A 56211-nucleotide genomic window follows, 5' to 3' on the forward strand; every position below is an offset into this window, starting at 1 on the left:
CCCACGAACAACGAACCCGCGACTACCGCGACGCCCACCTCGCCGCAGGCAAAACCACCAAAGACACCCTCCGCCTCCTCAAACGAGCCCTCTGCCGCTAACTCTTCCCCCACCTCTGCCGACCTTGACAAATAGAAGCTTCGAGACCCTTGCACCCGCGCAACGGATCCCAGGAGACCCCGTCCTGCTCGTCGGCACCGACGCGACTTCGCTCCGCTGCCCGTAGATGATCTGCCCGCGATGTCCCGGAGCGACCGGCGACAGCCCGCGAGCAGAGCCGCCCAGCGCGCCCGCAGCGCCGGAGGGCGGCGGGGGCGGCCGGTAGACTGGGGCGGCCATGATCCAGACTCTCGACCTCCGCGGCCGTCGTCCCTCCTCCGCCGAGCTGCTCGCCCTCGTGCCGCGCAACCCGGGCACCTCCGCCGACGTCGGACCGATCGTCGCCGAGCTCATCGCCGACGTCCGAGCCCGCGGCGCGGAGGCGCTCCTCGACCAGTCCGAGCGACTCGACGGAGTCCGTCAGCCGCACCTGCGGGTGCCGGCCGAGCACATCGCCGCCGCCGTCCGCGACCTCGATCCGGCCATCCGCTCGGCCCTCGACGAGGCGATCTCCCGGGTGCGGAGCGCGAGCGCCGCGCAGATCCCGCCCGAGCGGACCACCGTCCTCGACGACGGCGCCACCGTCGTCCAGCGCTGGACGCCGGTCGCCCGCGCGGGCCTCTACGTCCCCGGCGGCAAGGCCGTGTACCCCTCGAGCGTCGTGATGAACGTCGTCCCGGCTCAGGCCGCAGGCGTCGAGTCCATCGCGATCGTCTCCCCGCCGCAGAAGGCGTTCGGCGGCGCCGTCCACCCGACGATCCTGGCGGCAGCGGGTCTCCTCGGTGTCGACGAGGTCTACGCCGCAGGCGGCGCGGGCGCCGTCGCCGCCCTGGCCTACGGTGTCGAGTCGATCGGCCTCGAGCCCGTCGGCATGATCACCGGCCCCGGCAACATCTGGGTCACGACCGCGAAGCGCCAGGTGCTCGGCCAGGTCGGGATCGACTCCGAGGCCGGCCCGACGGAGATCCTCGTCATCGCCGACTCCACCGGCGATCCCCGTCTGATCGCGGCCGACCTGGTCAGCCAGGCCGAGCACGACGAGGCGGCCTCGGCCGTGCTGGTCACGGACGACGCCGAGCTGGCCCGCGCGGTCGGCGCGGAGGTCGAGCGTCAGGCCGCGACGACCCACCACTCCGCGCGCGTGGCGATCGCGCTCGACGGTCCCCAGTCGGCACTCGTCATCGTGGACGACCTCGAGACCGCCTGCGCCTTCAGCGACGCCTACGGCCCCGAGCACCTCGAGCTGCACACGAGCGACCCCGGGGCGACCGCCGCGCTCATCCACGACGCGGGCGCGATCTTCCTCGGCCCCACGGCGCCGGTCAGCCTCGGCGACTACCTGGCCGGCTCCAACCACGTGCTGCCCACGATGGGCCAGGCGCGGTTCTCCTCCGGTCTGGGCGCCTACACGTTCCTGCGCCCGCAGCAGCTCATCAGCTACGACCGCGGCGCCCTCGCTCGCGTCGCCCCGCACATCCGCGCGCTCAGCGACGCCGAGGCGCTCCCCGCGCACGGCGACGCCGTCGACGCGCGCTTCGCCTGACCCGAGAGGCACTCCGCGATGTTCTGCCCGTTCTGCCGGCACCCCGACTCCCGGGTGATCGACTCGCGCACCAGCGACGACGGCCTCTCGATCCGACGCCGGCGCCAGTGCCCCTCGTGCGGTCGCCGCTTCTCGACCACCGAGACCGCCAGCCTCGTCGTGATCAAGCGCAGCGGAGTGGTCGAGCCGTTCAGCCGCGAGAAGATCGTCAGCGGCGTGCGGAAGGCCTGCCAGGGCCGCCCCGTCACCGATTCCGATCTCGCGGTGCTCGCCCAGCGGGTGGAGGAGAGCATCCGCTCCACCGGCGCCTCGCAGATCGACGCGAACGACATCGGCCTCGCGATCCTCGCGCCGCTGCGCGAGCTCGACGAGGTCGCGTACCTGCGCTTCGCGAGCGTGTACCAGGCCTTCGACTCGCTCGACGACTTCGACTCGGCCATCACCCTCCTGCGCGCCGAGCGCAGCGGGCCTGCGCGTGACGTCGAGGAGCTCTGATGGCCGCCGTCTACCCGCTCCTGTTCCGCACGGTCCTGCGACGCATCGATCCGGAGCGCGCGCATCACCTCGCCTTCCCGGTCATCCGCGGCCTCGCCCTCGTCGCGCCCCTCGCGCGCCGGTTCACGTTGCCGAAGCACGACACCTCGGTCGAGACCCTCGGGCTGCGCTTCGCGACGCCGTTCGGAGTCGCCGCCGGCTTCGACAAGAACGCCACGGCCGTCCTGGGGCTGGGCGCGCTGGGCTTCGGGCATGTGGAGGTGGGCACGATCACGGCCCGCCCTCAGCCCGGCAACGACAGACCGCGCCTCTTCCGCCTCGTCGCGGACCGCGCCGTCATCAACCGGATGGGCTTCAACAACCTCGGGGCGCGGGCGGCCGCGGGTCGATTGGCCCGACTCCGCGGGGTCCGCGGGCGTCCGGTCATCGGCGTCAACATCGGCAAGAGCCGCGCGGTCGACGTCGACGACGCGATCGAGGACTACCTGATCAGCGCCCGGATGCTGGCGCCTCTCGCCGACTACCTGGTCGTCAACGTGAGTTCTCCGAACACCCCCGGCCTGCGCGGGCTGCAGGAGATCGACAGGCTGGAGCCCCTGCTCGCCGCAGTGAAGGACGCGGCCGACACGACTCCGCTGCTCGTGAAGATCGCCCCCGACCTCTCCGACGACGAGGTCGTGCGCGTCGCCGAGCTCGCCGTGCGCCTCGGGCTCGACGGCGTCATCGCCACGAACACGACCCTCTCCCGCGAGGGCCTCGAGACGGCCGCCTCCGTCGTCGACGCCGCCGGTGCCGGAGGGCTCTCGGGAGCCCCGCTCGCCGCCCGCTCGCTCGCCGTCCTCCGCGTGATCCGCGCCGTCGTCCCCGCGGAGTTCTGCGTCGTCTCGGTCGGAGGCGTCGAGACCGCCGCCGACGTGCAGGAGCGTCTCGCCGCCGGCGCCACCCTCGTCCAGGGCTACACCGCCTTCATCTACGAGGGCCCCCTGTGGGCTGCGAAGGTGAATCGCGCGCTGCGCTGATCCCGAGCCGGTCCCTGCCCGCGGTGCTGATCCCGAGCCGGTCCCTGCCCGGCTCGGCGCAGTCGGCCTCCCGAGGCGGTCGCGTCCTGCAGAGCGTCTTGCGCTCGGCTAGGGCGATTCGCTGACACGCGAATCACCCGTTCGCCTCCGCAAGATCTCCTCGCCGAAGACCGAACAGAGGTTATCGGTCGGACGCGTCTCGTGCTCCGCAGAGCTCTGCTCTCGGACCTCGACCGTGAGCTCGACTTCCCGACGTCGACGGATGTCGGAGGTGCTGCGAGGAGAGCAGAGGGCAGCCGCCCGACGACTCCATCATGTCGCCGTTGGAGACGGTGGAGATCAGGAAATCGACGGCATCCCGGTTGGAGGGAGCGACGACCGCTACGAAGCTCGTCGCTCCGTCGTCACTGCCCGTCCCGCGGCCGAGTCACCTCACCACTCGGGCGCGAAAAGACGAACGGTCGATCCGACCGCCAGCGGATCGACCTAGTCGGAGGCGAGACGCTCCTCGGAACGCGACCCCCTGCTCATCCGACTGCGGCGAGGCCGCAGGCCGAGCAAGCGAGCACCAGTTTTCCGAGCGAGCGCTACGCGCTCACTCGGGGAACGCCCCGCGCTTCACCTGGGGCTTGGGGAGGCGCATGACGCGGAGCTGGAGGGCGCGCATCGCGGCGTACCAGCGGATGCCCTTCTCGACCTTGTCGGCTCCGTAGCGCTCCCCGAGCTTCTTCCGCATGCGCATGCCGAGCAGCACGCAGTCGAGCACGGCGACGAGGAAGAACGCCCAGAGGACGATGAGGGTGACGTACTGGAGCTCGGGCTGCGGGAAGAAGCTCAGCAGCAGGACGACGACCATCACGGGGATGAGGAACTCGCCGAGGCTGAAGCGCGCGTCGACCCAGTCGCGCACGAACTTGCGCTGCGGGCCCTTGTCGCGCAGCGGCAGGTAGCGCTGGTCACCGGCGGCGAGGCCGATCCGGGCCTGCTCGCGCGCCACGGCGGCCTTCTCGCGGGCGTCGCGCGCGGCCTGCTTGCGATCGGTCGTCACGAGCGGACGCTGGTTGGCGAGCTCGCGCTCGCGCCGGGTCGGCGTCGGCCGCCCCTTGCCGGTCGACGGGGCCGAGTCGGCGTCGTCGGGCGTGTCGGTTGCGATCGGGTGCTTGGCCACGGTGAACGTCCTTGGAATCGAGGGTCTCTTAAGATTACCTGCATGGCCCACGACGCTCCGACTCCGACGTCCACTCTCCCAGCAGCCGAGGAGGCGGTCCTGGCCGCCGTCCGCGACGACCTGCCGCGCTCGCTCGCGGAGCTCGGGCGCCTCGTGCGCATCCCCTCCGTCTCGTGGGACGGCTTCGACGCCACCCGGGTGGCCGCGAGCGCCGAGGCGATCGCCGAGCTCGCCCGCGAGACCGGGGCCTTCGAGGACGTGTCGATCCGCCGGTCGACGATCGGCGACTCGGGAGTCCTCGGGCAGCCGGCCGTCCTCGCCACCCGTGCCGCGCGCAACGGCGCTCCCACGGTCCTCCTCTACGCGCACCACGACGTCCAGCCGCAGGGCGCCGAGACCTCGTGGGAGACCCCTCCGTTCGAGCCGACCGTGCGCGGCGACCGCCTCTACGGCCGGGGCGCGGCCGACGACAAGGCCGGAGTGGTGTCCCACCTCGCCGCCGTCCGCGCGCTGCGCGAGGTGGCGGGTGACGACCACGACCTCGGCCTCGTGCTCTTCATCGAGGGCGAGGAGGAGTTCGGCTCGCGGTCGTTCCCGACCTTCCTCCGCGAGCACCACGACGCCCTGCGCGCCGACGTCATCGTCGTCGCCGACAGCGACAACTGGGACGTGGACACTCCGTCGCTGACCGTGGGCCTGCGTGGAAACGTCACCTTCACGCTCACCGTCCGGACCCTCGACCACGCCTCCCACTCCGGGATGCTCGGCGGAGCGGTCCCGGATGCGATGCTCGCGACGGTGCGCCTGCTCTCCACCCTGTGGAACGAGGACGGCTCGGTCGCCGTCGACGGTCTGCGCGAGCACGACGGCGCCGTCCCCGAGATCACCGAGGGCGACCTCCGCCGCGACGCCGGCCTGCTCGACGGCGTCTCGCCGATCGGCTCCGGCCCCTTCCTCTCGCGGATCTGGTCCAAGCCGTCGATCACGGTCACGGGGATCGACGCCCCGAGCGTCGTGGACGCATCCAACACCCTGAGCCCCTCCGTGCGGGTCAAGATCAGCGCTCGCATCGCGCCCGGCCAGGAGGCGCCCGAGGGCTTCGCCGCGCTCGAGCGCCACCTGCGCGATCACGCTCAGTTCGGCGCCCACCTCGAGATCGACGACGTCGACACGGGGGAGCCCTTCCTCGTCGACACCTCGGGCTGGGCCGTGGGCCTCGTCAAGCAGGCGATGGCGGACGCCTGGGGCCGCGACGCACTGGAGACGAGCGCGGGAGGCAGCATCCCCTTCATCGCCGACCTCGTCCGGGAGTTCCCGGCCGCCCAGATCCTGGTGACCGGCGTGGAGGACCCCGACTCGCGCGCGCACAGCCCCAACGAGTCCCTCCACCTCGGCGTCTTCAAGCGGGCCGCGCAGACGGAGGCGCTCTTCCTGCTGCGCGCGGCGGCCCACCGCGGCTGACGCGGCCGCACGGATCCGGAATACCCGGCTCCGCGGAGCAGTTGCCACCGTAGAATCGTGTGGCATCACCGACGGCAGCACGCCGTCCCCCCGACGCCACGCCGTCATCACCGCACCGACCCCCTCGAGGAGTGACATGTCCGACACGACATCGACCGTCGACCAGAAGACCGCGCACGGCGTCTCGATGACCCCCGTCGCCGCCGCGAAGGTCAAGAGCCTCCTCGAGCAGGAGGGCCGCGACGACCTGCGCCTGCGCGTCGCCGTCCAGCCCGGTGGCTGCTCGGGTCTCATCTACCAGCTCTACTTCGACGAGCGCACCCTCGACGGCGATGCGGCGGTCGAGTTCGAGGGCGTCGGCCTCGTCGTCGACAAGATGAGCGTCCCGTACCTCGACGGCGCCTCGATCGACTTCGAGGACACCATCCAGAAGCAGGGCTTCACCATCGACAACCCCAACGCGGGCGGCAGCTGCGCCTGCGGCGACAGCTTCCACTGATCGGCGGCGGCGACACGCCGCTCCAGCACCTCCCGGACGGCGTCCGACGGCTTGCAGAAGCGGGCGGTCGGGCGCCGTCCGTCGTTCTTCGCACCCTCGGCCGCGGAGGTCAAGAGCGGCCGGCGGTGCACTCCGGTCCCGACGGGGAAGGTAGGCTGGAGCCGGTCTAATACAGTTTCGTGTGAACTGGTCCCCAGTCTTCCGAAAGGTCACCGGTGCGCTTCAATCGCCGTCTCCGCAGATGGGTCGCTGCCCCCGTTGCAGGAGCCCTCGCCCTCGTTCTCGCGGGCTGCACGCAGGAGCAGCTCCAGGGCTGGCTCCCCACCGAACCCGGCACGACGAACCACGTCGACCGGGTCATCGGGCTCTGGGTCACCTCCTGGATCGTCCTCCTCGCCGTCGGCGTCGTCACGTGGGGGCTCACGATCTGGGCCGTCGTCGTGTACCGGCGCCGCAAGGGCCAGACGGGCCTCCCGGTGCAGCTGCGCTACAACATGCCGATCGAGATCTTCTACACGATCGTGCCGCTGATCCTGGTGATCGGCTTCTTCGCCTTCACCGCCCGCGATCAGGCGGCGATCGAGGAGCCCTACGAGAACCCCGACGAGACCATCCAGGTCTACGGGAAGCAGTGGGCGTGGGACTTCAACTACGTCGACGAGGACGTGTACTCCGCTGGCATCCAGGGCCAGTACGAGTCCTCCGACGGCGACGCCAACGGCTCGCTCGTCGAGTCCGAGGTGCCCACCCTCTACCTGCCCGTCGGCGAGAAGATCAAGATCCAGCTCGACGCCCGCGATGTCATCCACTCCTTCTGGGTCGTCGACTTCCTCTACAAGAAGGACATGATCCCGGGCAAGACGAACTACATGTACGTCACGCCGCTGAAGGAGGGCACGTACGCCGGCAAGTGCGCCGAGCTCTGCGGCGAGTACCACTCCGCGATGCTCTTCAACGTCGAGGTCGTCGACCGAGACACGTACGACGACTACATCCAGTCGCTGCGCGACGCGGGCCAGACCGGCCAGCTCGGCGCGGAGTACGACCGCAACAGCAACCTTCCCGGAACCGGTGCGCCGGTCCGCACCGAGAACGAGGAGTAGGGGAGCATGAGCACCGCCACCGCACCCGCCCCGTCGTCCCGCACCTTCGGCACCCCGCCCGTCGAGCGCAAGGCGAACGTCCTCGTTCGCTGGATGACGTCCACCGACCACAAGGTCATCGGGTACATGTACCTGATCACGTCGTTCATCTACTTCTGCATCGCAGGAGTGATGGCGCTGGTGATCCGTGCCCAGCTCTTCCAGCCCGGCCTGGCCGTCGTCGAGACGCGCGAGCAGTACAACCAGCTGTTCACCATGCACGGCACGATCATGCTGCTGATGTTCGCGACGCCGCTGTTCGCCGGCTTCGCCAACGTCCTGATGCCGCTGCAGATCGGTGCCCCCGACGTCGCCTTCCCGCGACTGAACGCCTTCGCCTACTGGCTCTACAGCTTCGGCTCGCTCATCGCGGTCGCCGGCTTCGTCACTCCGCAGGGCGCCGCCTCGTTCGGATGGTTCGCCTACGCGCCGTTGTCGAGCACGACGTTCTCGCCAGGGTTGGGCGGCAACCTCTGGGTCTTCGGCCTGGGCCTGTCCGGCTTCGGCACGATCCTCGGCGCGGTGAACTTCATCACCACGATCATCACGATGCGCGCTCCGGGCATGACCATGTTCCGCATGCCGATCTTCACCTGGAACATCCTCGTGACGTCGATCCTCGTGCTGCTGGCCTTCCCGGTCCTCGCAGCGGCGATGTTCGCCCTCGGTGCCGACCGCGTCTTCGACGCCCACATCTACGACGCGGCGAACGGCGGCGTCCTGCTCTGGCAGCACCTGTTCTGGTTCTTCGGCCACCCCGAGGTGTACATCATCGCGCTGCCGTTCTTCGGCATCGTGTCCGAGGTCTTCCCGGTCTTCAGCCGCAAGCCGATCTTCGGCTACAAGACGCTGATCTACGCGACGATCGCCATCGCGGCGCTGTCCGTGACGGTCTGGGCGCACCACATGTACGTCACCGGCTCGGTGCTCCTGCCGTTCTTCTCGCTGATGACGATGCTCATCGCGGTCCCGACCGGCGTGAAGATCTTCAACTGGATCGGCACCATGTGGCGCGGGTCGGTCACGTTCGAGACCCCGATGATCTGGGCGATCGGCTTCCTGATCACCTTCACCTTCGGTGGCCTCACCGGCGTCATCCTGGCGTCCCCGCCGCTCGACTTCCACGTGTCCGACTCGTACTTCGTGGTCGCCCACTTCCACTACGTCGTGTTCGGCACCGTCGTGTTCGCGATGTTCTCGGGCTTCTACTTCTGGTGGCCCAAGTGGACCGGCAAGATGCTGAACGAGACCCTGGGCAAGTGGCACTTCTGGCTGCTGTTCATCGGCTTCCACACCACGTTCCTCATCCAGCACTGGCTCGGCGTCGTGGGCATGCCCCGCCGCTACGCGAGCTACCTCCCCGAGGACGGCTTCACCTGGATGAACCAGTTGTCGACGATCGGAGCGATGATCCTCGCGGTCTCGCTGATCCCGTTCTTCCTCAACGTGTACATCACGGCCCGCAAGGCGCCGAAGGTCACCGTGAACGACCCGTGGGGCTTCTCGCGCTCGCTCGAGTGGGCCACCTCGTGCCCGCCGCCCCGCCACAACTTCACCTCCATCCCGCGCATCCGCAGCGAGGCTCCGGCCTTCGACCTGAACCACCCCGAGGCCGGCATCCCCGTCGGAATCGGTCCGGCGAAGGACGCTCCGGACGCCCCCACGTACGACAAGTCCGAAGGCACGGTGAAGTAGGGCCATGCGCGCCAACGTCAATCTGTTCTGGCTCCTGTCCGGCTTCTTCCTCCTCGCGGCCGTCGCGTACACCGTCTGGTCGCTCATCGACACCGAGCAGGTGGAGTGGGTCGGGACCGTCGGCATCACCCTCTCAGCCGTGCTGGGCGCGTTCATCGCGTTCTACGTCGGTCGCGTGCACAAGGCGCAGGGTGCCGAACTGCCCGAGGACCGCCTCGACGCCGACATCGACGACGGGGACCCGGAGCTCGGCTTCTTCAGCCCCTGGAGCTGGTGGCCGCTGATCCTCGGCGGTGCCGCGGCTCTGGCGTTCCTCGGCCTCGCCGTCGGAATCTGGATCACGTACATCGCGGCCGGCATCTTCCTGATCGCGATCACGGGCTGGGTCTACGAGTACTACCGCGGATACTTCGCCCGCTAGGCGGAGGGCATCGGCTGAGGGCCGGGTGCGCGGGAGCGACAGCTCCCGGCACCCGGCCCTTTCGCTGTGCCCGGCAGGGCCCGCTGCCCGACAGGGCCCGCTGCCCGGCAGGGCCCGCTGCCCGGCAGGGCCTGCTGCGCGGTCGATCGGCGACGGAGGTGCACGGAATGCTCGGCGCCACGTGCCGCGTCATGTCAGCGAGCAGTTCGCCGTCGACGGAGGAACGGTCAGGGTCCGACCGTGTGGTCGCCGCGGCGCCGTGGGCCCTCAACCGTGGGGCCATGAGTGAGCCCCACGGCCGCCTCCACGGCATCCTGGACCTGTCAGCGCCACCTGGTGCTCGGAAGGCAGGAACGCGGACGGCGGTGGCCACGACGGTGGGCGGTGGCACGGCGGAGACGTGGACGAGCGGTCACCGGGTGAGCGCCCTCTCGCGCGCCCTGTCGACGTCGGATCCTCATCCCGCGCCCCGGATCGACGAGAGCCGACGCCTAGAGTTCGTTCGACGCCGACGAGAGCATCGAGCACGCCACACCGTGTCGGCCGCGTGGGAATCATGTTCGGCGGAGGCGGATGGACCCTTCAGAAGGATCGGTGGGCCGTCCCTCCGGTGTTCATCCACTCGTGAGCAAGGACGCTGACTCCAGGCTTCCCTGGTCATCAGTGACTCGCTGGCCGCCGGTGCGGATGCCCCCGGGCATCGACCACCCCCATCGTGCCACGTGACGCCGCCGTAGCCGAGATCCGGAGACTCACGGCGACCGGGGACCGCAATCTACTGATGGTCGGCCGCGCGACGACCTGGAACCCTCTGCTGCGCGAGGGCCTCGTCGACGAGCTGATCGTGCTCGTCAGGAGCCGGACTCGCCCGAGACGGCTCCTCTGTCTGCTTCGGGCCGCCCAGTCCGGGCTGCGGCTCGTCGACGCCAGGCCGCTCTCCGACTCCCGGCTCGTGCGCCTCCGCTCACGGCGTCGGCACCGATGGATCGCAGCATCGACAACCACCACCTGGCGCCCTCACCGGGCCGTCATACGACCGGCCGAGTACCACCGCCACGGCGACTCCGTCCCGACGATCACCTGCCCGGCTCTGAGAGCCGATCCGACTGCAGTGATGACGACGAACCACAGGCGCAGGTGTCATCGCGACTCGCGGCGGACGGCAACGGGGGAGAAGCGCGGAGTTCGCCCGGGAACGACGAAGGGCCCGGACGACGGATCGTCCGGGCCCTTCGGGGAGGGAGGTCAGTGCTCGCTGTGCGAGCTCTCGAGCTCCTTCTGGGTGACGGGGGTGATGCGGTCCTCGAAGAACCAGCGGGAGAGGCCGGCACGCACGCGCTGCGGAGCGGTGATGCGTCCACGCGAGTTCGGGCGGATCATCAGCGGCTCGTACTCGTCCTGGCTGACCAGCTTCCAGCGCTCGTACTCGTCGAGCTGCTGGTGCACCTCGATGAACTCGCCGCCCGGGAGGCGGACGATGCGGCCGGACTCGAAGCCGTGCAGAGCGATCTCGCGGTCCTTCTTCTGCAGGGCGAGGCAGATGCGCTTCGTGATGAAGTACGCGACGAAGGGGCCGACGATCAGGCAGAACTGCAGGGCGTGGATGACGCCCTCCATCGTGAGGTGGAAGTGCGTGGCGATGATGTCGGAGGACGCAGCAGCCCAGAGGACCGCGTAGAACGTGACTCCGGCGGCACCGATCGCCGTGCGGGTCGCGGCGTTGCGCGGGCGGTCGAGCAGGTGGTGCTCGCGCTTGTCACCCGTGATCCACGCCTCGAGGAACGGGTAGAGCATGACCGCGACGATGAACAGACCCAGGCCGACGAGCGGGATGAGGATGTTGAACGACAGCGTGCCGAGGCCCGGGATGGCCCACTCGAGTCCCGGCGGGACGAGGCGCAGCGCACCGTCCGCGAAGCCGATGTACCAGTCGGGCTGGGTGCCGGCGGACACGGGCGAGGGGTCGTAGGGGCCGTAGTTCCAGATCGGGTTGATCGTGAACAGCGACGCGATGAGGACGACGACACCGAAGACGATGAAGAAGAATCCACCGGCCTTCGCGGCGTAGACCGGGAGCACCGGGTAGCCGACGACGTTCTGCTCGGTCTTGCCCGCACCGGGGAACTGGGTGTGCTTGTGGACGACCACGAACACGAGGTGCAGGGCGATGAACGCGAGCACCAGGGCCGGCAGCAGCAGGATGTGCAGGGTGTACAGGCGGCCGACGATGTCGGTGCCCGGGAACTCGCCGCCGAAGAGCAGGAACGAGATCCAGGTGCCGACGACCGGGATGCCCTTGACCATCCCGTCGATGATGCGGAGGCCGTTGCCCGACAGCAGGTCGTCGGGGAGGGAGTAGCCGGTGAAGCCCTCGGCCATCGCGAGGATGAAGAGGACGAAGCCGATTACCCAGTTGAGCTCGCGCGGCTTGCGGAACGCGCCGGTGAAGAAGATGCGCAGCATGTGGAGGCCGATCGAGGCCACGAACAGCAGCGCCGCCCAGTGGTGGATCTGGCGCATCAGCAGGCCGCCGCGGATGTCGAAGGAGATGTCGAGCGACGAGGCCATCGCCGCGGACATCTCGATGCCCTTCATCGGCAGGTAGCTGCCCTCGTAGTGCGTCTCGACCATGGACGCCTGGAAGAAGAACGTGAGGAAGGTGCCCGACAGCAGGATGATGACGAAGCTGTAGAGCGCGACCTCGCCGAGGAGGAAGGACCAGTGGTCGGGGAAGATCTTGCGGCCGAACTCCTTGACGACGGCCGAGATGCTCGTCCGCTCGTCGATGTAGTTCGACGCTGCTCCGACATAGCCCTTCTGCAGCTTGCCGCTGCCGAGGATGACGCCGTCGTCGTTGCCCTGGGGCGACGACGAGGGTCGTGACGGTGTGGTGGTGGACATGTGAGTCATCGCTCCCAGAAGGACGGTCCGACGGGCTCCGTGAAGTCGCTCTGCGCGACCAGATAGCCCTCGTCGTCGACGGTGATGGGCAGCTGCGGAAGCGGGCGCTTCGCCGGGCCGAAGATGACGGCAGCCTCGTGCTTGATGTCGAACTGCGACTGGTGGCACGGGCACAGCAGGTGGTGGGTCTGCTGCTCGTACAGCGCCACAGGGCAGCCGACGTGCGTGCAGATCTTCGAATAGGCGACGATTCCGTCGTAGTTCCAGGTCTCTCGACCCTCGCTGACGACGAGGTCCTCGGGCTTCAGGCGCATCAGGAGGACGGAGGCCTTGGCCTTCTCCTCGAGCTTGCCCTCGACCTGCTCGAGGCCTTCGGGGATGACGTGGAAGGCGGAGCCCAGGGTGACGTCCGATGCGAGGATCGGGGCACCGGAGGGGTCCAGCGTGAGCCGGGTCCCCTCCTTCCACATGGTGGTCTTGAGGAGGGCGACCGGGTTCTGGTCCTGCGGACCGAGGCCGCGGAACAGGATGACCGCCGGCAGCGGGAAGACGACCAGCGAGGCGATCAGGCTGTTCCGGATGACGGAGCGGCGGCCGAAGCCGGACTCCTTGTCGGACTGGTCGAAGATCTCGAGGGCGCGGGCCCGGGTGTCCTCCGACGAGCGGACCGGGTGGCGGATGTCGATGCCCTCGTGGTCGGACATCAGCTGCTTGCCCCAGTGGACAGCGGCGATGCCGATCGCGAGCAGGGCGAGGGACATGCCCAGGCCGATGAACAGCGTGTTCAGGCGGACGGACTCGATCTCCTCCGTGATGGGGAAGGCCATGTACGCGGCGACCGCGAACAGGGATCCCGCGAAGGAGAGGTAGAAGAGCGTGTACACCGTGCGCTCGGCACGCTTCTCGACCTTGGGGTCGAGATCGGTCATCCGGGGGCGGTGCGGCGGGAGTCCCGGGTCCTGGACCCGGCCCCGTGTGACGACCGCGGTGCCGGCCGGAGCCGAACCGTGCCCGGTGGCCGACGAGGTGGCGAGGTCCGTGCCACCCTCATCGTGCTCTGCCATGGTTCTCCTTTTCACGCCTATCGGCTCCGGTCGGAGCCGTGGGGGTTGTCACGCCCGTCAGGGCGCGGATGTTCACTAGTTCGATCGGGCGGTGATCCACACCGTGAGCGCGACGATGGCGCCGAGGCCGAAGATCCAGAGGAAGAGGCCCTCCGCGACCGGCCCGAGGGAGCCGAGCGCGAATCCGCCCGGGGACGGGTTGGCCTCGATGTACTTGAGGTACGAGATGATGTCGCGCTTGTCCTCGGGCGAGATGTTCAGGTCGTTGAAGACCGGCATGTTCTGGGGGCCGGTGACCATCGCCTCGTAGATGTGCGCCTCGGTCACGCCGCCCAGCGGGGGAGCGAACTTGCCCTCGGTCAGCGCGCCGCCGGCTCCGGCGACGTTGTGGCACATTGCGCAGTTGATGCGGAAGAGCTCGGCACCGCTGGCGGTGTCGCCGCGGCCGTCGAGGACCTCGCCGGTGGGGATGGCAGGGCCGGGCGCGAGGGAGGCTACGTAGGCGGCCAGTTCGGCGACCTGCTCGTCGGTGAACTGCACCGGCTTCTCGAGCGCCTGCGGGCCGTGCATCTGCATCGGCATGCGGCCCGTGCCGACCTGGAAGTCGACCGAGGCGGCGCCGACGCCGATCAGCGACGGCGCGTTGTCGGTGCCCGCGGCGTCGAGGCCGTGGCAGGTCGCGCAGTTCGCGGCGAAGAGCTTCGAGCCCTCGTCGATCGTCTGCTGGCTGTTGGCGGACGTCTCGGCGGAGGCCGACGTGGCGACGCCGACGGCCGCGTAGGTGCCTCCGGTGAGTCCGAGGCCGATGGCGATCAGGGCCAGCGTGGCCAGGGGGTGTCGGCGACCCTTCTTGGCGCGGCTCTTCGTCTTCGGGGAGGCCATCGAGGCAACCTTCCTGCGGGGATCGGGGGTGGAGGAGTTCATCGGGGCGGCACCCATCACTTGAGGAAGTAGATGACCACGAAGAGGCCGACCCAGACGACGTCGACGAAGTGCCAGTAGTACGAGACGACGATGGCGCTCGTCGCCTCCTTGTGACCGAAGTTCTTGACCGCGAACGCGCGGCCGATGACGAGGAGGAAGGCGATGAGCCCGCCGGTGACGTGCAGGGCGTGGAAGCCGGTCGTGATGTAGAACGCGGAGCCGTAGGCGTTGCTCGACAGGCTCACACCCTCGGAGACGAGGGTCGCGTACTCGAAGACCTGGCCGCAGACGAAGATCGCGCCGAGCGCGTAGGTGAGGAAGAACCACTCGACCATGCCCCACTTGAACGGGCTGAGCCCGGTGGAGCGCGCCTGGAGCCGCTCGGCCGCGAACACGCCGAACTGGCACGTGAACGACGAGGCGACGAGGATCACCGTGTTGACGCTCGCGAACGGCACGTTGAGGATGCTCGTCTCGGCCTCCCACAGCTCCGGGGAGGTGCTGCGGAGGGTGAAGTAGATCGCGAACAGGCCCGCGAAGAACATGACCTCGCTGCCCAGCCAGACGATCGTTCCGACCGCGACCGGGTTGGGTCGGTTCACTACGGGCGCGGTGGCCGTGGGGGTAAGAGTGCTGCTCGTCACACAGACCATTATGGACGATGCCCGGAGGGGTGATTCGCACTTCCCGTATGCCGTTCGTACCCGGATAATCTGAGTGCCATGTCGGAAACCCTGTCCTGGCCGCGGATTCTCAGCGCTCTCCTCGAATCCTCCGATCTCAGCGTCTCGGAGGCGACCTGGGCGATGGAGCAGGTGATGCGGGGCGAGGCCACTCCGGCGCAGCTGGCGGGGCTCCTGGTGGCGCTGAGGGCGAAGGGCGAGACGGTCGACGAGATCGTCGGCTTCCGCGACGCGATCCTCGAGCACGCGGTCCCGCTGGACGTGGATCCGATGGCGCTGGACATCGTCGGGACGGGCGGCGACCGCTTCGGCACCGTCAACATCTCCTCGACCGCGTCGATCATCGCGGCGGCCGCCGGCACTCCGGTGATCAAGCACGGGAACCGGGCGGCCTCGTCGTCCTCCGGCTCCTCCGACGTGCTCGGCGCCCTCGGCGTCGACCTGAGCCTGTCGGCCGAGCGCGTGGCCGAGGCGTTCCGGCGCACCGGCATCGCGTTCGTCTTCGCGGCGATGTTCCACCCCGGCTTCCGGCACGCGGGCCCGGTGCGGGCCGAGCTCGGGATCCCCACCGTCTTCAACTTCCTCGGGCCGCTGTGCAATCCGGCGCGACCGGAGGCGTCCGCCGTCGGCGTGGCGCACCTCGACCGCGTGCCGCTGTTCGTCGGCGTGTTCCAGACCCGCGGTGCGACCGCGCTGGTGTTCCGCGGCGACGACGGGCTCGACGAGCTGACGACCACGGGGCACAGCCACATCTGGGAGGTGTCGCGCGGGCTCGTCGTCGAGCACGACCTCGATCCCCGCGATCTGGGCCTGCGCCGCGCGAGCATCGACCAGCTCCGCGGGAAGGACGCCGCGTACAACGCCCAGGTGGTCCGGTCGGTGCTCGCGGGCGACGGCGGGCCCGTGCGCGACATCGTGCTGCTGAACGCGGCGGCCGGTCTCATCGCGTTCGATCTCGCGCGCGACCCGTCCCTCATCCAGACCGCGATCCTCGACCGCTTCCGGAGCGCCATGGGGCGGGCGGCCGATGCGGTCGACTCCGGTGCCGCCACGGCCAAGCTCGACGCCTGGGTCGCGGAGACGCGACGGCAGGACTGACGCTGCGCCGGGACCGACGCGAGGGCGCGGACCGGCCCTGCCCGGACACGGCGCCAGGGCGTAACGTGGGAGCGCTGTCCGCGACGGAGCGGACCGCGATCCACCCCGAGCCGGATCGCCCCGGTCCGCGAGTGGTGGTCGGACCCTGGAGGAGACCTCGATGAAGAAGCTCATCAACGACCCCAAGAACGTCGTCGCCGAGTCCGTGGCCGGTTTCGGCCTCGCCCACGCCGATCTCGTCCGGGTCCAGGCGGACCCGCTGTTCGTCGTGCGCGTCGGCGCGCCGCGAGCGGGGAAGGTCGGCATCGTCAGCGGCGGGGGCAGCGGCCACGAGCCGCTGCACGCCGGATTCGTCGGGCACGGGATGCTCGACGCCGCGGTGCCCGGCGCCGTCTTCACCTCGCCCACTCCCGATCCGATCGTCGCGGCGACGCAGGCGGTCGACGGCGGTGCGGGCGTGCTGCACCTCGTGAAGAACTACACCGGCGACGTGCTGAACTTCGAGACCGCCGCCGATCTCGCGGCGGCGGAGGGCGTCGAGGTCCGCTCGGTCGTCATCGACGACGACGTGGCGGTCAAGGACTCGCTCTACACGGCCGGGCGCCGCGGGGTGGCGGGCACCGTCCTCGTCGAGAAGATCGCCGGCGCGGCAGCCGAGCGCGGCGACTCCCTCGACGAGGTCGCAGCGATCGCCGAGGCCGTGAACGCGAACGTGCGGTCGATGGGAGTCGCTCTCTCGCCGTGCATCGTGCCGCATGCGGGAGAGCCGAGCTTCGAGCTCGGCGAGGACGAGATCGAGATCGGGATCGGCATCCACGGCGAGCCGGGCCGCGAGAAGATCGCGCTCGAGCCGGCGGACCGGATCGTGGACCGCATCCTCGGCCCGATCCTCGAGGACCTGCCCTTCTCCTCCGGTGACAGCGTGCTGCTGTTCGTGAACGGCATGGGCGGCACGCCGCAGATCGAGCTCTACATCGCGTACCGCCGGGCCGCGGAGGTGCTCGCGGAGAAGGGCATCGAGGTGACGCGCAGCCTCGTCGGCAACTACGTCACCTCGCTCGAGATGCAGGGGTTCTCGCTGAGCGTGCTGAAGCTGGATGCGGCGATGACCGAGCTCTGGGACGCCCCTGTCGAGACGGCCGCGCTGCGCTGGGGACGCTGATCGACGAGGACGGCGCTCGGGCCGCACACGACACGACGGCCGCGGGAGCGGTCGCAGGAGAGGGAACGATGCAGGACGGACGGACGGCGCTGGACGCCGAGTGGGCACTCGCGTGGGTGCGCGCGGCGGCGGAGTCGATCTCGCAGCACCGCGTGGAGCTGATCACGCTCGACCGGGCGATCGGCGACGGCGATCACGGCGAGAACATGGACCGCGGATTCCAGGCGGTGGTCGCGAAGCTGGACGCCGTCGGCGGCGGGGCGACCCCCGCCGAGGTGCTCAAGCTGGTCGCGACGACGCTGATCTCGACGGTGGGCGGCGCCTCCGGTCCGCTCTTCGGCACGGCGTTCCTCAAGGCCTCGGGAGCGGTCGCCGGTCTCGAGCAGCTGGACGGGCCTGCGCTGGTGGCGCTGCTGACCGCCGCGCGCGACGGGATCGTGCTCCGGGGGAAGGCGGAGGCTGGGGACAAGACGATGGTCGACGCGTGGATCCCGGCCGTGGAGGCCGCGGAGGCCGCCGTCTCGGCGGGTGCCGCGCCGGGCGCGGTGCTGAGCGCGGCGGCGGACGCGGCGCAGGCCGGAGCGGAGTCGACCGATCCGCTCGTCGCCCGCAAGGGCAGGGCCAGCTACCTGGGGGAGCGGGCCATCGGGCACCGCGACCCGGGGAGCGTGTCGACCGTGCTGCTGCTGCGCGCGGCGGCCGAGGCGGCGGCATGAGCGTCGGGCTCGTCCTCGTCTCGCACAGCGCACGCCTCGCGGAGGGACTGGCGGAGCTCGCAGCGCAGATGGCGCCCTCCGTCGCGCTCATCGCCGCGGGTGGCACGGACGACGGCGGGATCGGCACCAGCTTCGACCGGATCACGGCGGCTCTCGCCGAGGCGGACTCGGGCGAGGGCGCCGTGGTCCTCTGCGACCTCGGATCCGCGATCATGACGGCCGAGACGGCGCTGGAGTTCCTGGACGACGACGCGAGGGACCGCGCGCGCCTGGTTGACGCTCCGCTCGTCGAGGGCGCGGTGGCGGCGGCGGTGGCGGCCGAGACGGGGGCTTCGCTCGACGACGTCGTGCTGGCCGCGGAGTCGGCTCGGGGAGGCGCGGGGTCCGCCCCCCAGGAGCAGCTCGCGGCGGCGCAGGTCCGGCGCAGCGTCGTGCTGATCAACCCGAACGGGCTGCACGCGCGGCCGGCCGCCGAGTTCGTCACGCTGGCGAGCGCGTTCGATGCGCGGATCGACGCGAACGGCAAGGACGCGACCAGCCTGCTCGGTGTTATGTCGCTGGGCTTGAACCGGGGGGACGAGGTCGTGATCTCGGCGACGGGCTCCCAGGCCGACGAGGCCGTGCGACGACTCGGCGACCTCGTCGAGTCGGGCTTCGGCGAGGTCTGACGCACCGGCGCTCCGTCAGGTCGCGGCTCCTAGGCTGTGGCCATGGCCCTGCGCGGAACCCGACCCCCGATCGTCCTCCTCCGCCGCCTCACGGCGGTGCCGCGGGCGGTCCGCCGCGCGGACGCCCGCGCAGCGCGGCGGTTGAACGCTCGACGCGCCTCCCCGGCTCTCGACGGCGCGCTCGTCGGACTCTCCCGTGCGGCTGATCACGGCGTGCTGTGGTTCGCTCTCGGTGCGGTGCTGCTGGCCGCCGGGCGCCCGCGGGAGGCGGCGCGCGGCGTGCTCTCGCTGAGCGCGGCGAGTGCGGCGGCGAACCTGATCGGCAAGCGCCTCTTCGGCGGCGACCGCCCGCTGGTCGTCGATGTACCCGTGGGGCGCAGGCTCGCCCGCGTGCCCACGTCCCCGTCGTTCCCCTCCGGCCATGCGGCGAGCGCCGCCGCCTTCGCCGCGGGCGTGGCTCTCGAGAACCCGAAGGTCGGCGCGGCGGTCGCTCCGCTGGCCGCCGCGGTGGCCTTCTCGCGACTGCACGTGGGCGTGCACTGGCTGTCGGACGTGCTGGGCGGTGCCGCGCTCGGCGCGGTGGTCGCGACGCTGGGGCGAGTGCTGGTGCCGGCCACTCCGCGGCACGTCCCGGTCTCGGAGCGCGCGACGCTGCCGCCGGTCGACACCCGCCCCCTCGGCGACGGCGCGTCACTGCTCGTGGTGCTGAACCCGGGTGCGGGTCGCGACTCCCACCGGCCCGATCCGGAGCCGATGATCCTCGAGCGCTTCCCGAAGGCCCGGGTCCACCGCCTGGAGGACGGGGAGGAGCTCGCCGACGTCGTGCGCGCGGCGCGGGCGGGTGATGCGCCCCCGGAGGTCCTCGGCGTCTACGGCGGCGACGGGACGATGTCGGTCGGCGCCGCGCTCGCGAGGGCCGAGGGGATGACGCTGCTGGTGCTGCCCGGCGGCACCATGAACCACTTCGCCAAGGCGCTGGGGCTGCTGACGATCGAGGACGCCCTCGACGCGGCCGCGCACGGCGAGAGACGGGACGTGGACGTGGCGGAGGTCGTCGCGGGCGACTCCGAGCCGGTGACGGTGCTGAACACGGTCTCGGTCGGCGTCTACCCGGAGTTCGTCGCCGCGCGCGAGAAGCACGAGAAGGTGCTCGGCAAGCCCGTCTCGGCGGTGCTCGCCGCTCTGCGGGTGGTGCGCGGCACCGACCCGTTCGAGTTGCGGCGCGAGGGGCGGAGCGAGCTCGTGTGGTCCTACTTCGTCGGCGTCAATCAGGAGCACCCGCGGACGGCGACCCCCCTCGCGCGTCGACGCCTCGACGACGGGCAGCTGGACGTGCGCATCCTGCACTCGGGTCGTCGGCCGCGCACCCGGGGCGCGATCTCGCTCGTGCTCGGCCGCACCGCGACTCCGATCGTCGGGCGGGTGCCCGGCTGGCGAGCTCCCGTCGTGGAGTCGTACTCGACCGACCGGCTGACGATCTCGGTGCGTCGACCGGGCGGGGAGGACCCGGGCTGGGCGCACGACGGCGAGACCGAGGTCTTCGACGGCCGGCGCGACGGCTACGAGGAGGCGTCGGTGCGGATCGTGCGGCTGGCGCTCCGGGTCTACGCGACCGCCGACTGAGACGCGGCCGGGCGCGACTCCTGGGGCCGGTGCGGCTTCTGCCGGGCCGGCGCGCCGGCGGCCGGCTACGACGACGGCGAGCCGCTCGAGAGCCCCGCCTCGAGCGCGTCGAGGATCGGCAGCTGACCGGCGACGATCCCGCCCCGCGCCTCGGCCGCGCTCATCCAGCGAGCCGTCTCGATCTCGGGGTACTCGCGGACGACGCCCGAACCTCGCGGCCACTCGAGCTCGAAGGTGTTGCTCGTGACGAAGCGCACGTCGTCGCCCCCACCGCCCGCGAACACCGTGACGATCTTGCCGGAGGACTGCCGGAACGCGCCGAGGCGCCGGTAGTCGAGGTCGGGAGCGGGAACGCCGATCTCCTCCTCGAACTCGCGCCTCGCCGCGTCCAGCGGCGCCTCCTCCTCCGTGTACAGGCCCTTCGGGATCGACCACGCGCGCGGACGCCTCGTCCACAGCGGTCCGCCCATCCGTCCGAGGAACACCTCGAGACCCTCCGGGCCGGTGCGGTGCAGGAGGAGGCCCGCGCTCGTCGGGGCGGTCATCGCGGGCACCTGGTCATCCCGCCATCCTGCCCCTCCCGCGTGGAAGGATCGAGAGGATCGACCGCGACGCACGGAGTGGACCATGGACAGCACCGAGATCCTGCGCGGACTGCAGGACGCCGTCGGCGAGGCGCTCGTCGTCGCCGGACCGGACTTCGAGGCGGTGCACACCGACAAGTCGGGCTTCGCCACGGGGGAGCGCGCGCTCGCCCTGGTGCTCGCGCGCTCCGTCGAGGACGTCCAGGTCGTACTGCGCCTCGCGACCGCGCACCGCGTGCCGGTCGTCCCGCGGGGAGCCGGCACCGGGCTGGCCGCCGGGGCCGTCGCCACGAGCGGCGCGATCGTGCTCTCGACCGCGCGCATGGACCGGATCCTCGAGATCTCGCTCGAGGACGAGCTGGCCGTCGTGGAGCCGGGAGTGATCAACCAGGCGCTCTCGGACGCCGTCGCCGCCGACGGGCTGATCTTCTCGCCCGATCCCGCGAGCAAGGCGATCTCGAGCATCGGCGGCAACATCGCCACCAACGCCGGCGGCCTGCTCTGCGCGAAGTACGGAGTGACGCGGGAGGCCGTGCTGGGCCTGGCGGTGGTGCTGCCGGACGGGCGGCTGGTGCGCACCGGGCGGCGCAGCGTCAAGGGCGTGACCGGCTACGACCTCACCGCGCTGCTGACCGGGTCGGAGGGGACGCTCGGCGTGATCGTCGAGGCGACGGTGAAGCTGCGTCCCCTCCCGCAGGGGCCCGTCGTGACGATCGGCGCGTACTTTCCGAGCGTGGTCGCCGCCGCAGCGGCCGCCGCGGCCGTGACCGCGGCGCGGCTCCGACCGGCGGTCATGGAGCTGATGGACGAGGCGGCGCTCGCTGCGATCGGCCGCTACACGGGCACGGTGCTCGACCGCGGTGCGGCCTACCTCCTCGTGCAGACCGACGACGGGGGAGCCCGCGACGAGGCTCGGCGGATCCTCGGGATCGTCGTGCGCGCGGGCGGCGACGCGGAGTCCACGGAGGACCGGGCCGCCGGGGAGGCGCTGCTCGCGGTGCGCCGAGCGTTCCACCCCGCGCTGGAGGCCGAGGGCGAGGTCCTGATCGAGGACGTCTGCGTGCCCCGCTCGGCGCTGCCCGCGATGTTCGCGGCGATCAGGGGCATCGAGGAGCGGACCGGACTGTCGATCCCCACGGTCGCCCACGCGGGCGACGGCAACCTGCATCCGAACTTCGTGCTGCCCGCGGGTGCGCACGAGGTCGGAGAGGAGGTCTGGGAGGCGGCCGCCGAGCTCTTCCGCACGGCGGTGTCGCTCGGAGGCACCCTGACCGGCGAGCACGGCGTGGGGCTCCTCAAGCGGCGCTGGCTCGAGGAGGAGCTGGGGGAGGACTCGACGGCCCTGCAGCGGGGGATCAAGGCGGTGTTCGACCCGCTGGGGATCATGAACCCGGGGAAGGTCTTCTGACGCGTCAGGCGGGCAGGAGCTCCGAGACGAGCAGCGCGGCGGTCAGCACCGTCGTCGCGGCGGACATCAGCCAGTAGAGGATCGTCTCGCGCCACGAGCCGGCCGAGCCGAGGACCGGCAGCGCGGCGTACCCGCCGGAGGTCCAGAGGCGTCGCAGCACCGGGATGCGGCGGACCGCCCGGGGCGCCCGGATCCGCAGCGGCCAGAGCCAGTTGATCCCCTCGGTGGTCAGCGCGTCGCCGGCGATGTGCACGAAGTAGCCCAGGGTGGCCGCCACGCGCAGCCACGCCCAGCTGCCGTCGGCGAGGCCGATCAGGAGCCCGGTGACCACCGCTGCGACGGCCCAGGCGAGCGGCCAGGACCGGGCGGTCCTGGTGGCCTTCGCCGCGAAGGCGAGCGCGGGGAGCGTCAGCAGCGCCGCGAGGGACACGGTGCCCAGCGGAGGGAGCGGGAAGCGCACCGCCGTCAGGACCGGCACGAGGTACCAGACCACGGCGACGGCGAGCAGCGAGTGCATGCCGTGGCGGTGCCCGCCGCTGATGCGCCCGGCGGTGGCCGTCAGGATCGACGCGCCCGGTGCGGAGCGGGAGATGGTCGCACGGGCGTGGTCGGCATCGGGGGCGAGCGCCCATCCCGCGGCGACCCCGAGACCGACGAGACGGATGTCGAGCGGCAGATCCGCGACTCCGAGCGGACCGGCGATCGCCGGCACGGAGGTGGCCACCGACCAGGCGAGAGCGCCGGAGACGGCGTGGGAGCGGCCCATCACGGCGGGTGGCACCTCGTGGTCGGATCGGAGCGGGACGGCGATGCCCGGGAGGGGCACGAGAAAACCCCCGGTACCGCGCTGCTGCACGGGCCGGGGGTGAGGGTGGGCGATACCGGACTCGAACCGATGACCTCTTCCGTGTGAAGGAAGCGCGCTACCATCTGCGCCAATCGCCCAGGAGGCCGTCTTGTGAACGACCCGAGAGACGATGTTAGCGGATCCCGGAGCGCGCGGAGCACCACGGCGGCGCGCCACGCCCGGGTGAACGGGGCGTGTCGGGGCGGTTTCCGGCGGAAAGACGGGCAAGTCGTCGACACGGCCCGGATCCGCGTCCGCTCGATTTGGTTTCTCCCGCGGCCGTCCTATAAAGTCTTCTAGGTCGAGCCGGGCAGCGAAAGCGCCGGGGAGGCGAAGACGGGAAGCGTCCGGCAAGACGTGGCTCCGAAGTAGTACAACTGAATACGACCAACATGCGGATGTGGCGCAGCGGTAGCGCATCACCTTGCCAAGGTGAGGGTCGCGAGTTCGAATCTCGTCATCCGCTCGAATATCGGCCTCCGGGCCGATGTTTCTGAGGGGGCCTCCGGGTCTTCTCCAACCGGTCGGCTCGCCTCGCGGGCCGCCGACACCGAACCCAATACACGGTGGATTGGCCGAGAGGCGAGGCAGCGGCCTGCAAAGCCGTATACACGGGTTCGAATCCCGTATCCACCTCGATCGTTCCGACGAACGAGGCGCTCCTCCTGGAGCAACGGGCGATTGGCGCAGCGGTAGCGCGCTTCCCTGACACGGAAGAGGTCACTGGTTCGATCCCAGTATCGCCCACCACCTGGAACCCCGGCCCTCGGCCGGGGTTCCGTCGTTAACGGCGGCCCCCGCCTGCGGCCCCCGCCTGCGGCCCCCGCCTGCGGCTCGCCTCGAGGTTCTGCGCGGGCGGCCGCGCGGGCTACCCTCGGGACGTGCCCGCTCCGATCCGCCTCGACGAGAGCACGGTGCTCCGCCTCGTCGCCCGAGAGGACGGACCGGCGCTCTCGGCGGCCTACCGCCGCAACCGCCGCCACCTCGCTCCGTGGGAGCCGTTGCGCTCGACCCGGTTCTTCGAGGCGGGCGGGCAGACGGACGCCATCGCCGACTCGCTGTTCGCCCACCGCTCCGGCAGCGTGCTGCCGCTCGTCCTCGTCCAGGGCGAGGAGATCGTCGGACGGATCACCCTGTCGAACATCCTCCGCGGCGCCTTCGAGAGCGCTGAGATGGGCTACTGGCTCGACGCCCGCCTCGAGGGGCGCGGTGTGATGACCCGCGCGGTCGGCGAGGCGATGGGGATCGCCGGCGGTGAGCTGGGCCTGCACCGCGTCCAGGCGGGGACCCTCCTCCACAACGTCGGCTCGCAGACGGTGCTCGAGCGCAACGGCTTCGAGCGCATCGGCATCGCCCGCCGCTACCTCCGGATCGCGGGCGAGTGGCAGGACCACGTGCTGTTCCAGCGACTGCTCGAGCACGCGCCGAACGCACCGCTGACGCCGCCGGAGGGGCCGCAGCCGCCTCCGAGTCGTCTCGTCTAGGGTGGGCGACGGCCGCGCCGGTGATCCGTCGGCGCTCGCACCGAGAGGGACGGCTGGAGCATGACCCGCACCATCGGCGGACGCGAGTTCGACTTCGAGCGGCAGGTCGCCGTGATGGCGGTCGTGAACCGCACCCCCGACTCCTTCTACGACAAGGGCTCGACCTTCGCGCTGGATCGAGCGGTCGCCGCCTCGGTGCGGGCGGCCGAGCAGGGCGCCGACTGGGTCGACATCGGGGGAGTGCCGTTCGGCCGGGGCCCGGCCGTCTCGCTGCAGGAGGAGATCGACCGGGTGGTGCCCGTCGTCGCCGGCATCCACGAGCGGAGCGACGTGGTCGTCTCGGTCGACACGACGCGGGCCGAGGTGGCCCGGCTGAGCATCGCCGAGGGCGCCTCCGTCGTCAACGACACCAGCGGGCTGCACGACCCGGACATGCTCGCCGTCGTCGCGTCGTCCGAGGCGCAGCTCGTGATCACGCACAGCCTGGGCGCACCGCGGAGCGAGCCCGTGCGGCCCGAGTACGACGACGTCGTGGCCTCGGTGATCGCCCACCTGCGCGAGAGGCGGGACCGGGCGGTCGCGGGCGGCGTCCCGGACGAGCGCATCATCCTCGACCCCGGTCACGACCTCAACAAGAACACCTTGCACACCCTGGAGCTCACCCGTCGCCTGGGCGAGATCGCGGCGCTGGGACTCCCGGTGCTCGCAGCGGTGTCGAACAAGGACTTCATCGGCGAGACGCTCGACCGCGCGCAGGGCGAGCGGCTCGAGGGATCCCTCGCAGCGGCGGTGATCTGCATCCTCAACGGTGCGCGCATCGTGCGCATGCACGACGTGCGACAGGCCGTCGACGCGGTCCGATTGACCGAGGCCGTTCTCGGCTGGCGGGCACCCGCCCACCTCCGTCACAACATCGAGGAGGAGCCCGTCGCATGAGCGCCGCGATCGACCGCCTGCACCCGTCCCCGCTCGCCGCGCTCGATGACGAAGCACTCCTCGCGCTGTACTCGGTCGAGGTCTCCGAGCCGTGGCTGCGGGTGAATTTCGTCTCGAGCATCGACGGAGCGGTCACCCGGGAGGGCGTCTCGGGCGCGCTGGGCGGGGACGCGGACGAGCGGGTCTTCGACCTCCTCCGTCGTCTCGCCGACGTGGTGCTGGTCGCGGCGGGCACGGTCCGCACCGAGGGCTACGGGCCGATGGTGCTGGGGGAGGAGTCGGCCGCGGCGCGCTCCGCCGAGGGGCGCGCCGCGCATCCGGTGTTCGCGATCGTCTCGGGCTCGCTGGACCTGGACCCGGCCTCGCGGATCTTCACCGAGGCCCCGGTGCGCCCGGTCGTGGTCACCACCGGAGCGTCTCCCGCCCGTCGGCGCGAGGAGCTCGCCGAGGTGGCGGACGTGCTGGTCTGCGGCGAGGAGGATCTGGACGCGGTGCGGATGCGCGACGCCCTCGCCGATCGCGGTCTCGCCAGGATCCACTGCGAGGGCGGACCGGGGCTCCTGGGCACCTTCCTCGCGCACGACGTGGTCGATGAGCTCGACCTCACCGTCAGCCCGACGCTCGAGGCCGGCGACGCCGGCCGGATCGCCCGGGGCGAGGCGGAGGCGAGGGTGCAGCGCCTCGCGCACGTCCTCGCCTCCGGTGACACCCTGCTGCTGCGCTACCTGCGCGCACGCTGAGGTCGGGGCGTCGGCCGGGCGCCCCGACGGAGCCTCAGTCGGCGAGCACGAACTGCGGAGAGACCGCGCGCGGCACCAGACGCTCGAGCTGCGTGACGTGCGAGGGGTTCAGCTCCTCGAGCGAGTTCACGCCCAGCAGGCGCATGGTGCGCGTGATCTGCTCGGACAGGATCTCGATCATCCGGTTCACGCCCGCCTCGCCGCCGGCCATCAGGCCGTACAGGTAGGCGCGGCCGACGAGGGTGAAGCGCGCGCCGAGGGCGATCGAGGCCACGATGTCGGCGCCGGACATGATGCCGGTGTCGAGGTGGATCTCCATGCCGGACGTGCTGCCCGTGCCGACCTCGCGCACCACGTCCGGGAGGAGGTGGAAGGGGATCGGAGCGCGATCGAGCTGGCGGCCGCCGTGGTTCGAGAGGACGATGCCGTCGACGCCGAGCTCGGCCACGCGACGTGCGTCGTCGACCGTCTGGACGCCCTTGACGACGATCTTCCCGGGCCACTGGTCGCGGATCCAGGCGAGGTCCTCGAATCCGACGGTGGGATCGAACATGGTGTCGAGCAGCTCGCCGACGGTGCCGGACCAGCGGTCGAGCGACGCGAACGACAGCGGCTCGGTCGTCAGGAAGTCGACCCACCACCACGGGCGCGGCATCGCGTTCACCACGGTGCCCAGCGTCAGCTGCGGCGGGATCGAGAAGCCGTTGCGCTTGTCGCGCAGGCGCGCACCCGCGACGGGGACGTCGACCGTCACCAGGAGCGTGTCGAAGCCTGACGCGGCCGCGCGCTCCACGAGCGCCATCGAGCGGTCGCGGTCCTTCCACATGTACAGCTGGAACCAGTTGCGGCCGTCGGGGTTCGCGGCCTTCACGTCCTCGATGGCGGTGGTGCCCATGGTGGAGAGCGAGAAGGGGATGCCCCACTTGGCCGCGTTGCGCGCGCCGGCGATCTCGCCCTCGGTCTGCATCATCCGGGTGAAGCCGGTCGGCGCGATGCCGAAGGGGAGCGAGACGGGAGCGCCGAGGACGTCCCAGCCGGTGCTGACCTCCGAGACGTCGCGCAGGATCGCCGGGTTGAACTGGATGTCCTCGAACGCCTGGCGCGCACGGCCCAGCGAGATCTCGGCCTCGGCGGCTCCCTCCGTGTAGTCGAACGCCGCCTTGGGCGTCCGGCGCTTCGCGATGCGCTGGAGATCGTGGATCGTCAGCGCCTTGTCGAGCCGGGCCTTCTTGAGGTCGAGCTCGGGCTTCTTGAACTGCATGAGGGGCGCGAGGTCGCGCACCTTCGGGATTCGTCGGTCGACCATGGTCAGTCCTTCTCCGCTCCGGTGGGTGTCAGGTGGGTCTCGGCGTAGTAGCCGGAGATGTGGGCCTCGACGAGCGCGCGGGCGCGGTCGGGGTCGGCGGCCGCGATCGCGGCGACCAGGGCGCGGTGCTCCGAGCGGAGTCGATCCCGGGTCCGCGGCCAGTCGGGCAGGGTGCGCGCGGCGGTGATCACGTAGCTCTCGACCGCGTCGCGCAGGCCCGCGGTCATCGCCGCGATCACCGCGTTCCCGGACGCCTCGGCGAGCGAGAGGTGGAACTGCGCGTCGAGGGCGAGGAACGCGTCGTGGTCGAGCACCTCGGCATCCATCGCATCGAGGAGCTCGCGGCTCTCGCCCAGAGCCGGACGGTGGGTCCGGGCCAGGTCGTCGACGACGGCGGTCTCGAGCACGAGCCGGGTGCGGACGACGTCCTCCACCGCGAAACCGCTCGCGGCGACCTGGAGGCGCAGCAGTGCGCTCATCCCTCCGGTCGGCCGCGCCACGATCACGGCGCCCGCCGCCGGCCCGGAGCCGGAGCGCGTGCGCACCAGCCCCATCACCTCGAGGACGCGGACGGCCTCGCGGACCGAGGACCGGCCGACTCCGAGCTCGAGGGCGAGGGCGCGCTCACCCGGGAGGCGGTCACCGGGCGCGAGCGCTCCGGTGAGCAGGAGGCCCTCGACGTGGGCGAGGACGGCCTCCCACGCGCGTTCGCCGGTGTCGCTCATCCCGCTCCTCCTCGTGTGGTCTGACCACACCGTAGCATGTGGTCGGACCACAGGGCTCGCGCAGTGCCTAGGCTGGCGGGATGACCGGTCCGGACCTCTCGCGGCAGTACTCGCTCGAGGGTGCGGCGATCCCTGCGATAGCCCGACGGCTCGGCGGTGGCGGTCCGGAGCTCGCGTGGCGCAACCAGGCCGGCGGGCTGACCTTCCGCGTTCCGACCGGGTACCTCAAGTGGAATCCCGCGGGCACCGGCATCGACCTGCGGCGCGAATCGGCGCGGCTGCGCTGGCTGGAGGGCCATCACCCGTCGCCCCGCGTGCTCGACGAGGGGGACGAGGACGGCGGCCAGTGGCTGCTCACGGCGCCGGTCTCTGGGTGCAGCGCCGTCGACCCGCTCTGGCTGGCGCGGCCCGAGACGGCGGTGCGGGCGATCGCGCAGAACCTCCGGGCGTTGCACGCCGTCCCCGCCGGTGATCTGCCGGAGGAGCTCCGCCGCGACTCCTGGTTCCACCGCGGGGCGGCACCGGAGCCCGAGCGGCCCGTGCTCGTCCACGGCGACGCCTGCGCGCCCAACACGCTGATCGGCGACGACGGAGCCTGGAGCGGCACGGTCGACCTCGGCGACCTCGGAGTGGGCGACCGCTGGGCCGACCTCGCCGTCGCGGCGATGAGCCTCGACTGGAACTACGGAGACGGATTCACCGGCCTCCTGCTCGAGGAGTACGGCATCGCGCCGGACGAGGAGCGCGCCGCCGCCTACCGCGCGCTCTGGGCCGCGGAGTCCTGAGACCCGCGGCTCACTTCGCGGAGTCGTCCTTCGTCTCGTCCTGCGCCGACTCCTTGTTCTCGGACGCGAGTCGCAGCCACCGGCCGTCGCGCAGGTCCTGCTCGTGCACGGCCGCCTTCTTCTCACTGGCGGCGGTGTCGCGCGGCGGGAGCTGGATGGTCTCCTCCGCCTCGATGCCCGCCTGCAGCTCGCGACCGCGCTCGAGCTCCGCGTCGAACTCCGCTCCGAAGAGCAGCGCGATGTTGGTGATCCAGATCCAGAGGAGGAAGACGATCACCGCGCCGAGCGAGCCGTAGGTCTTGTCGTAGTTCGAGAAGTTGGCGACGTAGAAGCCGAAGCCGATCGAGGCGACGAGCCAGATCAGCAGAGCGAGGACCGAGCCCGCTCCGATCCAGCGGAACTTCGGTTGACGGATGTTCGGCGCCCAGTAGTAGAGGATCGCGACGATCACGATCGCGATGACGAGCAGCACGGGCCACTTCGCGATGTTCCAGACCAGCAGAGCGGAGGAGCCGAGGCCGACCACGTCGCCCACGGCCTCGGCCACGGGGCCGCTGAGCACGAGGATCAGCGCGGCGACGACGATCAGCACGACCGTGGCGAGCGTCACGCCGAGCATCGTCGGGCGCAGCTTCCAGAACGGGCGGCCCTCGTCGATCTCGTAGACGCGGTTCATGGCGCGGCCGAACGCGCCGACGTAGCCGGATGCCGACCAGAGGGCGCCGACGATACCGGTGACGAACGCGACTCCCGCGGCCGGAGAGCTCGTCAGCGACTGGATGGGCTCGCGCAGGACGTCGACGACCTGAGCGGAGGCGAGGTTCCCGACCAGCTCGAGCACGGTGTCGGTGGTGGCCTGCGCCTGGCCGAAGAGGCCGAGGACCGAGACGATCGCCAGCAGCGCCGGGAACAGTGCGAGGACGGCGTAGTACGTGAGTGCTGCGGCGAGGTCGGTGCACTGGTCGGCGCCGAACTCGCGCATCGTCTTCTTCAGCACGTAGCCCCACGACCGCTTCGTCAGGTCGCTCAGCTCGTCGGGCTTGCGCCTGTCGTCGGGTGCGGGCGCGCTCTTCTCGCGGGTCGTGCTCTTCTCGGCCATGCGGCCACGCTACGGCGCTCGGCGATCCGGCGGTGGCCCTTGACGGCGGTGCCCCGCGCTGTCAGGCGGCGCTCAGCCGACCGGGGGTCGCGGGGCCCGCCGCTGCCTCGCGGCGGCGATCGTGCCGAAGACGAGGAACGAGGTCGTCGACGCGAGGACGACGAGCAGGGGAGCGTCCCACCCGCCGCTCGTGTCGTGCGCGATGCCGAGGACGGTGGGCGCCGTCGCGGCGACCGCGTAGCCGATGCCCTGGACGGTCGCCGAGAGCCGGGAGGCGTGGGCGTCGGACTGCGAGAGCCGGACCACGAGGACGAACACCACCGTGAATCCGCCGCCCTGCGCGATGCCGCCCAGAGCGCACCACAGCGCCCAGAGGTCGGGCGCGAGCAGCAGGCCGGCGGGGACCGTGCACCAGAGTGAGCCGACGAGCGCGATGCTGCCCAGCGGCGCGAGCCGGCGGACGAGCAGCGGGACGCCGAGCGCACCCACGACGGCGGCGACCTGGAAGACGGAGGAGCTCGCTCCGGCGGTCTCGACCGAGAAGCCGTTGCGGTCGACGAGGAGGCTCGGCAGCCACGCGGTCACGCCGTAGTAGGAGAACGCCTGGCTCGAGAAGCAGACCGCGAGCGCGAGCACCGTGGCGCTGCGGAAGACGCGCGGGGGAGCGGCGGCGAGGCCGGCGGGCGGCACCGGCCGGGGGACGGGCCGGAACGCGCCGGAGGGGCCCGCGACGGCGAGCCAGCCCAGCAGTGCGAGTGCCGACAGGAGGAGCCAGGCCAGCAGGGCCCCGCGCCAGCCGAGCGCGTTCGCCAGGGGCGCGGTGCCGAGGGAGGTGATCGTCGAGCCGATGTTGAGCGCCGCCGTGTAGACGCCCGTGGTGAGGTCGACCCGCCGGGCAGGGACGTCGCGCCGGATGACGACCGGGACGACGACGTTGCCGATCGTGATGAAGACGCCGACGAGGATCGTCCCCGCGACGACCGCGACGGTGTCGCCGGCCGAGCGGACGACGGTGGCTAGGGCGACGCCGAGGACCGTCGCCGTCACGGCGGCGTCCGGTCCGGCGCGCCGGATGACGAGGAGGGCGAGGGGGGTCGCCAGAGAGAAGCAGAGCACGGGGATGCTCGTGAGGATCCCGGCCTGACCGGAGGACAGGGCCAGGTCGTCGCGGACGGCGTCGATCACCGGGGCGACCGCCACGATCGGGCCGCGGAGGACCAGGGCGACGAGCGAGACGGCGACGACGAAGAGCCAAGGGGCGCTCCGGCGCGGCGTCATCGGCGCATCGAGGAGGGGCCGGGGCGGCGCACCCGGCTCAGCTGCCGAGCTGGGCGAGGAACCCGGCGACGTTGACGAGGAACATGAGGCCGCCGACGGCGATGCCCACGATGCCCGTGATCAGACCGGCGGTCGCCATGCCCCGTCCGATCCCGGTCGCCGTCGCCGCGGCCCGGCCACGGACCGCGAAGACGATGGCGAGGATCGAGGGGACGAACAGGACGTTGAACACGAGGCTGAGGATCCCCATCACGAGGCTCGCGACGGCCATCGGGTTGCGGCCGGAGGCGGCGGTGGAGTCGTACGGGTTCGCGGCGTACGGGTTCGCTCCGTACGGGGCGGCCGAGTACGGGTCCGCTCCGTACGGTGCGGACGGGACCGCCGGGTCCGTGCCGTAAGGCGCTGCCGGAGGGGTGCCGTACGCCGTTCCGGGCGAACCGGCTTGGGGCGCGCTCGGCGTGCCGTAGAGCGGGGCCTGCGGAGCGGAGGGCCGTGACCGGTCGGTCCAGGCCGAGCCGTCCCAGTAGAGCTCCGAGCCGATGTCGGCGGGGTGCGGATACCATCCGGGCGCGGGAGTGCGGGGGGAGTCGTCGGACATGGGGCGATTCTAGGGCGCGCTGATCGCCTCGACGGTCAGTCCTTCGGCTGCTCGATGCCCAGCGCGTTGCCGTCGGGGTCGAGGATCCAGGCCGCCCAGACGCTGCCGCGATCGGCGACGCCGTCGACGGTGCGCAGCTCGTCGCTGTCGTAGTCCTCCGGCGTCACTCCGCGCGCCGCGAGGGCGTCGAGCTCGGCGCGGAGGTCCTCGACGCGCCAGGCCGCCTTCGTCTGCTCGTCCTTCGAGCCCGTCGTGCTGGCGGTGACCGTCAGGCGCGTCCCTCCCGTCGAGTAGGCGATGGCGGAGTCGGACTCCTCCAGCACCTCCAGGCCGAGGGCGTCGGCGTAGAACGCGCGCGAGGCGGCGAGGTCCTGGGAGAGGAGGACGGGGCCGATGGGTGAGTCGGAGAGCATGGCTGCGCCTTTCGTCGAGAAGCCGCACGGCGGCGGTGGGAGGAGTCCAGCCCACGCCGGATCCGGATCATCGACAAGAGGGTTGCCAGCGGCGCTGTACCGAACGCGCACCGGGGGGAGCGCTCCCCGGTGGTCCGCGCGCAGACTGTCCCGGGCGCGAGGAGGCGTGATGGACGGGCTCGATCGACGGGACGCGGCGGCACTCGCCGATCTCGTCTCGATGCTGGAAGGGCTCGTCGCGGCGGACGCCCTCGACGATCGGCAGCGGGACGCGCTCGCCCGCGCACTCGCCGCGCAGGAGTCCGACGTGCTCGGTCGGGAGCTCGACGCGCTGGCGACACGACTCCGCGCCTCGGACTGACGATCAGTCGCGGATCACGGCCCGCTCGAGGGTCGCCGCCAGGAGGACGAGCGCTCGGCCCGGAGTGGTCCCGCTCCCGCGCACGAGCATCCGCAGCCGCAGTCCGTCGACGAGCGCGAGGATCAGCTCCACGTGCTGCTCGAGCGGACCGCGCCGCAGCACGCCCTCCTCGGCGAGCAGATCGATCCAGCGCACGGTGCTCGCGCGGCTGCTCGCGTCGAGGGCGGCGACCAGAGCGCGGCCCTGCTCCGTCGAGCCCGGACCGGCGGACGCCGCGTGGAGCGCGAACCAGCCGCCCAGGGCGGGAGGGGCGTCCTCGGCCGGAAGGAACTGCCCGACGCACTCCAGCAGTCTCTCGAGCGGATCGACGCGCCGGTCGTCGATCCGCAGATCGCCGAGACCGGGGTCGAAGAGCTCCGCGACCACCGCGTCGTAGAGAGCACGCTGCGTGGGGAAGTGGTGGCGCAGCGTGCTGGCCCCGATGCCCGCGCGCGCCGCGACGGCACGGACGCTCAGCGCCGCGACTCCGTGCTCGGCTGCGAGCGCCCGGGCCGCCCGGAGGATCTCCTCGCGTCGGTTCATCGGATCCTCCTCCTGATCGGTCTGTCCGCGTCCCACCCCGACACTGGCACGGTGTTCCGGTACAGCGTGCCGGGCCGGTCTCGCACACCGTACCAGCGCGGAGTCGAGCCCGAGGAGCGGAGCCCGCCCGTCCGCGGGCCTGTACGGGAAACGAAGCCGCCGGGCGTTCTCCGGCTCTCTCCGCCGAGGGTTTTGCCAGGGTGGAGGGGACCCAGACGGACGCACGCGACCTGCGTCCGGGATCGGATGCATGGACACGGACCGCAGCGCGCTGCCGCTCTCCGTCGACGACGCCCTCGCGGTGGTGGCGGTCCTCGCCGTCCTCGAGGGCGCCCTCGTCTCGGACGCCCTCCCCGAGGGGGTCGAGGCCGTCCTCGTGCGCCACCTCGTGCAGAACGACCTGCTGCTCGACGGGGCCGACCGCGGCGAGCTCGTCGACGCCCTCCGCGGTCTGGACGAGCGCGTCCGGGCCGTGCTCGGCTGACGTCCGTCCGTCGCTGCCGCAGCCGGCTCCGGAACGTCCCGGCGCACACGGGCGACTAAAGTCGAGGGGTTGGCGAAGCCCTGAGGAGTGTCCGCGCGTGTCGAACGAACCGTCGAATCCGTCCGAGAACGAGTCCGTCGCGGTGGTGACCGAGGCCGGGACGGGCTTCACGCACTTCTCCGACCGGGCCGTCGTCGCGATCCGGGTCAACGGCGAGCTGAAGGACCTGGCCGCCGACGTCGTGCCGGGCGACCGCATCGAGCCGATCCTGATCTCCTCGCCGGACGGGCTGAACATCCTCCGCCACTCCGCGGCGCACGTGCTCGCCCAGGCGGTGCAGCAGATCAACCCGGAGGCGAAGCTGGGCATCGGCCCGCCCGTCACCGACGGCTTCTACTACGACTTCGACGTCGAGGAGCCCTTCACGCCCGAGGCGATGAAGGCGCTCGAGAAGGCGATGGACCGCATCGTCCGCCAGGGGCAGCGCTTCGTGCGCCGTGTGGTGACCGAGGACGAGGCCCGCGCCGAGCTGTCCGGCGAGCCCTACAAGCTGGAGCTCATCGGCATCAAGGGCAGCGGCGGTGACGAGGAGTCCGTCGAGGTCGGCGGCGCCGAGCTGACGATCTACGACAACGTCGACCCGCGCTCGGGCGAGACGGTCTGGAAGGACCTCTGCCGCGGTCCGCACCTGCCCAACACCCGCATGATCGGCAACGGCTACGCGCTCACCCGCAACGCCGCCGCCTACTGGCGCGGCTCCGAGAAGAACCCCCAGCTGCAGCGCGTCTACGGCACGGCCTGGCCGACGAAGGACGAGCTGCGCGCGCACCAGGCCCGCCTCGAGGAGGCCGCGCGCCGCGACCACCGCAAGCTCGGGCACGAGCTCGACCTGTTCTCGTTCCCGGACGAGATCGGCTCCGGTCTCGCGGTGTTCCACCCCAAGGGCGGCATCATCCGCTACGAGATCGAGCAGTACATGCGGGAGCAGCTGCTCGCGCACGACTACGAGCTCGTGTACACGCCGCACATCACCAAGGGCGACCTCTTCACCACCAGCGGGCACCTGCAGTGGTATTCCGAGGGCATGTTCCCCCCGATGCACCTCGACGAGCTGCAGGACGAGGACGGCAACGTCACCCGCCAGGGCCAGGACTACTACCTCAAGCCCATGAACTGCCCGTTCCACAACCTGATCTTCCGCTCGCGCGGCCGCAGCTACCGCGAGCTGCCCCTGCGCCTGGCCGAGTTCGGCACCGTCTACCGCTACGAGAAGAGCGGGACCCTGCAGGGCCTCACCCGCGTGCGCGGGCTCACCCAGGACGACGCGCACATCTACGTGACGCAGGAGGACGTGGCGGCGGAGCTCACCCGCAACCTCGAGTTCGTGCTCCAGGTCCTCCGCGACTACGGCCTCAACGACTTCTACCTCGAGCTGTCCACCAACGAGGAGGGCAACCCGAAGTTCGTCGGCGCCCCCGAGCAGTGGGAGGCGGCCATCGAGTCGCTCCGCGCGGTCGCGGTGGAGTCGGGTCTCGAGCTGGTCCCGGATCCGGGCGGAGCCGCGTTCTACGGTCCGAAGATCTCGGTGCAGGCGCGCGACGCGATCGGCCGCACCTGGCAGATGTCGACGATCCAGCTCGACTTCAACCAGCCCGAGCGCTTCGAGCTGGAGTACACCGCGTCCGACGGCACCAAGAAGCGCCCCGTGATGATCCACCGCGCGCTGTTCGGCTCGATCGAGCGCTTCTTCGCGATCCTCACCGAGCACTACGCCGGGGCGTTCCCCGTCTGGCTCTCGCCCGTGCAGGTCGTCGGCATCCCGATCGCGGACGAGTACCTGCCCTACCTCGAGGAGGTCGTGGGCGAGCTCAAGCGCGCCGGCGTCCGCGCCGAGATCGACTACTCCAGCGACCGGATGCAGAAGAAGATCCGCAACGCCACGCTGCAGAAGGTGCCGTTCCAGATCATCGTCGGCGAGAAGGACCGCGACGCCGGCGCGGTCAGCTTCCGCTTCCGCGACGGCACCCAGGAGAACGGCATCCCCGTCGCCGACGCCGTGGCGCGCATCCGCGAGGCGATCGCGTCGAAGGCGCAGGTGTGAGCGTGGACGAGCTCGTCCCCGAGGGAGCGGAGGGGTCGGCGCGCCTCGCGGGCGTCCCCGACGAGTTCCAGCGCCTCTGGACCCCGCACCGCATGGTCTACATCCAGAAGGGGCAGCCCGGAGCCGACGACTGCCCGTTCTGCGTCGCGCCCACGCTGAGCGACGAGGAGGCGCTGATCGTCGCCCGAGGCGAGCACGCGTACGTGCTGCTCAACCTCTTCCCGTACAACTCCGGCCACCTCCTCGTCTGCCCGTACCGCCACATCCCGCTGTACGACGAGGCCACCCCGGAAGAAGTGGCCGAGATCGGCGCCCTCACGCAGACCGCGATGCGCGTGATCCGCGAGGTGTCGAACAACGACGGCTTCAACCTCGGGATGAACCAGGGCGCGGTCGCCGGAGCCGGTATCGCCGCGCATCTGCACCAGCACGTGGTTCCGCGCTGGGCGACCGACGCGAACTTCTTCCCGATCATCGCCCGGACGAAGGCGCTGCCGCAGCTCCTGGGCGACGTCCGCGCGAGCATCGCCGCCGCCTGGCCCGCCGAGTAGGCGGGGTCCGCGCAGGCGGACCTCGGTAGACTGGACGGCGCTGTCGGCGGCACGAGCGGCAGCGCCTCCGACGCGAGACGCCGCCCGGCCGTCGGCCCAGACAGAGCCCAGCCGTCGGCGGGCGACAGAGCCCAGCCGTCGGCTGGAGACACAGCAGAGAAACAGGACCCGCGATCATGACCGACACCACCACTCCCTCCTCCTCCGCCGCGTCCGAGCAGTTCGGCTCGAGCCGCGTCAAGCGCGGTCTCGCCGAGATGCTCAAGGGCGGCGTGATCATGGACGTCGTCACGGCCGAGCAGGCCCGCATCGCCGAGGACGCCGGCGCCGTCGCCGTCATGGCGCTCGAGCGCGTCCCGGCCGACATCCGCTCGCAGGGCGGCGTCGCGCGGATGAGCGACCCCGACCTGATCGACGCGATCGTCTCCTCCGTCTCGATCCCCGTCATGGCGAAGGCCCGCATCGGCCACTTCGTCGAGGCGCAGGTGCTCTCGGAGCTCGGCGTCGACTACATCGACGAGTCCGAGGTCCTCTCGCCGGCCGACTACGTGAACCACATCGACAAGTGGAAGTTCACCGTCCCCTTCGTCTGCGGAGCGACGAACCTCGGCGAGGCGCTGCGCCGCATCACCGAGGGCGCGGCGATGATCCGCTCCAAGGGGGAGGCCGGCACCGGCGACGTCTCCGAGGCCACCAAGCACATCCGCACCATCTCGGCCGAGGTGAACCGCCTCAAGGCGATGACCAAGGACGAGCTGTACGTCGCGGCCAAGGAGCTGCAGGCGCCCTACGACCTCGTCGCCGAGATCGCGCAGACCGGCAAGCTCCCGGTCGTGCTGTTCACGGCGGGTGGCGTGGCCACTCCGGCCGACGCGGCGCTCATGATGCAGCTCGGCGCCGACGGCGTCTTCGTCGGTTCCGGCATCTTCAAGTCGGGCGACCCGGCCAAGCGCGCCGCGGCGATCGTCAAGGCGACCACCTTCTACGACGACGCGAAGGTCATCGCGGAGGCGTCCCGCGGACTCGGCGAGGCGATGGTCGGCATCAACGTGTCCGACGTCCCCGCGCCGCACCGCCTCTCCGAGCGTGGCTGGTAGCACCGGGCCCCGCGTCGCGGGGGAGGGCGAGACCCGCGAGTCCCTCGAGGGGCTCCGGGTCGGCGTCCTGGCGCTCCAGGGCGACTTCCGCGAGCACGCGGCCGTGCTGCGCGAGCTCGGCGCGGAGGTGGTGCTCGTGCGCCGCCCGGCCGAGCTCGCCTCGGTCGCCGGCCTCGTCATCCCCGGCGGCGAGTCGACGGTCATGGACAAGCTCTCGCGGCTCTTCGGACTCGCGGAGCCGATCGGCGAGGCGATCGCGGCGGGCCTGCCCGTCTACGGCACCTGCGCCGGCCTGATCATGCTCGCCGACCGCGTGCTCGACCGGATCGAGGGCCAGCACAGCTTCGGCGGCCTCGACGTGACCGTGCGCCGCAACGCCTTCGGCAACCAGCTCGACTCCTTCGAGACCGACCTCGACGTGCCGGTGATCGGCGACCCTCCCGTGCACGCGGTCTTCATCCGCGCGCCCATCGTGGAGGAGCTGGGGGAGCGGGCGACCGCCCTCGCGGCGATCGCGGACGGCCGGGTCGTCGCGGTCGAGCAGGGCAACCTGATGGGCACGTCGTTCCACCCGGAGATCACGGGGGACTACCGCTTCCACGAGCTGTTCCTGCGGAAGGTCGCGGCGACGCGCTTCGGAGCCTGACCGTCGCGCGGGGGTGGACCGCGTCGGTGGTGCGCGGCAGTGTAGGGCCATGCCCGAACTCCCCGAAGTGCAGGCGCTCGCGCGCGATCTCGACGGGCGGCTCGGCGGTCACGTCCTCGAACGGCTCGACGTGTTCGCGATCTCGGCGCTCAAGACCGTCGCGATCCCTCCGTCCTCCCTTGCCGGGCAGCCGGTGCACGGAGTCGAGCGGCACGGTAAGTTCCTCGACTTCGCGGTGGGCGACGCGCACGTGCTCCTGCATCTGGCCCGCGCGGGCTGGGTGCGCTGGCGCCCCGAGCGGCCGACCGCTCCCGTGAAGCCCGGCCGCGGACCGCTCGCCGCCCGTTTCGTCCTCGAGGACGGCTCCGGGATCGACGTGACCGAGGCGGGTACCAAGAAGAGCCTCGCCCTCTCGATCGTGGCCGACCCGCGCGACGTCGAGCGCGTCGCCCGACTCGGACCCGATCCGCTGGACCCCGCCTTCACCCGCGAGATCCTCGGTGCGATCCTGGCGACCGCCGGTCGCGCCCAGCTGAAGGGCGTGCTGCGCGACCAGTCGCGGATCGCCGGTATCGGCAACGCCTACTCCGACGAGATCCTGCACGTCGCACGCATGTCGCCGTTCAAGCCCGCGACGCTCACCGCCGAGGAGCTCGACCGCCTCTACTCGGCTCTGCGCTACACCCTCGAGGAGGCGCTCGGCCGGGCCGAAGGGCTGCACGCCGCCGACCTCAAGAAGGAGAAGAAGCTCGGCATGCGCGTGCACGGTCGAACCGGCGAGGCCTGCCCCGTCTGCGGCGACACGATCCGCCAGGTGATCTTCGCCGACTCCACCCTCCAGTACTGCCCCACCTGCCAGACCAACGGGAAGCCCCTCGCGGACAGGGTTCTCTCGCGGTTGCTGAAGTAGCCGGCGCAGCCGGCTGCTTCAGCAACCGCGTCCGAGCCGGTCCCTGCCCGGCTCGGCGCAGTCGGCGCGGTTCCCCTGTCCGAGCCGGTCCCTGCCCGGCTCGGCGCAGTCGGCTTCTCGGCGTGGTCGCGCAGGTGGAGCGTCCTGCGAACGCCTACGGCGATTCGCTGGCACGCGAATCGCCGGTTCGGCTCGCGGGTGGTCGCCGATCCGGCCCCTGCCAGTCGGGACACTGCCTGCTGCTGGTCGAGCAGGCACGCAGCGCCGTATCGAGCGGAGGGGGCGCCTTCGGTGCCAGTGCAGGGCGGGGAAACGGCGGATTTTCTGGAGGACGCGGGTCTCGATACGCCCCTTCGGGGCTACTCGACCAGCAAGGAGGTGGGGATCTCAGGAGGCGCACCCTCACCGATCGTGCGGGAGCCGACGCCGCGTCCGTCCGTCCGGCATCCCACCGCCGCTGCTTCACGGCCACACCCCCCCCTGCTGGTCGAGTAGGTGCGCAGCGCCGTATCGAGACCCACCTTCCCGATCCTGCGGGAGCGTCCTGGCCCCGACGCCCGCATCGGACCCTGTCCTGCGAGCGGCAGCCCGATCACCGCGCGAGGCGAACCGCCGATCCGCGTGCGAGCGGATCGGCGTAGCCGGACGCAGGACGCTCCACCTGCGGGACCGCCTCGGGAAGCCGACCGCGTGGAGCCGGGCGGGGACCGGCTCCGAGAAGCGCTGTGGACCGCCTGGAGCCGGGCGGGGACCGGCTCTGGAGAAGCGCTGCCGACTGCGTGGAGCCGGGCGAGGACCGGCTCCGAGTGGGCGCCGTAATTGGCGGGGGCCGGCTCTCTCCAGGTCGAGGCGAACCGGCGATCCGCGTGCGAGCGGATCGGCGTAGCCGGACGCAGGACGCTCTTCCTGCGCGACCACCCTCGGAAGCCGACCGCGCGGAGCCGGGCAGGGACCGGCTCCGAATCAGCACAGCCGGCTCCGGATTAGACTGATCCAGCTATCAGCGGCGCCTGCGGGGGTCGCATTACGACGATTTTCCGAGGGAGCACCGTGTCCGGGCATTCCAAGTGGGCCACGACCAAGCACCAGAAGGCGATCAAGGACTCGCGTCGCGCGAAGTCGTTCGCCAAGCTGATCAAGAACATCGAGGTCGCCGCCAAGATCGGCGGAGCCGACCTCTCAGGCAACCCGACGCTCGTCGACGCCGTGCAGAAGGCGAAGAAGACGTCGGTCCCGAACGACAACATCGACCGCGCGATCAAGCGCGGCGCCGGCCTCACCGGCGAGGTCATCGACTACACGACGATCATGTACGAGGCGTACGGCCCGAACGGCATCGCCCTGCTCGTCGAGTGCCTCACCGACAACAAGAACCGCGCGGCGGCCGACGTCCGCACCGCCATGACCCGCAACGGCGGCACCATGGCCGACCCGGGCAGCGTGGCCTACAACTTCGCGCGGAAGGGCGTCATCAGCGTGCCCCACGGCGAGAGCGTCACCGAGGACGACGTCCTCGGCGCGGTCCTCGACTTCGGCGTCGACGACGTCCTCGACCACGGCGAGAGCTTCGAGGTCCGTGTCGAGCCGAGCGAGCTCGTGCCGGCCCGGTCGGCGCTGCAGGAGGCGGGCATCGACTACGACTCCGCCGATGTCGAGTTCGTCGCGTCGCTCCAGGTCGAGGCCGACGCCGAGACCGCCCGGAAGGTGTTCCGGCTGATCGACGCGCTCGAGGACTCGGACGACGTGCAGAACGTCTACACGAACCTCGACATCACCGCTGAGGTGCGCGCCGAGCTCGAGAACGAGGAGTGACCCGGTGACCCCGGGTCGACGGGGAGGCGCGCGCTGATGCGCGTCCTCGGGATCGATCCGGGGCTCACCCGGTGCGGCGTCGGCATCGTCGACGTCGCCCGCGATCGGCGGGCCACTCTGGTGCACGTCAGCGTGCTGCGCACTCCCGTCGACGACCCGCTCGAGCGGCGCCTGCTGGCGCTGGGCGACGGCATCGAGGCGCTCCTCGACGAGCACCGCCCGGACGCCGTCGCGATCGAACGCGTCTTCGCGCAGAACAACGTGCGCACCGTCATGGGCATAGCCCAGATCAGCGGAGTGGCGCTCGTCGCGGCGGCCCGCCGCTCCCTCCCGGTCGGCATGCACACGCCGAGCGAGGTGAAGGCCGCGGTCACCGGCTACGGAGCCGCCGACAAGCGGCAGGTCACCGCGATGATCCAGCGCGTACTCCGCCTGGACACGCCTCCGACTCCGGCCGACGCGGCCGATGCGCTGGCCCTCGCGGTCTGCCACGCGTGGCGGGCTCCGCTCGCCGCCGGGCCGTCGTCCGCGACGGAGGGGGAGACGCCGGCGCAGCGTGCGTGGCGCGCCGCGGAGGCCTCCACTCGAACGCCTGTTCGAGCATCTAGACTGACGCGGTGATCTCCTCCCTCCGCGGCACCGTCCTCTCCGCCCGCGGGAGTCTCGCCGTGATCGACGTCCACGGCGTCGGCTACGCGGTCAACGTGACTCCGCAGCACGCGCTCGAGATGCGCGTCGGCGACGAGACGACGGTCACGACCACGCTCATCGTCCGCGAGGACTCGCTCACGCTCTACGGCTTCCCGGACGAGGAGCAGCTCGAGATCTTCGAGCTCCTCATCGCGGTGACCGGAGTCGGGCCGAAGTCGGCTCTGGGGGTCCTCGGGGCTGTCGAGCCCGAGCGCGTCGCGCAGGCGGTCGCCGACGAGGACGACGCTGTGTTCCGCAAGGTCTCGGGCATCGGCCCGAAGACGGCGAAGCTCATCATCCTGTCGCTCGCGGGCAAGCTCGCGGTCCGCCCGCGCGCCGCCCGCGGCTCGGGGCCGGGAGCGACCGCCGCGCAGAGCGTGCTGTCGGCGCTCGTCGGCCTCGGCTGGCCCGAGCGCATCGCGGCCGAGGTGGTCGACGAGATCCTCCTCGACGCCCAGGCGTCCGACGCCACGAACGTGCAGGCGCTCCTGCGCCTCGCACTCGCCCGACTCGGGCCGGCGGCCCGCTCGTGAGCGGCGACGGACTGCTCGGGCCCGAGGTCGTCTCCGAGGCCGAGATCGCCTTCGAGGGCGCGTTGCGGCCCAAGAGCCTCAGCGAGTTCGTCGGGCAGCGCAAGGTCCGCGGGCAGCTCGAGCTGCTGCTGAAGGCCGCGGCGATGCAGGCGCGGACGCCCGACCACATCCTGCTCGCCGGTCCTCCCGGCCTCGGCAAGACCACTCTCGCGATGATCGTCGCGGAGGAGAGCTCGTCGCCGCTGCGCCTCTCGAGCGGCCCGGCGATCCAGCACGCCGGCGACCTCGCCGCCGTCCTGTCGTCGCTCCTGCCCGGCGAGATCCTCTTCATCGACGAGATCCACCGCATGGCGCGCTCCGCCGAGGAGATGCTCTACCTCGCGATGGAGGACTTCCGGATCGACATCATGGTCGGCAAGGGCGCCGGAGCGACGTCGGTGCCGCTCGACCTCGCCCCGTTCACGCTCGTCGGGGCCACCACACGGTCGGGCCTGCTCCCGAACCCCCTCCGCGACCGCTTCGGCTTCACCGCGCACCTCGAGTTCTACGCCGAGGACGAGCTGCGCCAGGTCCTCGCCCGCGCCGCCCGGCTGCTCGAGCTCGACATCGACTCGGACGCGATCGCCGAGATCGCCGGTCGCTGCCGGGGCACGCCCCGCATCGCGAACCGTCTGCTGCGGCGCGTGCGCGACTTCGCCCTCGTGCACGGCGGCCGCGCCGACGTCACGGCCGTCCGGGCCGCGCTCGATCTCTACGACGTCGATGCGCTCGGCCTCGACCGCCTCGACCGCGCCGTCATGGAGATCGTGCTGACCCGGTTCGACGGCGGGCCCGTCGGGCTCAACACCCTCGCCGTCTCGGTGGGGGAGGAGGCCGAGACCGTCGAGGCGGTGGTCGAGCCCTTCCTCGTGCGGATCGGCCTGCTGACCCGCACTCCGCGCGGCCGCGTGGCCACTCCCGCGGCCTGGCGGCATTTCGGGCTCGACCCGCGCGGGGCCGCCGGGTCCCAGCAGTCGCTCTTCGGGGATGACCTATAATCTTCAAGGCCCGACGGGCCGCTCGATCCCGCGCACCCGGCTGAGACGCCGCGCGGAGTCGCCACCCACTCCGGAAGGCTCACCCATGGATCCGACGATCATCCTGCTCGTCCTGCTGCTCGCCGTGATGATCATCTTCATGTTCCGCAACAACAAGAAGCGCCAGCGCGACGCGGAGAACATGAAGAACAACCTGGTCCCGGGGGTCGAGCTGATGACCGGCTCCGGCCTCTTCGGCACCGTCGTCTCGATCGACGACGACGCCAACAAGATCGTCATCGAGTCGACGCCCGGCACGCTGCTGACGATCCACCGCCAGGCCATCGCGCGCCTGATCGACCCGAGCGAGAACGAGATCGCGGCCGACGAGGACGAGACCGTCGCCGTCGACGGCACCGCCCCCGCGTTCGGCGAGCGCGACGCCGCGCACCAGGCCGACCCGCTGGTCGACCCGATCGAGCGCGACCGCAAGCCCGACGCGCAGTAGTCTCCTCGGCGGGCACGGGCGCACGAGCGCCCGGCCCGCCCCTCGTTCCTCCGGGTCCGTCCCGGCACGTCATCGCCGACCGAAGAGAAAGCTGAGCCCTGGGTGGCCGCATCAACCCCCGTCCGGAAGGCCCGGCGCTCTCTGAGCTGGCTCGGTGTCCTGATCCTCGCTCTCGTCGGTCTGAACACCGCCGCCGTCCTCTGGGGCGGCGGGTCCTGGACTCCGAAGCTCGCCCTCGACCTCGAGGGCGGCACGCAGATCGTGCTCCAGCCGCAGCTGAACGACGGTGACACGGTCTCGTCGGAGCAGCTGACCCAGGCCGTCTCGATCATCCGCCAGCGCATCGACGCGTCCGGCGTCTCCGAGGCCGAGATCACGACCCAGGGCTCGAGCAACATCGTCGTCTCCATCCCGGGAACTCCCGACGACGAGACGCTGCAGCGCATCGAGGCGTCGGCGAAGCTCGACTTCCGCCCCGTCCTCGTCGGCAGCCAGGCCACGAACAGCGCGGTCGGAGGCGACGCCACGTCCTCGCCGACGCCCACGCCGGTCGATCCCGCGCTCTCGACCGAGCCCACCGCGGAGCCGACCGACGCCAGCGACCTCGCGTACATCACTCCTGCGCTCGAGGCGCAGTACACCGCGTTCGACTGTGCGTTCCTCAACAGCCAGGATCCGAACCTCGCCCCCGCGGACCAGCCGCTGATCACCTGCGACGACACTGGGACGGTCAAGTACATCCTCGGCCCGGTCGAGGTGACCGGCGAGGACATCGCCGACGCCTCGAACGGCCTCGTCACGACGCAGTCGGGAGCCAGCACCGGCACCTGGGCCGTGAACCTCTCGTTCGACGACGCCGGGACCACCGCCTTCTCGGATGTCACGACCCGCCTCGTCGCCCTGCAGGGCGCGCAGAACCAGTTCGCGATCGTGCTCGACGGACGCGTCATCTCGGCGCCGTCCACCAACGCCGCGATCACCGACGGCAACGCGCAGATCACGGGCTCCTTCACCCAGGAGTCGTCGAAGACGCTCGCGGACCAGCTCAAGTACGGCGCCCTGCCGATCGGCTTCCAGGTGCAGAGCTCGGACAGCATCTCGGCCACGCTCGGCACGGCTCAGCTCGCGAGCGGTCTGCTCGCGGGCCTGATCGGCCTGATCCTCGTCGTCGTCTACTCGCTCGCCCAGTACCGGGTGCTCGGAGCGGTCACGATCGCGTCGCTGATCGTCGCCGCGGTCGTCACCTACCTCGTCGTGACGCTCCTCTCGTGGCGGGAGGGACTGCGCCTCTCGCTCGCGGGAGTCGCGGGTCTGATCGTCGCGATCGGCATCACGGCCGACTCCTTCATCGTCTACTTCGAGCGCATCCGCGACGAGCTCCGCGACGGTCGCGGCCTGGAGTCGGCGGTCGAGGCCGGCTGGCGGCGTGCGCTGCGCACCATCTTCGCCTCCGACATGGTGAACCTGCTCGCGGCGGTGGTGCTGTTCATCCTCGCCGTCGGCAGCGTCCGCGGCTTCGCCTTCACCCTCGGCATCACGACGCTGATCGACCTCGTGGTCGTGATCCTCTTCACGCACCCGATGCTGCAGCTGCTCGCCACGACACGGTTCTTCTCGGACGGGCACAAGCTCTCCGGGCTCGACCCCCGGGCCCTGGGCGCCGTCTACCGGGGCCGTGCGGCGTTCCGTCCGCAGGACGCCGTCGTCGCCGGCAAGGGCTCGTCCGCCGCCCGTGAGGCCGCGAAGCGCCAGACCATCGCCGAGCGCAAGGCCGCCGAGGCGGCGCGCACCCCCGGCTCCTCCGACTCGACCAAGGACGCGTGATGGCCAGCTTCTCGCAGTTCGGCAACGACCTCTACACCGGCAAGCGCTCGATCGACTTCGTCGGACGGCGCCGCACCTGGTACCTGATCTCGCTCGTCCTGATCCTGATCACGGTGCTCGGCACGGTCGCCCGCGGCGGCTTCAACTTCAGCATCGAGTTCACCGGCGGCTCCGAGTTCACGGTCTCCTCGCCGTCGAGCCTCGACCAGGCGACGGCGACCGACGCGGTCACCGCGGTCTCGCCCGAGACCGTTCCGCGCGTCTCGGTGGTCGGCGACGACTCGATCCGCGTGCAGACCGATCAGCTCTCGACGGACGAGTCGACCGCGGTCCGCAACTCCCTCGCCGAGGCGTACGACGTCCCGAACGACCAGGTCACGTCCTCCTTCATCGGAGCATCGTGGGGCAACGACATCACGCAGCAGGCCCTGCGCGGTCTGATCATCTTCGTGGTGCTCGCCTCGCTGGCCATGTGGGCCTACTTCCGCACCTGGAAGATGTCGCTCGCCGCGATCGTCGCCCTCGTGCACGACCTCGTGATCGTCGCCGGCGTCTACGGCATCACCGGCACGGAGGTGTCGCCCGCCGCGGTCATCGGCCTCCTGACGATCCTCGGCTACTCGCTCTACGACACCGTGGTGGTGTTCGACAAGATCCGCGAGAACACGGCCGAGGCGCTGGGCAGCACGACGAAGACGTTCGCCGAGACGGTGAACCTCGCCGAGAACCAGACCCTGGTCCGCTCGATCAACACGTCGATCGTGGCGGCGCTGCCCGTCGGCGCGATCCTCGTGATCGGCGCGTTCGTGCTCGGAGCCGGAACGCTCCGCGACATCTCACTCGCCCTGCTGATCGGCATCATCGTCGGCACGTACTCGACGATCTTCGTCGCGGCGCCCCTCTACGCGCAGCTGCGCGGCCGGGAGGTCGACGTCGCCCGCAATGACAAGCGCGTCGAGGCGGCGCGCCTGAAGGCGGGCACGCCCGCCGTCGAGCAGAGCGCGTAGGAGCAGCGATGGCCGAGTTCTCGCAGGTCTCCGCGGCCGACGCCGTCGGACTCGTCGCGCGCGACGAGGTGTGGCTCCTGGACGTCCGGGAGCCGCACGAGTGGGCGCTCGGCCACGCCGCCGCCGCGCACCACATCCCGATGAACCAGATCGGCGCACGCCAGGACGAGCTGCCCGCGGAGGCGCCGATCCTGGTCGTCTGCCACTCCGGGGTCCGCTCCGCGATGGTCGTCCAGGCCCTCGAGGGCGCGGGCTACGAGGCGGCCAACGTCGACGCCGGGATGACCGCGTGGGCGGCCGCCGGGGGAGACGTCGTCGACGACGAGGGGCGCCCCGGACGCATCGACTGACGGCTCCGGGTTTCGCCCCGGGCGGATCGGTCGGCGGCACGTTCCGCAGGCGCGATAATGGGGCGATGGAGATGCCCGCGTGACGGAAACCACGACCACGTCGTCGACCGCTGCCCTGCGCAGACTGGTCCCCCGGATCTTCTCGCGCGCGCAGCCCTCGGGTGCGGTCGACACCCTCGTGCGCACGGTGCGGATGCACCACCCCAAGAGCGACATCGCCCTCATCGAGCGCGCGTACTCGGTCGCCGAGCGCGCCCACTCGGGGCAGAAGCGCCGGAGCGGCGAGCCCTACATCACGCACCCGCTCGCGGTCGCGCAGATCCTGGCCGATCTCGGCATCGGCTCGAAGACCATCGCCGCGGCCCTCCTGCACGACACGGTCGAGGACACCGACTACAAGCTCGACGAGCTCCGCGCCGACTTCGGCGACGAGGTCGCGATGCTGGTCGACGGCGTCACCAAGCTCGACAAGGTCAAGTACGGCGACAGCGCCCAGGCCGAGACGGTCCGCAAGATGATCGTGGCGATGTCGAAGGACATCCGCGTCCTGATCATCAAGCTCGCCGACCGCCTGCACAACGCACGGACCTGGGGCTTCGTGCCCGCCGAGTCCGCCGCCCGCAAGGCGACCGAGACGCTCGAGATCTACGCGCCCCTCGCGCACCGCCTCGGCATCCAGGCGATCAAGTGGGAGCTCGAGGACCTGTCGTTCGCGGTGCTCTATCCCAAGATCTACAACGAGATCGAGAGCCTCGTGAAGCGCCGGACGCCTCAGCGCGAGGAGTTCGTGCAGAGCGTCATCGACCTGATCGGCGAGGATCTGCGGGCCGGCAAGATCCGCGGGCGCGTCGTCGGGCGTCCGAAGCAGTACTACTCGATCTATCAGAAGATGGTCGTCCGAGGCCGCGAGTTCGACGAGATCTACGACCTGGTCGGCATCCGCGTGCTCGTGAACTCGGTCCGTGACTGCTACGCCGTGCTGGGGTCGATCCACGCGCGCTGGACGCCGATGCCGGGCCGGTTCAAGGACTACATCGCGACCCCGAAGTTCAACCTCTACCAGTCGCTGCACACGACGGTCGTCGGCCCCAAGGGCCGGGCCGTCGAGATCCAGATCCGCACCAACGAGATGCATCAGCACGCCGAGTTCGGCATCGCGGCGCACTGGAAGTACAAGGAGCAGATGGCGACGGGCAAGGTGCCCACGTCCGGCTCGAACGACACCGACCTCGCCTGGCTGGCGCACCTCTCGGACTGGCAGTCCGAGACGACCGACCCGAACGAGTTCCTCGACTCCCTCCGCTTCGAGATCGGCGCGAAGGAGGTCTACGTCTTCACTCCGAAGGGCCGGGTCATCGGCCTGCCCACCGGAGCGACCCCGGTCGACTTCGCCTACGCCGTGCACACCGAGGTCGGCCACCGCACGATGGGCGCCAAGGTCAACGGCCGTCTGGTGCCGCTCGAGTCCTCGCTGACCACCGGCGACGTCGTCGAGGTGTTCACCTCGAAGAACCCCGACAGCGGCCCGAGCCAGGACTGGCTGAACTTCGTGCAGAGCCCGCGGGCCCGCAACAAGATCCGCCAGTGGTTCACGAAGGAGCGCCGCGACGAGGCGATCGAGCAGGGCAAGGACTCCATCGCCCGCGCGATGCGCAAGCAGAACCTGCCGCTGCAGAAGCTGATGAGCCAGGACACCTTCACCGAGGTGGCGAGCCAGCTGCGCTACAACGACGTGGAGGCGCTCTACGCGGCCGTCGGCGAGGGGCACGTGTCGACGCAGTCGGTGCTCGAGAAGGTCGTCGCGTCGATCCAGGGCGATCCGGAGTCGGACGAGAACGAGGTCACGCTCCCGCGCTCCCCGCGACCGCGGAGCCGCAGCAGCGAGTCGGGCGTCCTGGTCAAGGGCGCGCCGGACATCCTGGTCAAGCTCGCGAAGTGCTGCACCCCGGTCCCGGGCGACCAGATCGTCGGCTTCGTCACACGCGGAGCCGGGGTCTCGGTCCACCAGGCCAACTGCCACAACGTGCAGGAGCTCCTGAAGGAGCCCGAGCGGATCGTGGACGTGGAGTGGGCGCCGTCCTCCAAGAGCATCTTCCTGGTGCAGATCCAGGTCGAGGCGCTGGACCGCTCCGGTCTGCTGAGCGACGTGACGCGCGTGCTCTCGGAGCACCACGTCAACATCCTCTCGGCGACGGTGTCGACCTCCAGTGACCGGCTCGCGATCAGCCGCTTCGTCTTCGAGATGGGCGACACCACTCACCTCGACCGCGTGCTGAACGCCGTCCGGCGCATCGACGCCGTCTACGACGTGTACCGGGTCAACGCGGGCTGAGAGGCCCTCACGGCGGCCGCGCGCCCAGCGCGGCCGTCAGTCGGCGTTCGGCGATGCGGCGTCCTGCCACGGCGCTTCCCGCCGACTCGAGTGCGGCGAGGACGTCCTCCAGAGCGGTGCCGGTCGTCAGCGCGAGCGACCGGAGCAGGGAGTCGTCGCAGGCGTCCGGGACGCGGGTCAGGTCGATCAGGGTGCGCACCGGAGTCGTGACCGGGCAGCCGCCGATCGAGACGACGTCCGCGGCGGGCAGCCGGACCTCGTGGAAGCGCACGCGGGCACGGGGCTGTGGCCGGAGGCGATGCTCGCGGTCGATCGAGGCGCTGTGCAGCGCGGGCGGCTCGGTCGTCGCTCCGTGCACCCAGGCGGCGCTCGAGCGGTCGGCGACCGTGCCGCGCGGCAGGACCGCGAGGAGCGCGGCCCCCCGCTCCGCTGCTCCGGTCGGCAGATCGCACAGCACGAATCCCTCGTCGAGAGCGCGGAGCTCGCCGTCGAGGCGGGCGGCGCACAGCTCCGCGAGCGGGAGATGGCCGGGGAGCAGAACGGAGGGGAGGCGCGTCATCCCTCGAGAGTGGACGACGCGCCTCCCCTCCGGAGGCGTTCACGGCGATCTGTGGAGGGATCGGCGCAGGGGAGGGAGGACCCTCCGATCAGCCCAGGGCGTCCAGCCACACCTTGCGGGCGTCGAGCGCCTCCTGCGCCTGGGCGATGGCCGCGCGGTCGCCGCGGGCCTTCGCCTCGTCGAGCTCGTCCTGCAGCTTCTGGATCGCCGAGGTGAGCTGCGAGGCGAGACCCTCGGAGCGCGCCTTCCGCTCGGGGTTGCTGCGGTTCCAGTGCTCCTCGTCGAGCTTGCGCACGTGCGCCTCGACCTTGCGGAGCCGGTCCTCGATCGTGCGGACCTGCTCGCGGGGAACGCGGCCGACCTCGTCCCATCGCTCCTGGATGGAGAGGAGCGCGCGCTTGGCCTTCTCGCGGTCCTGCTCCTGCAGGAGCGGCTCGGCCTCCTCGAGGAGGGCGAGCTTGCGGTCGAGGTTCTCGGTGTACTCGACGCTCTCCTGCGCGACGATCTCGGCCTTCGCGCCGTAGATCGCATCGCCGGCCGCCTTGAAGCGGGCCCAGAGCGCGTCGTCGAACCGCTTGCCGGCGCGTCCGGCGACCCGCCAGCTCTCGAGGAGGGTGCGGTACTCCGGGATCGCGTCGGCGCCGCGCGGCACGAGCGCCTCGGCCTGGTCGATCAGCGACTGCTTCGCCGCCTTCGCCTCGCGGTGCGCGGAGTCGAGGTCGGCGAAGAACGCCTTGCGGTTCTGCTCGATCGTGGTGCGGGCACCGCGGAAGCGGCGCCAGAGCTCGTTGGCCTCGTTCTTGGGCAGCCGGGGACCCTGCTGCTGGTGGCTCTGCCAGCGGGCGAACAGCTCGTCGATCGCGGCGCTCGCCTGCTTCCACTGCGTCTTGGCGGGGTCGACGGCCGCGAGGGCCTCGGCCTCGGCCACGATCGCCTCGCGGTACGCGAGCGCCTCGGCCAGCACGGCCTTCGACTCGGCGGCCTGCTGCTCGGTGAGGTCCTCGACCGATCCGCTCAGTGCGCTGACGCGGGCCCGCAGGGCCTCGAGATCGCCGACGGCGTGCGCCTCGGCGATCGCCGCGGTCAGCGACTGCACGGTCCGGGCGACGTCCGCGGCGGGTGCTCCGCGCTTCGCCCGCTGCTCGAGCAGGGAGACCTGCCCGGCCAGCTCGGTGTACTTGCGCTCGTAGTAGGCGAGCGCCTCCTCGGGGGTGGCGTCGGGGTACTGGCCGACCTCGCGCTCCCCGTCTCCGACTCGGACGTAGACCGTCCCGTCGTCGTCGACTCGTCCCCACGGCTGCTGGTCACTCATCGCTCGGAGCCTCACCTTGCTGTTCGATGTCGTGCTGTTCGATGTCCGTCGCGTCGGGTGGCCGATCGGGCTCGACGGCCGGTAGGCCGGGTACCGCGCTCGGCCGCGAACGGGCAGTGACGATCAGCCTATTGCACGGGGGCGCCCCCGGCTCCTGCCCGCGTGGGCGGCGGCCGGCCTCAGCGCGTCTACTGGAGCGTGACGGAGGTGATCGCGACCGGCTCGGCGGGAGCGCCGTCGGTGGATCCGTCGGCTGTGCCCTTCGCGACGACGTCGGCCACGAGGGCGTCGAGCCCGGAGGTCACCTGCCCGATCACGGTGTAGCCGCCGGCCGCGTCGGCGGGGAGGGTCGTGTCCTCGTAGACGACGAAGAACTGGCTCCCCTGGCTGTAGCCGTTGCCCGACTGCCGCGCCATCGCGATGGTCCCCGCGGGGTAGAGCCCGTCCTCCGGGGCGTTCTCGACGGGGCCGTAGCTGTAGCCCGGTCCGCCGGTGCCGTCCCCGTCGGGGTCGCCGCACTGGAGGACGAAGAGGCCCTCGGTGGTCAGGCGGTGGCAGGAGACGCCGTCGTAGAAGCCCGACTGCGCGAGGGAGAGGAAGGAGGAGACGGCCTGCGGGGCCGCAGCGCCGGCGAGCGTGATCCCCAGTACGTCCGTGTTGATCGTCATCTCACCGGTCCAGTCGCGGCCCTCGGCGATGTCGGCCGAGGGCACATCGCCGGTGTTCTCGCCGGTGGCGGCGGGGGTCGGGGTCGCACTCGCGCTCGAGGACGGCTCGGCGACGGGGGTGCCCGGTCCGCCGGAGAAGTAGAGGACCTGGGCGAGGACGGCGAGGGCGATCACGACGACTCCGGCCACGGCGGCGATCACGTTGTCGCGTCGGCGGCGCTCCGCCCGCGTGCGGTGGAGGGCCTGGCGGGCCTGGTAGGCCCGGAGCCGGGTGCGCGCCTCGCGATCGTTCGACTTTCCCTGGGCCACGTGTTCCTCCGACGTCTCCGGTCGCGCCCCGGCGGCGCGGCGCTCCGCGCGCAGGCGCAGACCGAGAGGAGCCTACGAGAATCGGCGCGGCGACTCCACACGGCGCTCCGCCCGCGCCGGTGCCCGTGTCGGAGCCCCTGGTTACGCTGGTGCGCATGACCATGCAGCAGGCAGGACTCCGCTCGGGGGCGACTCCGCTCGCCGTGCGGATGCGCCCGCGCAGCCTCGACGAGGTCGCCGGGCAGCGCCACCTGCTGACGCGGGGCTCGCCCCTCGTCGCCCTCGCCGCCGACACCACGGGGGAGCGCGGCGCCGTGTCGGTCATCCTGTGGGGGCCGCCGGGCACCGGCAAGACGACGCTCGCGCAGGCCGTGGCGCACTCGAGCGGGCGGCGGTTCGTCGAGCTGTCGGCGGTCACGGCCGGAGTGAAGGACGTGCGGCAGGTGATGGAGGAGGCGCTCTCCACGCGCGATCTGTACGGCACCTCGACGGTCCTGTTCCTCGACGAGATCCACCGCTTCACCAAGGCGCAGCAGGACGCGCTGCTGCCGGGGGTCGAGAACGGCTGGGTCATCCTGATCGCCGCGACGACCGAGAACCCGTCGTTCTCGGTGATCGCGCCTCTGCTGTCGCGCTCGCTCCTGCTCACCCTCGAGCCGCTGAGCGACGACGACCTCGGGATCCTGGTCGATCGCGCCCTCGTCGACGAGCGCGGGCTGCGTGGCACGGTCGCCCTCGATCCCGAGGCCCGGGCGAGCATCGTCCGGCTGGCCTCGGGCGACGCGCGCCGCGCGCTGACGGCGCTCGAGGCGGCGGCGACGTCCGCGCGCTCCGACGCGAGGGAGGCGGACAGGGCCGCGCGCGCGTCCGACTCCGACGAGGAGGACGACGAGGACGAGGACGTCCCCGTCGAGGACGACGCCCCGGCCCCGGAGCCCGAGCTCCCGCTCATCACGACCGAGGTCGTCGCCCGCGCGGTCGACCGGGCGCTGCTGCGCTACGACCGCAACGGCGACGAGCACTACGACGTCATCAGCGCGTTCATCAAGTCGATCCGCGGCTCCGACGTCGATGCGGCACTGCACTACCTCGCTCGGATGATCGAGGCGGGGGAGGATCCGCGGTTCATCGCCCGGCGGATCATCGTCTCGGCCTCCGAGGACATCGGCATGGCCGACCCGCAGGCGCTGGTCATCGCCGTGGCGGCCGCCGACGCCGTCCAGCTCATCGGCATGCCGGAGGGGCGGATCCCGCTCGCCCAGGCCGTCGTGCACCTCGCGACCGCTCCCAAGTCGAACGCGTCCTACACCGCGCTCGACGCGGCCATCGCCGACGTGCGCGCGGGCAAGGCGGGCCGGGTGCCGCCGCACCTGCGCGACGCGCACTACCCGGGCGCCAAGCGGCTCGGCCACGGGAAGGGCTACCGCTACCCGCACGACGCCGACCTGGGCGTCCTGCAGCAGCAGTACCTGCCGGACTCGCTCGACGGCGCGCGGTACTACGAGCCGACCGAGCACGGCAACGAGCGGGACGTCTCGGCTCGGCTGTCGAAGCTGATGAGGATCATCCGGGGCTCCTGAGCAACCGAGTGAAGGCCGATCGGCGCCGAAGCCGATCCGGGCGGAGACCGCGCAGGGCTGAGGAACGCGGCTCCTCCGTGATAGTCTTCTCCGGTTGCCCACCGCTCTGTAGCCGAGCGGAGCAGCGCATCCCTCTGAATCGCGCAGCTCGTCACCGCGGTCACCCTTCCGCACGCACCCGCGAGCGGACACGACCACGGCGCCCGCGCTCCACCCGGAGCGCGTCGGCGAGAGCTGCGACCGAACCTCTCAGACCTTGGAAGGACCACAGTGTCGACCACCTCCCGTTCACGCTCGAAGACGCGCCTCTCGCGCGCCCTCGGCATTCCGCTGACCCCGAAGGCCGCCCGCTACCTCGAGAAGCGTCCCTACGCTCCCGGTGAGCACGGCCGCTCGAAGCGCAAGGCCGACTCCGACTACGCGGTCCGCCTGCGTGAGAAGCAGCGTCTGCGCGCCCAGTACGGCATCCGCGAGAAGCAGCTCCGCATCGCCTTCGGCGAGGCCCGCCGCACCCAGGGCCTGACCGGTGAGAACCTGGTCGAGCTCCTCGAGATGCGCCTCGACGCCCTCGTCCTGCGCTCCGGATTCGCCCGCACCACGGCGCAGGCCCGCCAGTTCGTGACCCACCGTCACATCCTCGTCGACGGCAAGACCGTCGACCGTCCCTCCTTCCGTGTGAAGCCGGGCCAGGTCATCCACGTCAAGCAGCGCTCCGAGGGCACCGAGCCCTTCCAGGTCGCCGCCGCCGGTGGACACGTCGACGTGCTCCCCAAGACCCCGGGCTACCTCGAGGTCGAGATCGACAAGCTCCAGGCGACGCTGCTGCGTCGTCCGAAGCGCGCCGAGGTCCCCGTGACCTGCGAGGTCCAGCTGGTCGTCGAGTACTACGCCGCCCGCTGATCCACTCCTGACCCGGTCGCTCGACCGACGTCCCAGAAGGCCCCGGCTCACCGCCGGGGCCTTCTGCCGTCCCGGGGGTGCATCGGCCGGAGCGCACGCCCGGCCGGTGCTCCTGCCGACCCGGCCGCGCCTCGTCGCTAGGCTGGAGTGCCGCAATCGGGCGGCGCCGAACGGAGGTCACCGTGTCCGGTGGAGACATCGCAGGGCTCATCGCCGCAGGAGTGTTCGCGATCCTGGTCGCGATCGCCGCGATCCCGCTGTGGAAGCTGGGACGCGTGTTCGACAGCACCAGCGAGGCGATCAAGCAGGCCAGCGACGGTCTCACCCCGATCCTCGACGAGTCGGCCTCCACGCTCCGCGAGGCCAACCAGCAGCTCGCCCGCGTCGACACGATCACCAAGGACGTGGCGGAGGTGACCGGCAACGTGAACGCCCTCGTCGCCCTCACCGCGGCGACCATCGGCGGGCCGCTGATCAAGCTCGCCGGCTTCACGGCGGGCGTCCGCGCGGTGCTGGTGGCCGGACGGACGGCCGACAAGGTCGGCGAGGCCGCCGGGCGGACCGCGGCGAAGCGCTCGAAGCCCACCCGCAGGTCCTCCTCCCGATAGCCGCAGGCTCGCGCCCTAGAATCGATCCGGTCGCCGCGCACCGCCGCGCCGCCCGCCACCCACCGCCGCGGAAGGAACCACCGTGAAGAACCTCGTCCTGGTCGTCGTCGGGATCGGCCTCGGCTTCGCGCTGGCGCACCAGATCGCCCGCACCACCGCCGGCGCCCGCCTCTTCGAGGACATCAACCGGAAGGCGAAGGAGCTCGGAGACGCCGTCTCCGAGGGCTACCACCAGCGGGAGGCCGAGCTGAAGGCCGCCATCGGCGAGGGCTGATCCCGCCCGCACTCCCGGCCGTCCGGCCACTCCCGCGTCGACACCGACCGAACACGTAACGGAACCCATGCAGACCGCCGAAATCCGCACCCGCTGGCTCGACTTCTTCGGAAGCCGCGGTCACACCGTGGTGCCGTCCGCCTCGCTCGTCAGCGAGGACCCGAGCCTCCTCTTCACCGTCGCCGGCATGGTGCCCTTCGTGCCGTACCTGACCGGAGTGGTCCCCGCGCCGTACCCGCGCGCGACCAGCGTGCAGAAGTGCATCCGCACCAACGACATCGAAGAGGTCGGCAAGACCCCGCGTCACGGCACGTTCTTCCAGATGAACGGCAACTTCTCCTTCGGCGACTACTTCAAGGAGGGGGCGATCGGCTACGCCTGGGAGCTCCTGACCGGCGCCGAGGGCGACGGCGGCCTGGGCTTCGACGAGAAGGACCTGTGGGTCACCGTCTACAAGGACGACGACGAGGCCATCGCGCTGTGGAAGACGATCGCGGGTCTGCCCGACGAGCGGATCCAGCGCCTGGACAAGGACACCAACTACTGGTCCACCGGCCAGCCCGGTCCGGCCGGCCCCTGCTCCGAGATCTTCTTCGACCGCGGACCCGCGTAC

At 71.3% G+C, this 56211-nt stretch carries 56 protein-coding genes and 4 tRNA genes (1 of these 60 only partly in view); 42 read left to right on the forward strand and 18 right to left on the reverse strand.

Features of this window, described 5'->3' with window-relative positions:
- Positions 1–337: 337 nt before the first annotated feature.
- Genes hisD through ASF48_RS11615 form a run of 3 tightly spaced genes read left to right on the forward strand, consistent with a single transcriptional unit; the run spans position 338 to position 3156 of the window.
- Positions 338–1642, forward strand: coding sequence for a histidinol dehydrogenase (hisD, locus tag ASF48_RS11605; protein ID WP_055791648.1), 1305 nt, complete (start codon positions 338–340; stop codon positions 1640–1642).
- Between the two features lie 18 nt (positions 1643–1660).
- A complete protein-coding gene (gene nrdR, locus ASF48_RS11610) occupies positions 1661–2137 on the forward strand; it encodes a transcriptional regulator NrdR (protein WP_055791651.1) in 477 nt (158 codons plus the stop codon).
- On the forward strand, positions 2137–3156 hold the full coding sequence (locus tag ASF48_RS11615) for a quinone-dependent dihydroorotate dehydrogenase (RefSeq protein WP_055791653.1): 1020 nt from the start codon (positions 2137–2139) through the stop codon (positions 3154–3156). Before nrdR ends, ASF48_RS11615 begins: the two co-directional genes overlap by 1 nt.
- Positions 3157–3751: 595 nt before the next feature.
- On the opposite strand, the gene ASF48_RS11620 is transcribed toward ASF48_RS11615, so the two are convergent.
- Positions 3752–4324 carry a DUF3043 domain-containing protein gene (locus tag ASF48_RS11620; RefSeq protein ID WP_082481389.1) on the reverse strand — a complete coding sequence of 191 codons (573 nt, stop codon included), beginning with the start codon at positions 4322–4324 and terminating at the stop codon, positions 3752–3754.
- A 42-nt stretch (positions 4325–4366) separates the two neighbouring features.
- On the opposite strand from ASF48_RS11620, the gene ASF48_RS11625 reads away from it, so the two are divergent.
- The 5 genes from ASF48_RS11625 (at position 4367) to ASF48_RS11645 (ending at position 9542) form a co-directional block, all read left to right on the forward strand.
- Positions 4367–5785, forward strand: a complete 1419-nt coding sequence (locus tag ASF48_RS11625) for a dipeptidase (RefSeq protein ID WP_055791656.1) — start codon at positions 4367–4369, stop codon at positions 5783–5785.
- Positions 5786–5921: 136 nt separating this feature from the next.
- The gene (gene erpA, locus ASF48_RS11630) at positions 5922–6284 is read left to right on the forward strand and encodes an iron-sulfur cluster insertion protein ErpA (protein WP_055791660.1); all 363 of its coding nucleotides are present in this window, start codon (positions 5922–5924) and stop codon (positions 6282–6284) included.
- Between the two features lie 215 nt (positions 6285–6499).
- Positions 6500–7387 carry an aa3-type cytochrome oxidase subunit II gene (ctaC, locus tag ASF48_RS11635; RefSeq protein WP_055791662.1) on the forward strand — a complete coding sequence of 296 codons (888 nt, stop codon included), beginning with the start codon at positions 6500–6502 and terminating at the stop codon, positions 7385–7387.
- Between the two features lie 6 nt (positions 7388–7393).
- Positions 7394–9121 carry an aa3-type cytochrome oxidase subunit I gene (gene ctaD / locus ASF48_RS11640; RefSeq protein ID WP_055791665.1) on the forward strand — a complete coding sequence of 576 codons (1728 nt, stop codon included), beginning with the start codon at positions 7394–7396 and terminating at the stop codon, positions 9119–9121.
- A gap of 4 nt (positions 9122–9125) precedes the next feature.
- On the forward strand, positions 9126–9542 hold the full coding sequence (locus ASF48_RS11645; RefSeq protein ID WP_055791667.1) for a cytochrome c oxidase subunit 4: 417 nt from the start codon (positions 9126–9128) through the stop codon (positions 9540–9542).
- A 1245-nt stretch (positions 9543–10787) separates the two neighbouring features.
- On the opposite strand, the gene qcrB is transcribed toward ASF48_RS11645, so the two are convergent.
- The 4 genes from qcrB to ctaE form a co-directional block, all read right to left on the reverse strand.
- Positions 10788–12443, reverse strand: coding sequence for a cytochrome bc1 complex cytochrome b subunit (gene qcrB / locus ASF48_RS11650; protein WP_055791671.1), 1656 nt, complete (start codon positions 12441–12443; stop codon positions 10788–10790).
- Between the two features lie 5 nt (positions 12444–12448).
- Positions 12449–13507, reverse strand: coding sequence for a cytochrome bc1 complex Rieske iron-sulfur subunit (gene qcrA / locus ASF48_RS11655; RefSeq protein ID WP_055791673.1), 1059 nt, complete (start codon positions 13505–13507; stop codon positions 12449–12451).
- A gap of 75 nt (positions 13508–13582) precedes the next feature.
- Entirely contained in the window at positions 13583–14389 is an 807-nt protein-coding gene (gene qcrC, locus ASF48_RS11660) for a cytochrome bc1 complex diheme cytochrome c subunit (protein ID WP_055791677.1), read from the reverse strand.
- A gap of 56 nt (positions 14390–14445) precedes the next feature.
- Positions 14446–15084, reverse strand: coding sequence for an aa3-type cytochrome oxidase subunit III (gene ctaE / locus ASF48_RS11665; protein WP_055791679.1), 639 nt, complete (start codon positions 15082–15084; stop codon positions 14446–14448).
- A gap of 69 nt (positions 15085–15153) precedes the next feature.
- Here ctaE and trpD point away from each other — a divergent pair, with 69 nt between their 5' ends.
- The 5 genes from trpD to ASF48_RS11690 all read left to right on the forward strand — a co-directional run bounded on the left by trpD (position 15154) and on the right by ASF48_RS11690 (position 20381).
- Positions 15154–16212, forward strand: a complete 1059-nt coding sequence (gene trpD / locus ASF48_RS11670) for an anthranilate phosphoribosyltransferase (RefSeq protein ID WP_055791681.1) — start codon at positions 15154–15156, stop codon at positions 16210–16212.
- A 160-nt stretch (positions 16213–16372) separates the two neighbouring features.
- Positions 16373–17374, forward strand: a complete 1002-nt coding sequence (gene dhaK / locus ASF48_RS11675; protein ID WP_055791684.1) for a dihydroxyacetone kinase subunit DhaK — start codon at positions 16373–16375, stop codon at positions 17372–17374.
- A 68-nt stretch (positions 17375–17442) separates the two neighbouring features.
- On the forward strand, positions 17443–18090 hold the full coding sequence (gene dhaL, locus ASF48_RS11680) for a dihydroxyacetone kinase subunit DhaL (RefSeq protein WP_055791687.1): 648 nt from the start codon (positions 17443–17445) through the stop codon (positions 18088–18090).
- Positions 18087–18758, forward strand: coding sequence for a dihydroxyacetone kinase phosphoryl donor subunit DhaM (dhaM, locus tag ASF48_RS11685; protein ID WP_055791690.1), 672 nt, complete (start codon positions 18087–18089; stop codon positions 18756–18758). The genes dhaL and dhaM overlap by 4 nt, the downstream gene beginning before the upstream one ends.
- A gap of 42 nt (positions 18759–18800) precedes the next feature.
- A complete protein-coding gene (locus tag ASF48_RS11690) occupies positions 18801–20381 on the forward strand; it encodes a bifunctional phosphatase PAP2/diacylglycerol kinase family protein (protein WP_082481391.1) in 1581 nt (526 codons plus the stop codon).
- Between the two features lie 65 nt (positions 20382–20446).
- On the opposite strand, the gene ASF48_RS11695 is transcribed toward ASF48_RS11690, so the two are convergent.
- A complete protein-coding gene (locus ASF48_RS11695; RefSeq protein ID WP_055793070.1) occupies positions 20447–20926 on the reverse strand; it encodes an NUDIX domain-containing protein in 480 nt (159 codons plus the stop codon).
- 82 nt (positions 20927–21008) lie between these two features.
- Between ASF48_RS11695 and ASF48_RS11700 the strand changes: the two genes are divergently transcribed.
- Positions 21009–22373: an FAD-binding oxidoreductase gene (locus tag ASF48_RS11700; protein WP_055791693.1), complete on the forward strand. Its 1365-nt coding sequence runs from the start codon at positions 21009–21011 to the stop codon at positions 22371–22373.
- 4 nt (positions 22374–22377) lie between these two features.
- Here ASF48_RS11700 and ASF48_RS11705 read toward each other — a convergent pair whose 3' ends face one another.
- Positions 22378–23199, reverse strand: a complete 822-nt coding sequence (locus ASF48_RS11705) for a metal-dependent hydrolase (protein ID WP_157603165.1) — start codon at positions 23197–23199, stop codon at positions 22378–22380.
- A 46-nt stretch (positions 23200–23245) separates the two neighbouring features.
- A tRNA-Val gene (locus ASF48_RS11710) sits at positions 23246–23318 on the reverse strand.
- Between the two features lie 296 nt (positions 23319–23614).
- Between ASF48_RS11710 and ASF48_RS11715 the strand changes: the two genes are divergently transcribed.
- From ASF48_RS11715 to ASF48_RS11740, 6 genes are all read left to right on the forward strand, one after another.
- Positions 23615–23686, forward strand: a tRNA-Gly gene (locus tag ASF48_RS11715).
- Positions 23687–23785: 99 nt separating this feature from the next.
- Positions 23786–23856 (forward strand) — tRNA-Cys (locus tag ASF48_RS11720).
- A 39-nt stretch (positions 23857–23895) separates the two neighbouring features.
- A tRNA-Val gene (locus ASF48_RS11725) sits at positions 23896–23970 on the forward strand.
- A 131-nt stretch (positions 23971–24101) separates the two neighbouring features.
- Positions 24102–24704: a GNAT family N-acetyltransferase gene (locus ASF48_RS11730; RefSeq protein WP_235577243.1), complete on the forward strand. Its 603-nt coding sequence runs from the start codon at positions 24102–24104 to the stop codon at positions 24702–24704.
- A gap of 60 nt (positions 24705–24764) precedes the next feature.
- On the forward strand, positions 24765–25640 hold the full coding sequence (folP, locus tag ASF48_RS11735) for a dihydropteroate synthase (RefSeq protein ID WP_055791698.1): 876 nt from the start codon (positions 24765–24767) through the stop codon (positions 25638–25640).
- Positions 25637–26380: a pyrimidine reductase family protein gene (locus tag ASF48_RS11740; protein ID WP_055791701.1), complete on the forward strand. Its 744-nt coding sequence runs from the start codon at positions 25637–25639 to the stop codon at positions 26378–26380. Before folP ends, ASF48_RS11740 begins: the two co-directional genes overlap by 4 nt.
- Before the next feature lie 34 nt (positions 26381–26414).
- Here the strand turns inward: ASF48_RS11740 and ASF48_RS11745 are convergent, their stop codons facing one another.
- Positions 26415–27686, reverse strand: a complete 1272-nt coding sequence (locus ASF48_RS11745) for an alpha-hydroxy acid oxidase (RefSeq protein WP_055791704.1) — start codon at positions 27684–27686, stop codon at positions 26415–26417.
- A 2-nt stretch (positions 27687–27688) separates the two neighbouring features.
- Positions 27689–28411, reverse strand: a complete 723-nt coding sequence (locus ASF48_RS11750) for a FadR/GntR family transcriptional regulator (RefSeq protein ID WP_055791707.1) — start codon at positions 28409–28411, stop codon at positions 27689–27691.
- An 80-nt stretch (positions 28412–28491) separates the two neighbouring features.
- On the opposite strand from ASF48_RS11750, the gene ASF48_RS11755 reads away from it, so the two are divergent.
- On the forward strand, positions 28492–29196 hold the full coding sequence (locus ASF48_RS11755; protein ID WP_055791710.1) for an aminoglycoside 3'-phosphotransferase: 705 nt from the start codon (positions 28492–28494) through the stop codon (positions 29194–29196).
- Positions 29197–29206: 10 nt separating this feature from the next.
- Here ASF48_RS11755 and ASF48_RS11760 read toward each other — a convergent pair whose 3' ends face one another.
- The 4 genes from ASF48_RS11760 to ASF48_RS11775 all read right to left on the reverse strand — a co-directional run bounded on the left by ASF48_RS11760 (position 29207) and on the right by ASF48_RS11775 (position 32584).
- Positions 29207–30295, reverse strand: a complete 1089-nt coding sequence (locus tag ASF48_RS11760) for a YihY/virulence factor BrkB family protein (RefSeq protein ID WP_055791713.1) — start codon at positions 30293–30295, stop codon at positions 29207–29209.
- Between the two features lie 72 nt (positions 30296–30367).
- Positions 30368–31573 carry an MFS transporter gene (locus ASF48_RS11765; protein WP_055791715.1) on the reverse strand — a complete coding sequence of 402 codons (1206 nt, stop codon included), beginning with the start codon at positions 31571–31573 and terminating at the stop codon, positions 30368–30370.
- Between the two features lie 37 nt (positions 31574–31610).
- The gene (locus ASF48_RS11770) at positions 31611–32171 is read right to left on the reverse strand and encodes a DUF4190 domain-containing protein (RefSeq protein ID WP_055791718.1); all 561 of its coding nucleotides are present in this window, start codon (positions 32169–32171) and stop codon (positions 31611–31613) included.
- A 35-nt stretch (positions 32172–32206) separates the two neighbouring features.
- On the reverse strand, positions 32207–32584 hold the full coding sequence (locus ASF48_RS11775; RefSeq protein ID WP_055791721.1) for a VOC family protein: 378 nt from the start codon (positions 32582–32584) through the stop codon (positions 32207–32209).
- Between the two features lie 169 nt (positions 32585–32753).
- Between ASF48_RS11775 and ASF48_RS11780 the strand changes: the two genes are divergently transcribed.
- The gene (locus ASF48_RS11780; RefSeq protein WP_055791723.1) at positions 32754–32945 is read left to right on the forward strand and encodes a hypothetical protein; all 192 of its coding nucleotides are present in this window, start codon (positions 32754–32756) and stop codon (positions 32943–32945) included.
- Positions 32946–32948: 3 nt separating this feature from the next.
- Here the strand turns inward: ASF48_RS11780 and ASF48_RS11785 are convergent, their stop codons facing one another.
- Complete coding sequence (locus tag ASF48_RS11785) at positions 32949–33527, reverse strand: TetR/AcrR family transcriptional regulator (protein ID WP_055791726.1); 579 nt, start codon at positions 33525–33527, stop codon at positions 32949–32951.
- Positions 33528–33777: 250 nt separating this feature from the next.
- On the opposite strand from ASF48_RS11785, the gene ASF48_RS11790 reads away from it, so the two are divergent.
- The 15 genes from ASF48_RS11790 to ASF48_RS11860 all read left to right on the forward strand — a co-directional run bounded on the left by ASF48_RS11790 (position 33778) and on the right by ASF48_RS11860 (position 49388).
- Positions 33778–34011, forward strand: a complete 234-nt coding sequence (locus ASF48_RS11790; RefSeq protein ID WP_055791728.1) for a hypothetical protein — start codon at positions 33778–33780, stop codon at positions 34009–34011.
- A 142-nt stretch (positions 34012–34153) separates the two neighbouring features.
- Positions 34154–36112: a threonine--tRNA ligase gene (gene thrS / locus ASF48_RS11795; protein ID WP_055793071.1), complete on the forward strand. Its 1959-nt coding sequence runs from the start codon at positions 34154–34156 to the stop codon at positions 36110–36112.
- A gap of 2 nt (positions 36113–36114) precedes the next feature.
- Entirely contained in the window at positions 36115–36663 is a 549-nt protein-coding gene (locus tag ASF48_RS11800) for an HIT family protein (RefSeq protein WP_055791731.1), read from the forward strand.
- A 176-nt stretch (positions 36664–36839) separates the two neighbouring features.
- Positions 36840–37760 carry a pyridoxal 5'-phosphate synthase lyase subunit PdxS gene (gene pdxS / locus ASF48_RS11805; RefSeq protein ID WP_055791734.1) on the forward strand — a complete coding sequence of 307 codons (921 nt, stop codon included), beginning with the start codon at positions 36840–36842 and terminating at the stop codon, positions 37758–37760.
- Positions 37761–37827: 67 nt separating this feature from the next.
- Positions 37828–38406: a pyridoxal 5'-phosphate synthase glutaminase subunit PdxT gene (gene pdxT / locus ASF48_RS11810; RefSeq protein ID WP_055793074.1), complete on the forward strand. Its 579-nt coding sequence runs from the start codon at positions 37828–37830 to the stop codon at positions 38404–38406.
- A gap of 49 nt (positions 38407–38455) precedes the next feature.
- Positions 38456–39316: an Fpg/Nei family DNA glycosylase gene (locus ASF48_RS11815; RefSeq protein WP_055791736.1), complete on the forward strand. Its 861-nt coding sequence runs from the start codon at positions 38456–38458 to the stop codon at positions 39314–39316.
- 1050 nt (positions 39317–40366) lie between these two features.
- Entirely contained in the window at positions 40367–41128 is a 762-nt protein-coding gene (locus ASF48_RS11820) for a YebC/PmpR family DNA-binding transcriptional regulator (protein ID WP_055791739.1), read from the forward strand.
- Positions 41129–41164: 36 nt separating this feature from the next.
- Complete coding sequence (gene ruvC / locus ASF48_RS11825) at positions 41165–41749, forward strand: crossover junction endodeoxyribonuclease RuvC (RefSeq protein WP_055791742.1); 585 nt, start codon at positions 41165–41167, stop codon at positions 41747–41749.
- The gene (gene ruvA / locus ASF48_RS11830; RefSeq protein ID WP_055791744.1) at positions 41746–42351 is read left to right on the forward strand and encodes a Holliday junction branch migration protein RuvA; all 606 of its coding nucleotides are present in this window, start codon (positions 41746–41748) and stop codon (positions 42349–42351) included. The genes ruvC and ruvA overlap by 4 nt, the downstream gene beginning before the upstream one ends.
- Positions 42348–43388: a Holliday junction branch migration DNA helicase RuvB gene (ruvB, locus tag ASF48_RS11835; RefSeq protein WP_055791747.1), complete on the forward strand. Its 1041-nt coding sequence runs from the start codon at positions 42348–42350 to the stop codon at positions 43386–43388. The genes ruvA and ruvB overlap by 4 nt, the downstream gene beginning before the upstream one ends.
- A gap of 85 nt (positions 43389–43473) precedes the next feature.
- A complete protein-coding gene (yajC, locus tag ASF48_RS11840) occupies positions 43474–43875 on the forward strand; it encodes a preprotein translocase subunit YajC (RefSeq protein ID WP_055791750.1) in 402 nt (133 codons plus the stop codon).
- Between the two features lie 102 nt (positions 43876–43977).
- Entirely contained in the window at positions 43978–45699 is a 1722-nt protein-coding gene (gene secD / locus ASF48_RS11845; protein WP_055791753.1) for a protein translocase subunit SecD, read from the forward strand.
- Entirely contained in the window at positions 45699–46706 is a 1008-nt protein-coding gene (secF, locus tag ASF48_RS11850) for a protein translocase subunit SecF (RefSeq protein WP_055791755.1), read from the forward strand. Before secD ends, secF begins: the two co-directional genes overlap by 1 nt.
- An 8-nt stretch (positions 46707–46714) precedes the next feature.
- Complete coding sequence (locus ASF48_RS11855) at positions 46715–47056, forward strand: rhodanese-like domain-containing protein (RefSeq protein WP_055791758.1); 342 nt, start codon at positions 46715–46717, stop codon at positions 47054–47056.
- Between the two features lie 79 nt (positions 47057–47135).
- Positions 47136–49388, forward strand: coding sequence for a RelA/SpoT family protein (locus ASF48_RS11860; RefSeq protein WP_055791761.1), 2253 nt, complete (start codon positions 47136–47138; stop codon positions 49386–49388).
- Positions 49389–49395: 7 nt separating this feature from the next.
- Here the strand turns inward: ASF48_RS11860 and ASF48_RS11865 are convergent, their stop codons facing one another.
- The 3 genes from ASF48_RS11865 to ASF48_RS11875 form a co-directional block, all read right to left on the reverse strand.
- On the reverse strand, positions 49396–49947 hold the full coding sequence (locus ASF48_RS11865; RefSeq protein WP_055791764.1) for a type IV toxin-antitoxin system AbiEi family antitoxin: 552 nt from the start codon (positions 49945–49947) through the stop codon (positions 49396–49398).
- Between the two features lie 88 nt (positions 49948–50035).
- Entirely contained in the window at positions 50036–51259 is a 1224-nt protein-coding gene (locus ASF48_RS11870; protein ID WP_055791767.1) for a DUF349 domain-containing protein, read from the reverse strand.
- Positions 51260–51447: 188 nt separating this feature from the next.
- Positions 51448–52236, reverse strand: a complete 789-nt coding sequence (locus ASF48_RS11875; RefSeq protein WP_055791769.1) for a peptidylprolyl isomerase — start codon at positions 52234–52236, stop codon at positions 51448–51450.
- 155 nt (positions 52237–52391) lie between these two features.
- Between ASF48_RS11875 and ASF48_RS11880 the strand changes: the two genes are divergently transcribed.
- The 5 genes from ASF48_RS11880 to alaS all read left to right on the forward strand — a co-directional run.
- Positions 52392–53816: a replication-associated recombination protein A gene (locus ASF48_RS11880; protein ID WP_082481403.1), complete on the forward strand. Its 1425-nt coding sequence runs from the start codon at positions 52392–52394 to the stop codon at positions 53814–53816.
- 270 nt (positions 53817–54086) lie between these two features.
- A complete protein-coding gene (gene rpsD / locus ASF48_RS11885) occupies positions 54087–54716 on the forward strand; it encodes a 30S ribosomal protein S4 (protein ID WP_055791772.1) in 630 nt (209 codons plus the stop codon).
- Between the two features lie 182 nt (positions 54717–54898).
- Complete coding sequence (locus ASF48_RS11890) at positions 54899–55324, forward strand: DUF948 domain-containing protein (protein WP_055791774.1); 426 nt, start codon at positions 54899–54901, stop codon at positions 55322–55324.
- 82 nt (positions 55325–55406) lie between these two features.
- Positions 55407–55598 (forward strand): hypothetical protein, encoded by a 192-nt coding sequence (locus tag ASF48_RS11895; RefSeq protein WP_055791777.1) that lies wholly within the window; start codon positions 55407–55409, stop codon positions 55596–55598.
- 67 nt (positions 55599–55665) lie between these two features.
- Positions 55666–56211: the 5' end (the start) of an alanine--tRNA ligase gene (alaS, locus tag ASF48_RS11900; protein ID WP_055791779.1), read on the forward strand. Its footprint extends 2112 nt past the window's final position; only the first 546 of its 2658 coding nucleotides appear in the window; the start codon lies at positions 55666–55668; the stop codon falls past the right edge of the window.

Origin of the sequence: Rathayibacter sp. Leaf299 (assembly GCF_001423055.1) — a bacterium.
GTDB lineage: Bacteria > Actinomycetota > Actinomycetes > Actinomycetales > Microbacteriaceae > Rathayibacter > Rathayibacter caricis.

Bases quoted from the DNA above. Each gene is read 5' to 3' on its own strand.
- ASF48_RS11690 (WP_082481391.1), top strand. From the start codon at position 18,801: ATGGCCCTGCGCGGAACCCGACCCCCGATCGTCCTCCTCCGCCGCCTC.
- ASF48_RS11740 (WP_055791701.1), top strand. From the start codon at position 25,637: ATGAGCGCCGCGATCGACCGCCTGCACCCGTCCCCGCTCGCCGCGCTC.
- ASF48_RS11700 (WP_055791693.1), top strand. From the start codon at position 21,009: ATGGACAGCACCGAGATCCTGCGCGGACTGCAGGACGCCGTCGGCGAG.
- hisD (WP_055791648.1), top strand. From the start codon at position 338: ATGATCCAGACTCTCGACCTCCGCGGCCGTCGTCCCTCCTCCGCCGAG.
- trpD (WP_055791681.1), top strand. From the start codon at position 15,154: ATGTCGGAAACCCTGTCCTGGCCGCGGATTCTCAGCGCTCTCCTCGAA.
- qcrA (WP_055791673.1), bottom strand. From the start codon at position 13,507: ATGGCAGAGCACGATGAGGGTGGCACGGACCTCGCCACCTCGTCGGCC.
- ASF48_RS11815 (WP_055791736.1), top strand. From the start codon at position 38,456: ATGCCCGAACTCCCCGAAGTGCAGGCGCTCGCGCGCGATCTCGACGGG.
- ASF48_RS11775 (WP_055791721.1), bottom strand. From the start codon at position 32,584: ATGCTCTCCGACTCACCCATCGGCCCCGTCCTCCTCTCCCAGGACCTC.
- qcrB (WP_055791671.1), bottom strand. From the start codon at position 12,443: ATGTCCACCACCACACCGTCACGACCCTCGTCGTCGCCCCAGGGCAAC.
- ASF48_RS11755 (WP_055791710.1), top strand. From the start codon at position 28,492: ATGACCGGTCCGGACCTCTCGCGGCAGTACTCGCTCGAGGGTGCGGCG.
- yajC (WP_055791750.1), top strand. From the start codon at position 43,474: ATGGATCCGACGATCATCCTGCTCGTCCTGCTGCTCGCCGTGATGATC.
- ASF48_RS11880 (WP_082481403.1), top strand. From the start codon at position 52,392: ATGACCATGCAGCAGGCAGGACTCCGCTCGGGGGCGACTCCGCTCGCC.
- folP (WP_055791698.1), top strand. From the start codon at position 24,765: ATGACCCGCACCATCGGCGGACGCGAGTTCGACTTCGAGCGGCAGGTC.
- dhaK (WP_055791684.1), top strand. From the start codon at position 16,373: ATGAAGAAGCTCATCAACGACCCCAAGAACGTCGTCGCCGAGTCCGTG.
- secF (WP_055791755.1), top strand. From the start codon at position 45,699: ATGGCCAGCTTCTCGCAGTTCGGCAACGACCTCTACACCGGCAAGCGC.
- ctaD (WP_055791665.1), top strand. From the start codon at position 7,394: ATGAGCACCGCCACCGCACCCGCCCCGTCGTCCCGCACCTTCGGCACC.
- ASF48_RS11645 (WP_055791667.1), top strand. From the start codon at position 9,126: ATGCGCGCCAACGTCAATCTGTTCTGGCTCCTGTCCGGCTTCTTCCTC.
- pdxS (WP_055791734.1), top strand. From the start codon at position 36,840: ATGACCGACACCACCACTCCCTCCTCCTCCGCCGCGTCCGAGCAGTTC.
- ASF48_RS11615 (WP_055791653.1), top strand. From the start codon at position 2,137: ATGGCCGCCGTCTACCCGCTCCTGTTCCGCACGGTCCTGCGACGCATC.
- ruvC (WP_055791742.1), top strand. From the start codon at position 41,165: ATGCGCGTCCTCGGGATCGATCCGGGGCTCACCCGGTGCGGCGTCGGC.
- erpA (WP_055791660.1), top strand. From the start codon at position 5,922: ATGTCCGACACGACATCGACCGTCGACCAGAAGACCGCGCACGGCGTC.
- nrdR (WP_055791651.1), top strand. From the start codon at position 1,661: ATGTTCTGCCCGTTCTGCCGGCACCCCGACTCCCGGGTGATCGACTCG.
- ASF48_RS11745 (WP_055791704.1), bottom strand. From the start codon at position 27,686: ATGGTCGACCGACGAATCCCGAAGGTGCGCGACCTCGCGCCCCTCATG.
- ASF48_RS11780 (WP_055791723.1), top strand. From the start codon at position 32,754: ATGGACGGGCTCGATCGACGGGACGCGGCGGCACTCGCCGATCTCGTC.
- ASF48_RS11760 (WP_055791713.1), bottom strand. From the start codon at position 30,295: ATGGCCGAGAAGAGCACGACCCGCGAGAAGAGCGCGCCCGCACCCGAC.
- ASF48_RS11625 (WP_055791656.1), top strand. From the start codon at position 4,367: ATGGCCCACGACGCTCCGACTCCGACGTCCACTCTCCCAGCAGCCGAG.
- ASF48_RS11785 (WP_055791726.1), bottom strand. From the start codon at position 33,527: ATGAACCGACGCGAGGAGATCCTCCGGGCGGCCCGGGCGCTCGCAGCC.
- ASF48_RS11770 (WP_055791718.1), bottom strand. From the start codon at position 32,171: ATGTCCGACGACTCCCCCCGCACTCCCGCGCCCGGATGGTATCCGCAC.
- ASF48_RS11765 (WP_055791715.1), bottom strand. From the start codon at position 31,573: ATGACGCCGCGCCGGAGCGCCCCTTGGCTCTTCGTCGTCGCCGTCTCG.
- ASF48_RS11750 (WP_055791707.1), bottom strand. From the start codon at position 28,411: ATGAGCGACACCGGCGAACGCGCGTGGGAGGCCGTCCTCGCCCACGTC.
- dhaM (WP_055791690.1), top strand. From the start codon at position 18,087: ATGAGCGTCGGGCTCGTCCTCGTCTCGCACAGCGCACGCCTCGCGGAG.
- ASF48_RS11865 (WP_055791764.1), bottom strand. From the start codon at position 49,947: ATGACGCGCCTCCCCTCCGTTCTGCTCCCCGGCCATCTCCCGCTCGCG.
- ASF48_RS11855 (WP_055791758.1), top strand. From the start codon at position 46,715: ATGGCCGAGTTCTCGCAGGTCTCCGCGGCCGACGCCGTCGGACTCGTC.
- ASF48_RS11790 (WP_055791728.1), top strand. From the start codon at position 33,778: ATGGACACGGACCGCAGCGCGCTGCCGCTCTCCGTCGACGACGCCCTC.
- qcrC (WP_055791677.1), bottom strand. From the start codon at position 14,389: ATGGCCTCCCCGAAGACGAAGAGCCGCGCCAAGAAGGGTCGCCGACAC.
- ctaE (WP_055791679.1), bottom strand. From the start codon at position 15,084: ATGGTCTGTGTGACGAGCAGCACTCTTACCCCCACGGCCACCGCGCCC.
- dhaL (WP_055791687.1), top strand. From the start codon at position 17,443: ATGCAGGACGGACGGACGGCGCTGGACGCCGAGTGGGCACTCGCGTGG.
- ASF48_RS11695 (WP_055793070.1), bottom strand. From the start codon at position 20,926: ATGACCGCCCCGACGAGCGCGGGCCTCCTCCTGCACCGCACCGGCCCG.
- ASF48_RS11870 (WP_055791767.1), bottom strand. From the start codon at position 51,259: ATGAGTGACCAGCAGCCGTGGGGACGAGTCGACGACGACGGGACGGTC.